The organism is Neobacillus niacini (assembly GCF_030817695.1).
Taxonomy (GTDB): Bacteria; Bacillota; Bacilli; order Bacillales; family Cytobacillaceae; genus Neobacillus; species Neobacillus niacini_F.
In genome coordinates this window covers 57672-115342 of the sequence record NZ_JAUSZQ010000007.1, presented here as the reverse complement: position 1 = coordinate 115342, position 57671 = coordinate 57672, and the positions used below count along the sequence as shown (strand labels likewise).

Annotated in this window: 54 protein-coding genes and 6 pseudogenes (2 of these 60 cut by a window edge); 32 read left to right on the top strand and 28 right to left on the bottom strand. The window is 35.5% G+C overall.

Annotated features, from left to right (window positions below):
- The 5 genes from QFZ28_RS28435 to QFZ28_RS28415 form a co-directional block, all read left to right on the top strand.
- Positions 1–271, top strand: partial view of a hypothetical protein gene (locus QFZ28_RS28435; RefSeq protein ID WP_307197954.1) — the final stretch only. The gene continues 692 nt to the left of window position 1, outside the view; the window shows 271 of its 963 coding nt (coding positions 693–963); its start codon lies off the left edge, out of view; its stop codon occupies positions 269–271.
- A 17-nt stretch (positions 272–288) separates the two neighbouring features.
- On the top strand, positions 289–1563 hold the full coding sequence (gene fahA / locus QFZ28_RS28430; RefSeq protein WP_307197953.1) for a fumarylacetoacetase: 1275 nt from the start codon (positions 289–291) through the stop codon (positions 1561–1563).
- A gap of 45 nt (positions 1564–1608) precedes the next feature.
- Positions 1609–2766, top strand: coding sequence for a homogentisate 1,2-dioxygenase (locus QFZ28_RS28425; protein WP_307197952.1), 1158 nt, complete (start codon positions 1609–1611; stop codon positions 2764–2766).
- A 210-nt stretch (positions 2767–2976) separates the two neighbouring features.
- A complete protein-coding gene (gene nhaC / locus QFZ28_RS28420) occupies positions 2977–4404 on the top strand; it encodes a Na+/H+ antiporter NhaC (RefSeq protein ID WP_307197951.1) in 1428 nt (475 codons plus the stop codon).
- Positions 4405–4435: 31 nt separating this feature from the next.
- Positions 4436–5593, top strand: a complete 1158-nt coding sequence (locus tag QFZ28_RS28415; RefSeq protein WP_307197950.1) for a Glu/Leu/Phe/Val dehydrogenase dimerization domain-containing protein — start codon at positions 4436–4438, stop codon at positions 5591–5593.
- Positions 5594–5863: 270 nt separating this feature from the next.
- Here QFZ28_RS28415 and QFZ28_RS28410 read toward each other — a convergent pair.
- Positions 5864–6464: pseudogene (locus QFZ28_RS28410) on the bottom strand (IS6 family transposase).
- A gap of 30 nt (positions 6465–6494) precedes the next feature.
- On the opposite strand from QFZ28_RS28410, the pseudogene QFZ28_RS28405 reads away from it, so the two are divergent.
- A pseudogene (locus QFZ28_RS28405) lies at positions 6495–6590 on the top strand (tyrosine-type recombinase/integrase); the annotation flags it as partial.
- 1490 nt (positions 6591–8080) lie between these two features.
- Positions 8081–8522: pseudogene (locus QFZ28_RS28400) on the top strand (JAB domain-containing protein).
- An 810-nt stretch (positions 8523–9332) separates the two neighbouring features.
- Here QFZ28_RS28400 and QFZ28_RS28395 read toward each other — a convergent pair.
- From QFZ28_RS28395 to QFZ28_RS28370, 6 genes are read right to left on the bottom strand one after another with little or no spacing between them, the layout of a single operon-like run.
- Positions 9333–10385 carry an ABC transporter ATP-binding protein gene (locus QFZ28_RS28395; RefSeq protein WP_307197949.1) on the bottom strand — a complete coding sequence of 351 codons (1053 nt, stop codon included), beginning with the start codon at positions 10383–10385 and terminating at the stop codon, positions 9333–9335.
- Positions 10372–11100, bottom strand: a complete 729-nt coding sequence (locus QFZ28_RS28390) for a tyrosine-protein phosphatase (protein WP_307197948.1) — start codon at positions 11098–11100, stop codon at positions 10372–10374. The genes QFZ28_RS28395 and QFZ28_RS28390 overlap by 14 nt, the downstream gene beginning before the upstream one ends.
- 29 nt (positions 11101–11129) lie before the next feature.
- Complete coding sequence (locus tag QFZ28_RS28385; protein WP_307197947.1) at positions 11130–11939, bottom strand: carbohydrate ABC transporter permease; 810 nt, start codon at positions 11937–11939, stop codon at positions 11130–11132.
- An 11-nt stretch (positions 11940–11950) separates the two neighbouring features.
- The gene (locus QFZ28_RS28380) at positions 11951–12907 is read right to left on the bottom strand and encodes a carbohydrate ABC transporter permease (protein WP_307197946.1); all 957 of its coding nucleotides are present in this window, start codon (positions 12905–12907) and stop codon (positions 11951–11953) included.
- 54 nt (positions 12908–12961) lie between these two features.
- Positions 12962–14308: an ABC transporter substrate-binding protein gene (locus QFZ28_RS28375; RefSeq protein WP_307197945.1), complete on the bottom strand. Its 1347-nt coding sequence runs from the start codon at positions 14306–14308 to the stop codon at positions 12962–12964.
- Positions 14309–14319: 11 nt separating this feature from the next.
- On the bottom strand, positions 14320–15144 hold the full coding sequence (locus tag QFZ28_RS28370) for a metallophosphoesterase family protein (protein ID WP_307197944.1): 825 nt from the start codon (positions 15142–15144) through the stop codon (positions 14320–14322).
- Positions 15145–15331: 187 nt separating this feature from the next.
- Between QFZ28_RS28370 and QFZ28_RS28365 the strand changes: the two genes are divergently transcribed.
- On the top strand, positions 15332–16198 hold the full coding sequence (locus QFZ28_RS28365) for a MurR/RpiR family transcriptional regulator (protein ID WP_307197943.1): 867 nt from the start codon (positions 15332–15334) through the stop codon (positions 16196–16198).
- A gap of 272 nt (positions 16199–16470) precedes the next feature.
- Here QFZ28_RS28365 and QFZ28_RS28360 read toward each other — a convergent pair whose 3' ends face one another.
- A complete protein-coding gene (locus QFZ28_RS28360) occupies positions 16471–16647 on the bottom strand; it encodes an SDR family oxidoreductase (RefSeq protein ID WP_373428176.1) in 177 nt (58 codons plus the stop codon).
- Positions 16648–17554: 907 nt separating this feature from the next.
- Between QFZ28_RS28360 and QFZ28_RS28355 the strand changes: the two genes are divergently transcribed.
- Positions 17555–17821, top strand: a complete 267-nt coding sequence (locus QFZ28_RS28355) for a hypothetical protein (RefSeq protein WP_307197942.1) — start codon at positions 17555–17557, stop codon at positions 17819–17821.
- A 66-nt stretch (positions 17822–17887) separates the two neighbouring features.
- On the opposite strand, the gene QFZ28_RS28350 is transcribed toward QFZ28_RS28355, so the two are convergent.
- Positions 17888–18067, bottom strand: a complete 180-nt coding sequence (locus QFZ28_RS28350; protein ID WP_307197941.1) for an aspartyl-phosphate phosphatase Spo0E family protein — start codon at positions 18065–18067, stop codon at positions 17888–17890.
- A gap of 591 nt (positions 18068–18658) precedes the next feature.
- Between QFZ28_RS28350 and QFZ28_RS28345 the strand changes: the two genes are divergently transcribed.
- The 15 genes from QFZ28_RS28345 to QFZ28_RS28280 all read left to right on the top strand — a co-directional run bounded on the left by QFZ28_RS28345 (position 18659) and on the right by QFZ28_RS28280 (position 32669).
- Positions 18659–19492 carry a diaminopimelate epimerase gene (locus QFZ28_RS28345; protein WP_307197940.1) on the top strand — a complete coding sequence of 278 codons (834 nt, stop codon included), beginning with the start codon at positions 18659–18661 and terminating at the stop codon, positions 19490–19492.
- Between the two features lie 27 nt (positions 19493–19519).
- Complete coding sequence (locus QFZ28_RS28340; RefSeq protein WP_307197939.1) at positions 19520–20320, top strand: nicotianamine synthase family protein; 801 nt, start codon at positions 19520–19522, stop codon at positions 20318–20320.
- Between the two features lie 30 nt (positions 20321–20350).
- The gene (locus QFZ28_RS28335) at positions 20351–21667 is read left to right on the top strand and encodes an opine metallophore biosynthesis dehydrogenase (protein WP_307197938.1); all 1317 of its coding nucleotides are present in this window, start codon (positions 20351–20353) and stop codon (positions 21665–21667) included.
- A gap of 152 nt (positions 21668–21819) precedes the next feature.
- Positions 21820–23445 carry a staphylopine-dependent metal ABC transporter substrate-binding lipoprotein gene (gene cntA, locus QFZ28_RS28330; protein WP_307197937.1) on the top strand — a complete coding sequence of 542 codons (1626 nt, stop codon included), beginning with the start codon at positions 21820–21822 and terminating at the stop codon, positions 23443–23445.
- Between the two features lie 86 nt (positions 23446–23531).
- Positions 23532–24464 carry a nickel/cobalt ABC transporter permease gene (opp1B, locus tag QFZ28_RS28325; RefSeq protein WP_307197936.1) on the top strand — a complete coding sequence of 311 codons (933 nt, stop codon included), beginning with the start codon at positions 23532–23534 and terminating at the stop codon, positions 24462–24464.
- The gene (gene cntC, locus QFZ28_RS28320; RefSeq protein WP_307197935.1) at positions 24465–25361 is read left to right on the top strand and encodes a staphylopine uptake ABC transporter permease subunit CntC; all 897 of its coding nucleotides are present in this window, start codon (positions 24465–24467) and stop codon (positions 25359–25361) included.
- A gap of 3 nt (positions 25362–25364) precedes the next feature.
- Positions 25365–26189, top strand: a complete 825-nt coding sequence (gene cntD, locus QFZ28_RS28315; RefSeq protein ID WP_307198165.1) for a staphylopine uptake ABC transporter ATP-binding protein CntD — start codon at positions 25365–25367, stop codon at positions 26187–26189.
- Positions 26176–26922: an ABC transporter ATP-binding protein gene (locus QFZ28_RS28310; RefSeq protein ID WP_307197934.1), complete on the top strand. Its 747-nt coding sequence runs from the start codon at positions 26176–26178 to the stop codon at positions 26920–26922. The genes cntD and QFZ28_RS28310 overlap by 14 nt, the downstream gene beginning before the upstream one ends.
- Positions 26923–26977: 55 nt before the next feature.
- Positions 26978–28156: a staphylopine family metallophore export MFS transporter CntE gene (cntE, locus tag QFZ28_RS28305; RefSeq protein WP_307197933.1), complete on the top strand. Its 1179-nt coding sequence runs from the start codon at positions 26978–26980 to the stop codon at positions 28154–28156.
- 139 nt (positions 28157–28295) lie between these two features.
- Positions 28296–28478, top strand: a complete 183-nt coding sequence (locus QFZ28_RS28300) for a Fur-regulated basic protein FbpA (RefSeq protein WP_307197932.1) — start codon at positions 28296–28298, stop codon at positions 28476–28478.
- An 8-nt stretch (positions 28479–28486) separates the two neighbouring features.
- Positions 28487–28582: an FbpB family small basic protein gene (locus QFZ28_RS29920; protein ID WP_373428175.1), complete on the top strand. Its 96-nt coding sequence runs from the start codon at positions 28487–28489 to the stop codon at positions 28580–28582.
- Positions 28583–29163: 581 nt separating this feature from the next.
- On the top strand, positions 29164–29394 hold the full coding sequence (locus QFZ28_RS28295; protein WP_307197931.1) for a DUF2187 family protein: 231 nt from the start codon (positions 29164–29166) through the stop codon (positions 29392–29394).
- A gap of 1334 nt (positions 29395–30728) precedes the next feature.
- The gene (locus QFZ28_RS28290) at positions 30729–31580 is read left to right on the top strand and encodes an ArdC family protein (RefSeq protein ID WP_307197930.1); all 852 of its coding nucleotides are present in this window, start codon (positions 30729–30731) and stop codon (positions 31578–31580) included.
- 123 nt (positions 31581–31703) lie between these two features.
- On the top strand, positions 31704–31853 hold the full coding sequence (locus QFZ28_RS28285) for a hypothetical protein (RefSeq protein ID WP_307197929.1): 150 nt from the start codon (positions 31704–31706) through the stop codon (positions 31851–31853).
- A 300-nt stretch (positions 31854–32153) separates the two neighbouring features.
- Positions 32154–32669 (top strand): hypothetical protein, encoded by a 516-nt coding sequence (locus tag QFZ28_RS28280; protein ID WP_307197928.1) that lies wholly within the window; start codon positions 32154–32156, stop codon positions 32667–32669.
- A 333-nt stretch (positions 32670–33002) separates the two neighbouring features.
- Here the strand turns inward: QFZ28_RS28280 and QFZ28_RS28275 are convergent, their stop codons facing one another.
- Together QFZ28_RS28275 and QFZ28_RS28270 are read right to left on the bottom strand one after the other, a co-directional pair.
- Entirely contained in the window at positions 33003–33911 is a 909-nt protein-coding gene (locus QFZ28_RS28275; RefSeq protein ID WP_307197927.1) for an Abi family protein, read from the bottom strand.
- 518 nt (positions 33912–34429) lie between these two features.
- Positions 34430–34534, bottom strand: a pseudogene (locus QFZ28_RS28270) (cytosine permease); the annotation flags it as partial.
- A 229-nt stretch (positions 34535–34763) separates the two neighbouring features.
- On the opposite strand from QFZ28_RS28270, the gene QFZ28_RS28265 reads away from it, so the two are divergent.
- Positions 34764–34886, top strand: coding sequence for a GapA-binding peptide SR1P (locus QFZ28_RS28265; protein WP_215003857.1), 123 nt, complete (start codon positions 34764–34766; stop codon positions 34884–34886).
- Positions 34887–35650: 764 nt separating this feature from the next.
- Here QFZ28_RS28265 and xerS read toward each other — a convergent pair.
- From xerS to QFZ28_RS28235, 6 genes and pseudogenes are all read right to left on the bottom strand, one after another.
- Positions 35651–36766, bottom strand: coding sequence for a tyrosine recombinase XerS (gene xerS / locus QFZ28_RS28260; protein WP_307197926.1), 1116 nt, complete (start codon positions 36764–36766; stop codon positions 35651–35653).
- Between the two features lie 96 nt (positions 36767–36862).
- Positions 36863–37267 (bottom strand): type VII toxin-antitoxin system HepT family RNase toxin, encoded by a 405-nt coding sequence (gene hepT, locus QFZ28_RS28255; RefSeq protein ID WP_307197925.1) that lies wholly within the window; start codon positions 37265–37267, stop codon positions 36863–36865.
- Entirely contained in the window at positions 37257–37652 is a 396-nt protein-coding gene (gene mntA / locus QFZ28_RS28250; protein ID WP_307198164.1) for a type VII toxin-antitoxin system MntA family adenylyltransferase antitoxin, read from the bottom strand. The genes hepT and mntA overlap by 11 nt, the downstream gene beginning before the upstream one ends.
- A 314-nt stretch (positions 37653–37966) precedes the next feature.
- Positions 37967–38286: pseudogene (locus tag QFZ28_RS28245) on the bottom strand (GNAT family N-acetyltransferase); the annotation flags it as partial.
- A 16-nt stretch (positions 38287–38302) separates the two neighbouring features.
- On the bottom strand, positions 38303–38725 hold the full coding sequence (gene fosM / locus QFZ28_RS28240; RefSeq protein ID WP_307197924.1) for a FosM family fosfomycin resistance protein: 423 nt from the start codon (positions 38723–38725) through the stop codon (positions 38303–38305).
- 444 nt (positions 38726–39169) lie between these two features.
- Complete coding sequence (locus QFZ28_RS28235; RefSeq protein WP_307197923.1) at positions 39170–39949, bottom strand: IclR family transcriptional regulator domain-containing protein; 780 nt, start codon at positions 39947–39949, stop codon at positions 39170–39172.
- Positions 39950–40257: 308 nt separating this feature from the next.
- Between QFZ28_RS28235 and QFZ28_RS28230 the strand changes: the two genes are divergently transcribed.
- The 4 genes from QFZ28_RS28230 (at position 40258) to QFZ28_RS28215 (ending at position 44080) form a co-directional block, all read left to right on the top strand.
- A complete protein-coding gene (locus tag QFZ28_RS28230) occupies positions 40258–40917 on the top strand; it encodes a CoA transferase subunit A (protein ID WP_307197922.1) in 660 nt (219 codons plus the stop codon).
- A complete protein-coding gene (locus QFZ28_RS28225; protein ID WP_307197921.1) occupies positions 40914–41573 on the top strand; it encodes a 3-oxoacid CoA-transferase subunit B in 660 nt (219 codons plus the stop codon). The genes QFZ28_RS28230 and QFZ28_RS28225 overlap by 4 nt, the downstream gene beginning before the upstream one ends.
- Positions 41574–41592: 19 nt before the next feature.
- Positions 41593–42774, top strand: coding sequence for a thiolase family protein (locus tag QFZ28_RS28220; protein ID WP_307197920.1), 1182 nt, complete (start codon positions 41593–41595; stop codon positions 42772–42774).
- Between the two features lie 100 nt (positions 42775–42874).
- Entirely contained in the window at positions 42875–44080 is a 1206-nt protein-coding gene (locus tag QFZ28_RS28215) for an Nramp family divalent metal transporter (RefSeq protein WP_307197919.1), read from the top strand.
- Between the two features lie 300 nt (positions 44081–44380).
- Here QFZ28_RS28215 and QFZ28_RS28210 read toward each other — a convergent pair.
- The 6 genes and pseudogenes from QFZ28_RS28210 to QFZ28_RS28185 form a co-directional block, all read right to left on the bottom strand.
- A pseudogene (locus QFZ28_RS28210) lies at positions 44381–44566 on the bottom strand (IS5/IS1182 family transposase); the annotation flags it as partial.
- Positions 44517–44642 (bottom strand): hypothetical protein, encoded by a 126-nt coding sequence (locus QFZ28_RS29980; RefSeq protein WP_444875324.1) that lies wholly within the window; start codon positions 44640–44642, stop codon positions 44517–44519. The gene QFZ28_RS29980 and the pseudogene QFZ28_RS28210, both read right to left, overlap by 50 nt.
- A 459-nt stretch (positions 44643–45101) precedes the next feature.
- Positions 45102–45329 (bottom strand): hypothetical protein, encoded by a 228-nt coding sequence (locus tag QFZ28_RS28200; protein WP_307197916.1) that lies wholly within the window; start codon positions 45327–45329, stop codon positions 45102–45104.
- A gap of 68 nt (positions 45330–45397) precedes the next feature.
- Complete coding sequence (locus tag QFZ28_RS28195; protein WP_307197915.1) at positions 45398–45982, bottom strand: ATP-dependent DNA ligase; 585 nt, start codon at positions 45980–45982, stop codon at positions 45398–45400.
- A 992-nt stretch (positions 45983–46974) separates the two neighbouring features.
- Positions 46975–47493, bottom strand: coding sequence for a hypothetical protein (locus QFZ28_RS28190; RefSeq protein WP_307197914.1), 519 nt, complete (start codon positions 47491–47493; stop codon positions 46975–46977).
- Positions 47481–48302, bottom strand: a complete 822-nt coding sequence (locus QFZ28_RS28185; protein ID WP_307197913.1) for a hypothetical protein — start codon at positions 48300–48302, stop codon at positions 47481–47483. Before QFZ28_RS28185 ends, QFZ28_RS28190 begins: the two co-directional genes overlap by 13 nt.
- On the opposite strand from QFZ28_RS28185, the gene istB reads away from it, so the two are divergent.
- The 3 genes from istB to QFZ28_RS28170 all read left to right on the top strand — a co-directional run bounded on the left by istB (position 48266) and on the right by QFZ28_RS28170 (position 51874).
- A complete protein-coding gene (istB, locus tag QFZ28_RS28180; RefSeq protein WP_307198163.1) occupies positions 48266–48994 on the top strand; it encodes an IS21-like element helper ATPase IstB in 729 nt (242 codons plus the stop codon). The two genes, QFZ28_RS28185 and istB, sit on opposite strands and share 37 nt — an antisense overlap.
- A 686-nt stretch (positions 48995–49680) precedes the next feature.
- Positions 49681–50769, top strand: coding sequence for a tyrosine-type recombinase/integrase (locus QFZ28_RS28175; RefSeq protein ID WP_307197912.1), 1089 nt, complete (start codon positions 49681–49683; stop codon positions 50767–50769).
- A gap of 232 nt (positions 50770–51001) precedes the next feature.
- On the top strand, positions 51002–51874 hold the full coding sequence (locus QFZ28_RS28170; RefSeq protein ID WP_307197911.1) for a tyrosine-type recombinase/integrase: 873 nt from the start codon (positions 51002–51004) through the stop codon (positions 51872–51874).
- A 363-nt stretch (positions 51875–52237) separates the two neighbouring features.
- Here the strand turns inward: QFZ28_RS28170 and QFZ28_RS28165 are convergent, their stop codons facing one another.
- From QFZ28_RS28165 to QFZ28_RS28145, 5 genes are all read right to left on the bottom strand, one after another.
- Positions 52238–53089, bottom strand: a complete 852-nt coding sequence (locus QFZ28_RS28165) for an FAD synthetase family protein (protein ID WP_307197910.1) — start codon at positions 53087–53089, stop codon at positions 52238–52240.
- 157 nt (positions 53090–53246) lie between these two features.
- Positions 53247–53726, bottom strand: a complete 480-nt coding sequence (locus QFZ28_RS28160; protein ID WP_307197909.1) for a flavin reductase family protein — start codon at positions 53724–53726, stop codon at positions 53247–53249.
- 124 nt (positions 53727–53850) lie between these two features.
- Entirely contained in the window at positions 53851–54642 is a 792-nt protein-coding gene (locus QFZ28_RS28155; RefSeq protein WP_307197908.1) for a 2-keto-4-pentenoate hydratase, read from the bottom strand.
- Between the two features lie 73 nt (positions 54643–54715).
- Complete coding sequence (locus QFZ28_RS28150; RefSeq protein WP_307197907.1) at positions 54716–56077, bottom strand: MFS transporter; 1362 nt, start codon at positions 56075–56077, stop codon at positions 54716–54718.
- A 169-nt stretch (positions 56078–56246) separates the two neighbouring features.
- Positions 56247–57671: the 3' portion of a 4-hydroxyphenylacetate 3-hydroxylase family protein gene (locus tag QFZ28_RS28145; RefSeq protein WP_307197906.1), read on the bottom strand. 45 nt of this gene lie beyond the right edge of the window; the window shows 1425 of its 1470 coding nt (coding positions 46–1470); its start codon lies off the right edge, out of view; its stop codon occupies positions 56247–56249.

The following is a 57671-nucleotide window of genomic DNA, read 5'->3' as shown; positions in this document are numbered from 1 at the left end:
AGAGATAGGCGCGAAAATGCATGGGTTCATCAATGTATTTGTAGCAGGAATGTTGACCCATCTTCATCATCTTGATTTATCAACGATAGAGAAGATACTCGCTGATGAAGAGGTAAGCAACTTTACTTTTCATCCGAATGAAATTTCTTGGTGTGGTTTAAAAATGACCAGTAGCGAAATTAAAAGTCTTCGTGACTCAGTATTACGTTCATATGGATGTTGTAGTTTCAATGAACCGCGCGAAGACATGAAATCATTGGATATTTTATAACATAAAGGAGGATATAAATGAATCATTCGTTTATTGAAGTTAAAGCAGATTCCCATTTCCCAATTCAAAACCTTCCTTATGGGGTATTCCAACCTAAAAATGGAGGCTCACCTCGTGTTGGTGTGGCGATAGGAGATTTCGTCTTAGATCTTTCTGTTATAGAAGATGCGGGACTTTTAAACATCCCAGAATTACAGGGAAAAGAAGTTTTTAAACAATCCATCCTTAATGCATTTATGAAGACGAACCGGAAAGTATGGAGCGCAGTTCGTACAAGCCTTCAAAACCTATTAAGTTCTGATGAACCAACTCTTCGGGACAATTCTACCCTTCGCGATCAAGCATTTTATCAACAAAAGGATGTTGAAATGCTTTTGCCTGTAGAAATTGGTGATTATACAGATTTTTATGCCTCAAAAGAACATGCGATAAATGTAGGGATAATGTTTCGGGGGAAAGAGAATGCATTAATGCCAAACTGGTTGAATTTACCGGTTGGATATCACGGACGTGCTAGCTCAATCGTATTAAGTGGTACAGATATACGCCGACCACTTGGTCAAATGAAAACGCCAGAAAGTGACACTCCTATATTTGGGCCTTCCCTTCGCTTTGATTTTGAATTAGAAATGGGATGGTTTATCGGCCCAGGCAACAATCTTGGAAAATCGATTCCAGTTGATGAAGCGGAGGATCATATCTTTGGTCTCGTTCTTGTAAATGATTGGAGCGCACGTGATATTCAATCTTGGGAGTATCAGCCACTAGGACCTTTCCTAGGCAAAAACTTTGCTACCTCGATCTCACCTTGGGTTGTACCACTAGAGGCGCTAGAGCCTTTCCGAGTAGATGGGCCTAAACCAGAGATGGAGCAACTCCCATATTTACAACAATCCGGAAAAGGATCCTTTGATATTCAATTAGAAGTACATCTCCGCGGAGAAAAGATGGATTCACCGGAGCGCATTTGTCAAAGTAACTTCCGCCACCTCTACTGGAGCATGGCTCAGCAAATCGCTCATCATACGGTAGGTGGTTGTAATTTACGTACAGGGGACTTGCTAGCTTCGGGAACCATTAGTGGGTCAACACCTGAATCACGGGGAAGCTTATTAGAATTAACATGGGGAGGATCTGAACCCATTCAAATGAATAATGGTGAACAGCGGAATTGGTTAGAAAATGGCGATGAATTGACCCTAACTGCATGGTGTCAAGGAGATGGCTATCGCATCGGATTTGGTGAAGTAACTGGGTGTGTTCTCCCCGCACTAGAATACTCTAAAGTCTAAAAATAAACCTTTTTTCTACTAATCTATCATCTAGGAGGAATCGTTATGCCATTTTACAAAAAACTAGGAAACATTCCTAGAAAGAGACATACTGCTTTTCGAAAAGAAGATGAGTCTCTTTATCGTGAGCAAGTCATGGGGACAAAAGGGTTCTCTGGTATACAATCCATTCTTTATCATCATGATGCTCCTACAGAAATTGTAAAATCTGAACTATTTGCAGACTGTCACCTTGAGTACGAGGAACAAAAAGATTTATGCCACCGTCATTTTCAAACGGATTTTGAATCCAATCTTGGCGATGCTGTTAGCGGGAGGCAGTTCATTCTTGGTAATGACGACTTGCTAATAGGAGTAGCGAAAACAACTAAAAGTATGGACTATTACTACCGGAACAGTGACGGGGACGAACTACTTTTTGTTCACTATGGTACCGGGAAAATAGAAAGCATGTTTGGAACGATTACATATGAACCTGGGGACTATATTGTTATTCCGGTTGGAACTATTTACAGAGTAGTACCTAATAATGAGGAAACCAAGCTTCTAGTGATTGAAACAATCAGCTGGATTACAACACCGAAACGTTATCGAAATGAGCATGGCCAACTTCTTGAACATAGCCCGTTCTGTGAAAGAGATATTTTTGGACCGGAAAAACTTGAAACTTTTTCGGAAAAGGGAAGTTTTGAAGTAAGAACAAAATCAAGAGGATTCCTTCATTCTCATTTTCTAAGTCACCATCCAATGAATGTTGAAGGATGGGATGGATATTTATATCCATGGAAAATTAATATTAGAGATTTCGAGCCAATAACAGGCAGAATTCATATGCCGCCACCAATTCATCAAATGTTTGAAGGACATAATTTTGTTATTTGTTCCTTTGTTCCTAGACTATATGACTATCATCCTGATGCGATCCCAGCACCTTACTATCATAGCAATGTGGATAGTGATGAAGTTCTCTATTATGTAGAGGGGAATTTTATGAGTCGAAAAGGAATAAATGAAGGTTCAATCACCCTACATCCTTCTGGTATTCCTCATGGCCCGCACCCTGGAACCATTGAAGCGAGTATAGGCAAAAAGGAAACATTAGAATTAGCGGTTATGATTGACACATTCAAGCCTTTAAAAGTGGTAAAGCAGACCAACATTTCGGAAGACTTCAATTATAAATATAGTTGGGCCCCAAAATAAGTTTCATTCTTTAACTCTGCTAGACATGAATACTTTCCTTTTTGCCACCCAATAAAAATGGATGGCAAAAAGAAAAGCAAGAAAAAAATAATCAATAAAGAATGGAAGTTGCAAATAAACTTGTTTTTATTGCAAACGCTTTTATTCGAAAGAAACCATTGTAATCTTTAAGGTGCCAGTCCTCATTACAGAAAATAAAGGAGAAGATATATGAAAAAACCTTCATTTCTAGCCTCGATAGTGGTTGTGCTGAGTGTTATTACTTTATTAGGTATAAGCATTCTTCATTATGGTGTTGCACCTCATATTCCGATTGTCGTCGCAACGATTCTCGTTGCCTGTTATGGCCTTACATTGGGTTACAAATGGAAAGAGTTGGAGAATGCCATGGCGAAAGGGATTTTTTACGGAATCCCATCCATCTTAATTCTCTGTTTAATTGGAATATTAATAGGCGTATGGGTTCTAAATGGAACAGTCCCAACAATTACTTATTATGGTTTACATATCTTATCTCCTGAATTTTTCTTAATGTCAACATTATTGATCTGTTCAATTGTCTCAGTTTTCTGTGGAAGTTCATGGAGTACTATTGGTACTATCGGGGTTTCTTTAATGGGAATTGCGTTCGCTTTAGACATTTCTCCAGCAATGACAGCTGGTGCGATTGTCTCCGGAGCTATTTTTGGAGATAAAATCTCTCCCCTTTCAGATACTACTAACCTTGCATCAGCAACAGCAAAAGTAAATATTTTTGAACATATTAAACATATGCTATGGACAACAATTCCGAGTTATATCATCACATTGGCTGCCTTTACCTCTATCGGATTATTTCTGGATAAGGGCGAAGTAGATAGTAAACAAATCGAAACAATTATTAATGTTCTAAATTACGAATTCATGATTACACCCATCACACTCCTTTCACCACTGTTAATCATTATTCTAGCTGTAAAACGTGTGAGTCCTATTCCATCACTTGTGATCGGTTTAATCGCAGCGATTTTAACCACTTTCTATACTGTTCCAAATGTCGCGATTGAGACCATTATAGGAACAGCACATAATGGTTATGTTGCAGAAACAGGTGTAGAAGCGATTGATAATTTACTTTCTCTCGGTGGGTTAAGCAGTATGTTATTTGGGGTTTCTCTCATTTTAATATCACTTGCCTTTGGAGGAATCATTCAACAAATTGGTATAGCCCACTCCATTATTGAGGGAATTCAAAAAATGTTGAAAACTAGGGGAAATGTTATCGCATCAACCGTTTTCTCTTGCCTTGGCATTAACCTAACTGTCGGTGAACAGTATCTATCCATCATTTTACCTGGGCAGTTATTTGAATCAGCTTATAAAAAGGTAAAACTCCATCCTAAAAATTTATCTAGAACGTTGGAAGATGCAGGGACAATCATCCATCCAATGATCCCATGGGGAGTAACAGGAGTCTTTATTATGTCCACTTTAAATATAGGCATGGAATATGTCCCTTATGTCTTTATTAGTATGATCAACCCGGTTGTTGCGATTATCTATGGTTATACCGGAATTGGTTTGGCACCTTTGCAAGAAGAAGAAATAGAAATAGCTGAAGACACAATTGAAGTAACAAGAAATGTAATGGAAGGTTAATAACTTACCAACTTACTAGGAGGAAATCAAAATGACTTTGACATTACCAACAGAAAATACAACTATACAATCAACAGGTTCATTCGACATGTTTACTAAAATTCAAGGCCATGAACAAGTATTATTCTGTAATGATCCGACGACAGGCTTGAAAGCCATCATTGCGATTCATGATACTACCCTTGGTCCAGCATTAGGCGGTACGAGAATGAGACCTTATCACACATTTGAGGAAGCCTTAGAAGATGCTTTACGGTTATCAAAAGGGATGACATACAAAAATGCTGCAGCTGATAATGACTTCGGTGGTGGTAAAGGAGTTATTATTGGAGACCCAACGAAAGATAAAACTCCAGAATTATTCCGTGCATATGGACAATTTATTGATTCCTTAAATGGTCGATTTTATACGGGAACGGACATGGGGACTGTCCTAGAAGATTTCGTTCATTCACATAAAGAAACAAACTGTATTGCCGGTTTACCAGAGGAGTACGGTGGGGGCGGTGAAACATCAATTCCTACAGCTCTTGGAATTTTATACAGTATTCAGGCAGTTGCCAATACATTATGGGGACACGAAAATTTAACTGGAAAAAGATTTGCTGTTCAAGGATTAGGTAAAGTTGGTTTTAAAGTAGCAGAACATCTACTAGAACATGGGGCTGATTTATATGTTACAGATGTTTCCGACGAAGCAGTACAAACATTAGTAGAAAAAGCAAAACAAATGGGCGGAAAAGCAATCGCTGTCGAGGGTAATGAAATTTATGGAATGGATGCGGATATATTTGTTCCATGTGCAATTGGGGGCATTATCAATGATCAAACCATTGATCAACTAAAAGTACAAGGAATTGCGGGTGCGGCAAATAACCAACTTCTTCATGAAAGTCATGCTAAAGTTTTAAAAGAAAGAGGAATCCTCTATGCACCTGATTATATTGTAAATAGCGGCGGCGTTATCCAAGTAGCGGATGAATTATATGGACCGAACAAAAGCCGAGTATTAAGTAAAACGAAAAACATTTATCGTTCCATTCTTGAGGTTCTAAAACAATCAGAAAACGAAAATATTACAACTGTAGAAGCGGCAAACTTGATATGTGAAAAAAGATTGAATGTAAGAAAGAAAAGAGATAGCTTTTTCTCTCCAAATAAACGTCCGAAGTGGCAAATCCGTCATTAAGCTGGAAATTTAAAAACCCTACAAGAAGTGGGGAAGAGAGCTATATAGTTATGAATACTTTATGAATCAACTATGTGTTTAGATAAAATTCGGTGAACCATATTACAAATCATTGTAATATATAACTAATGATTTTGTTATTAAGATAGTTGGTAGAATAACTGGTGACATTTTTAATAGCTAATTCTCGTATTTTCATTCTTCCACAATCGGGCGCTTTAATGGAGGAAGGATCACAGAAATGATCAAACTTTTTTATAAAAGAATGATTCAATTGAAAATATTAGTAGCTGTATAAAATGATTTCAATCCTAACATCGAACGAACTCGCTTCTTTATAAAACGATGATCCTGTTCCACCATATTATTGAGATATTTCACTGCCTTATTTGGATGCTTTCAGGCATATGTTTCTCTTCTTTTAACTCTTGAATCGCTACAGGATAGGCTGGATTTTTATCGACGGTTATGACGCGAGGTTACAAACATGAGAAGCAGCCAAGGCTTTCTTGAAAAAGCGCTTGGCTGCTTGTTTATCTCTTGATTCATTTAGATAAAAATCAATGGTATTCCCTTCTGAATTGACTGCACGATATAAATACATCCATTGACCTTTTACTTTGATATACGTTTCATCGACTCTCCAAGAGTCATTTGTTGGCTTAAGATGACGACGTACTCTTTTATCTAATTGAGGTCCATATTGATGAACCCAACGCATAATCGTTGTATGAGCCATGGATAAGCCACGCTCCTCCATCATTTTCACCAAATCACGAAAACTTAAGTTGTACCGTAGGTACCATCTCACCGTTAATAAAATAATATCAGGCTGATAATGCTTCCATTTGAATAAATTTTGATTCTCCACACTAACACCATCCCTTTTCTAGATTGATAGTTAGCTGGTCATAGCAATATAGCGACCACAAGTAGATATTTGAAGGATTCGTATAGTGATTTGGCGGATGCTGTGGAAGCTATGCCGAAATTTTAAATCTGAAAGATGATCTTTTGAAGCTGGAATTTTTGTTGGATACAACAGTTTAAGGATGGTTTAAAAAAGTTCTTTCTTGGATGGCAGAAGACAAATGCAACCTAATTTGGAAAAGGTATTATGAAGGTATTGGTGTAGTTTTAAAAAGAGGTATAGATTTTGGCAGACCAATCATATTGATAAACGTTTCTCCGACGCAACATTTATTAATTGATTTCTTATAAGACCAACATGAGTCTTTACGAAGGCGCGCTCCTTCTTTTTTAAAAACCCAAACTAATAATTATTACTTCTGTTCCTTTAACATTCATGTATTGAAAACACGTAAAAATACCCGACAATTCCTACCACAAGATGATCGTAAAGTTGGTGGCTATGAAGATTTATAAAATAGATTCATGGTAGAAGTAAAGGTGATCGAGAAAATCGGAAAAAAGAGTTCAATTGACCATTTAATTGTTACCCGTATTGTAAAGCATGTAAGCCTTAATGAGAATGGCTATCTATAAAAATAGCAAAGGGGGGATGTATCATGTTGAATATCGTACATCGGTTGAATGGGCGATATTCCAAAGAGTATCACCTGTTGCAAACGAGTACGTCGTTGTTGTTTGAACAGACTGTGGTTCACCGTGGTCGTTGGAGTCAGACTAACGGATGGGCTGCATCATAGTTTATCGACCTTCCTCTACCAGCCTTATGATCAGGGGCTTATTCCAGCTACTGATCTAATGGTGTCTGGAACAAGGTATTGGAGCAAATTAACAGCATTACAAAAATGTGAGAAATAACAAAGACGATTAAAATCCTAACATGAATGCTAGTTAAAACTTATAGGGTACAATGACAGTTCATTTTTTCTTGGTTTCATTGCAAGCGTTTAAAATGTAGGTTCTATTTGTAAAGATAGAAACCCCACTCCAGGCGGCTGCACTAACAGACTGTACAGAAAGGAAAAACGCCTTTCTAACATTCTATAAGTGTCGCTTTAGCATTAAATGGTCCGATAACCACGGTCTGTACGGCTTACACCTACATTCCGTAGGTTCCTGTTCCATTTACGGCAAGCCGCCATACTAAACGAGCCGAAGACCTATAAAAGATAAAAATCCTAAACCTAAAATCTTAAGAACAATGGAAAGCAGCCTTCAGGCTGCTATTTTTATTGGAATTTTTCCCTCTGCCTTCCGAATCGTACAATCACACAATCCGACTAACCTTCAAACAGGGGCAGATTCCTAGGCTTCGCCCTACCCCTGTTTGAAGCTAAGTCAGAGCGTCAGACGTTCAAGGGGCATAAAACTTTTTTATTAAGAACACTTTTTGCAACATAAAAAACTTTTACGCTAAGAGCACCCTTGACCGCCTGCCGATGCTCATTGTTCGTTCTACTTGCAAAAGGGGAAAAATCATCCCCCTTTGGGGAACTGATTCGCTTCGTAAGTCAAAAGGAAAAAGAAAAAATCAAAAACAAAAGGGAGTTTTGAAAAATGGAATTAACGTCAATCTTTGAAGTCGTACGAATCAAACAAGAAATTAAGGAATCAACTGTACCATTTGCACTTTATACAATCCGTTCACCAGAGGATGCTCAAACTTTAGCCATGGCACATATCGCAGATGAAGACCGAGAAGTTTTTCTTGTTATGATGCTTAATACGAAAAATCAGGAAGTGGGGTTACATAGAGCCCATGTAGGAAGCTTAAATGCTAGTATTGTCTGTAATGAAATGCGCTATTCTCAATAATGCAGCATCTATTATTGTGAGCCATCAGCACCCAAGTGGTGATCCGACACCGAGTAGGGAAGATATAGAAGTCACTAAAAGACTTGCAGAGGCCGGAAAAATTATAGGAATTGAAGTTCTTGACCATGTGATTGTTACCCATACTGGAAAACATGTCAGCTTAAAAGAAAAAGGTTATCTATAAAAATAGAATAACGAGTAAAGGGGCTTTGCCCCTTTGCTTAATGAACGAGAATGTAAGAATAAGGGAGTTAAAGGCGATAAAGTCCGCAGCCAGATACTTCATCTTCTTGGAAAAGTCCACCTACATAATAGCCTTTGCTTGATTTTTCTATCTTCAATCCTTTAAACTTGTTTCCATTCTTAAGTCAATACACAATTTGTTCGACTAACTGATAATCTCAGCAGTAAACAAGAAGCGATTGAATGGCTCGAAACCATGATGGAAGAAGTCGCAGAGAGGAAAGAGGGGTAGCTCCCTCTTTTTTAACTTTAAAAAGTGTACCGAAGACCATAGGAAATTCCCGGTCTAACGCCAGGAATCGTGTAGCTTGCTTCGCTTTGCTCCTAATGATTGAAAGAGCGTACTGCCTCCATGATTTCTTTTGGATCGGGTTCTATGGCAGAATATCCTGTTGTCGTTTTTTTGTTGAATTGAATCTTAAATACCCTATACAGGGTCCAATTGAAAAACACGAAAATAGCAATAACTGACTCACCGATGAGCGAATTTTCGTTTTGAAAGAATTAAAGGTTACTTTTATAATAAAGTTGTTTAAAAACATTAGTCATGTTATTCCACAATCGGGCCATATTGTGGAAGAAAGGTTGGAATAATTGTTGTTTATTGACAAGTATAATATTTAGCATGGTGAACGGTATCATAAGTAAGTGCGATTTTTATTATCTAAAAAACTAAAGCCGATAACCTAAATAAAGTGTAGCCTTTGTAAAGGACATTTTAAAAAGATTATCGGCTTCTTCAATTCAAACCTCAAACAGTAGCAAAGGCCAAACGGTCATTGAACAGGCTCAGCAGCTTGGCTTCTAATGTTGCATAGTCGTAAATGCGTTGTTCGTTTTGGTCGAAGTACATGATTTTGTCGAGTGGGATGGTTAAGTTTAGTGACTTATTGTTTTCCTTCCATGTGTTTTCGGTTTTGACGAGTAGTTCGCCTAGTGTTGTTTTGACATGGTAAATAGCTTCGCTACCGAGTAGTTCGACAGAGATGACCTGACCTGTTAAGTTGAGTGCTTGTTCTTGTTGTTGGTCAATTAAAATATGTTCGGGTCTAATGCCGACAAATACGTTGTTATGTTCCACGATATTTGTTGGAGGAGAGCCGATAAATTTGGCAACAAATAAGTTGGCTGGGTTCATATAAATTTCTTTTGGTGTGCCTTGTTGCATAATTTTTCCTTTGTTTAAGATGATAATGTTATCGCCCATCGACATAGCTTCGAGTTGATCGTGTGTGACATAAACAAATGTTTTGTTTAGCTGGGCATGTAGTGTTGAAATTGTTTGGCGCATTTGATTTCTTAGGCGAGCATCTAAGTTTGAGAGAGGCTCATCCATTAAATACGCAGCAGGTGATTTGACCATGGCACGTGCTAAAGCTACACGTTGTCTTTGGCCCCCTGACATTTGTGCAGGTAATTTGTTTGCTTGGTCTTCGAGTTCGACCATTTTGAGTGCATTGAGAACTACTCGTGTACGTTCTTCTTTTGGCATGCCTTGTACTTTTAGGCCGTATTCCACGTTTTTGTAGGCAGACATATGTGGATATAGGGCGTAATTTTGGAATACCATGGCGATTTTGCGGTCTTTTGGCTCGAGATACGTAACGTCGTGATCATCAATTGAAATTTCACCGGATTCGATGTCTTCTAACCCCGAAATAAGTCTTAGTAATGTAGATTTACCACATCCAGATGGTCCTAAAATAACTGTAAAAGATTGGTCTGGGATTGTTAATGTCATATGATCGACAACGACTTGCTTATCATATTTTTTATAAATATTTTTTAGCTCAATCTTGCCCATTAAAATTGCCCCCTAGCAATGCTTCTTTTAAGTGTTGTTGTTCATTTTTCTCGATACCGACTGCTACTAAATAGTTTTGTACATTTTCGTAGTTGTCTTCAATATATTGGAGTGTTATTCGTGCATCGTCTTTATTCGATTCGAAAATAAAAGCCGGCACTTCATAACCTGCATTAGCGATTTTTTGCTTTTGATGTATAAATACAGGCTCCATTAGTGTGGCGCTCCAGCTATAATCTTCAATAATTGTTTCTTTTTCAATATCGCAAAGTAAAAGAAGTAGCATCGCAATTACACCTGTGCGATCTTTTCCAGCAGCACAATGAAAGAGAACGCCATTATTTATGTTGTAGGAGATAATATTAAAAACTTTTTTAATCGATGGCTGGTTATTTTTTAAAATATCAATATACACATTTGCTAAAGAGTCCATTTTAATCATATCGCTAGCATTGTTAAGCATACGGTCTAAAAAAGGTACATGGACATACTGAATGTCAGGGTCGTGCATAAACGTATCAGGACGTTCTTCTACTTCTCTTGTGCTTCGTAGATCAATAATTGTACGCACACCATACTTAATTAAAAATGCTTCGTCTGCTTTCGATAATGAATGCAGGCCATCACTTCTTAATAATTTATGTTTCAAAATCGTTTGGCCATTTGGCGCTCTGTAGCCACCTAACTCTCGTAAATTGTAAGTTCCCTCAAGCATGATTAGTTTCTCCGTTAAGTAGGCTATCATTATTTAATTCCTTTCTTTAAGAACGTATCCATAATTGAACGCTGTAAAATGATGTAGGCAATAAAAATCGGTATACAAGAAATCGTCGTTGCGGCCATAAGTGAGCCCCATAAATTACTGTCGTTACTTACAAATGATTTTAACCCGATTTGGATGGGTGAGCTTTCGAGTGTGCGTGATACGAGCATTGGCCATAAATAATCATTCCATGAGCTAATAATTAAAATGATGCTGAGTGCTGCAATCGTCGGCTTCATATTCGGTAATACAATATCTACTAAAATGCGCCACTCGCTAATGCCATCAATTCTTGCTGCATCAAATAATGCTTTTGGGAATGCATTAAATGATTGGTATAAATAAATATTGGCAAACACAGAGCAAAGACCAGGTACGATAATGCCCCAAACGGTGCCGTTAATGCCAAGTTCGTTAATTTGAACATAGTTTGGTACCATAATCGCTTGTAGTGGAATTAACCATGTAACAGATAGTGCTAAATAAATAAGCCCTTTAAATTTAAAATCCCAACGTGTAAAGGCATAGGCGAATAAAATCGCAATAATTAATTGGCCGGCCGTTGTTAAAATACTAATCGTTACAGAGTTAAGTAGCATTTTAACAAGAGGCATCGTTTCAAAAGCATAGCTATAGTTAATAAATGTTAGGTCTGACGGAAATAACGAAAAACTAAATATTTCTGATTCGCTTTTTAGAGATGAAATAACCATCCAATATATCGGGAAAATGGATAATATCGAAAAAATGATCAGCACGAGATGGTTTTGTATATTAGCTTTTTTTATCATAAAATCCTCCACTAGTTATCATAAAATGTAACTTTTTTTGTTATGATTTGTAGGATGATGGCGATGATGCCAAATAAAATTAAAAACATAAGTGATGCGGCTGCACTTAGCCCGACGTTCATATCTTTAAAGGCAAAATCGTACATAATGTAATAAAGATTTGTAGAGGAGCCGTAAGGTCCACCAGAAGTTAATACGTCGATAAACGCAAATGTCCATTCATTCGCGAATAAAATGCTCATCGTTAGTATTAGCATTAACGTTGGCGAAATAAGCGGAACCGTAATCGTATAAAACATTCTACGTTTACTAGCACCATCTAAACGAGCCGCTTCGTAATAGCTTTGGTCAATGGAGCCAATGCTCGCGGAAAAAATTAATGTACTAAAGCCGATCATTTTCCATCCAGCAATTAACGCAATCATAAATTTTGCCCAAAATTCATTTGTGAAAAACTGAATGCCGTTTTCAATAAGTCCTAGTTGTAACAAAATATTGTTTACTAATCCATTCGTTGGGTGCAGTAGCCATTGAAAAATAATGCTGATTGCTACAGGTGCAACAATCATCGGGACAAATAGTAATGCGCGGTAAAAATTCCGATAGCCTTTTGATAGCTCCTGTGTCATATTCGCTAAATAAAGCGGGATGATAATCGAAAAGGGTAGCATAATAATAATGTAAAAAAGCGTGTTATAAATCGCTATGGAAAAATCTTTATGTGAAAACAGTGTTGTAAAGTTTTCAAAGCCTACAAATTGAGGAATTGTGCCAGGAAGCATATTCCAGTCATAAAATGTATAAGATAAGTTCTGTAATAAAGGTTTGTATAACCAAAACGTAATAAGTAACACGGTCGGTAAAATAAATAAGTATGGTAGCCAGTTTTTCTTTCGTTTTGTTGTCCTTTGGCTCCATTCAGATGACGTTGGCGATTCATGAATTGTAGTGTCACTTTTAATAACCATAAGAGCTCCTTTTAATTAAAAATTGTATGTGGCCAGAAATGGCCACCATGTAACTTATTCTAAAAGTAAGTTAATTTCTTCTTGTGTCTCTTTCACTACTTCGGCTACGTCTCGATCTGTCGTCAATGCTTTATCGAACATATCTAAATAAAGCTGCTGTACTTCGTTCGCGGTTTCACCAGGCCAAATTGTGGCAGGTTTAATATTTGATAGACGTTCAATATTTAATTTAATAATCGGGTTTTCGTCTACGAAGCTTTTTAAGTAGTTTTCATCTTCAGCTAAGTAAGGACGTAAAGGTAAATAGCCGATATCTTTTGTAATAGTTGTGTAACCTTCATTACCTGTAATATATTTAACAAATTCCCAAATCGCTTGTGCCTTTTGCTCTGAGTCTGGTCTTACAGCAATCGCACTACCTGAGTTTGTCGGAATTGATTCTTCGCCTTTAAAGCCTGGCATTGCATATCCATATAAATCCCAACCTGCAGATGCAGCAGTTGATTTAAAGCCGCTATAAAGTGAAGTCGATTGAAGGTGCATCGCTGCATTACCAGATAAAAATGCTTGAACAGCATCTGTATCTGTACCACCGATTGCTACATTTTCTGCGTAAAATTGTTTCCATGTTTCTAACGTTGAAATGGCATTTTTATTGTCAAAAACAACAGCAGTTTTATCTTCGTTTAAAATTTCTGATCCCCCGCTATATAAAATACTGTCTGATACCCAACCAGTAGAGTTTGATGGAGATAATGCTAGACCATAGATACCGGTTTTTTCCTTAATTTGTTTCGCCATTTTAAACATTTCTTCCCAAGATTTTGGGGCAACTGTTGGGTCTAAACCAGCCTGTTCAAAAATATCACCGTTAACATATAAAATTGGTGTACTAAATGTGAATGCCATACCGTACATTTTGTCTTGAATAACACCTAATTGTAATGCAGTGTCTGGAATCCCTTCAAGGTGAGCGTCTAGCTCTTCTTGTGGGAAAGCATCTTCAAATGCTACTACGCCTAAATCGTTACGCGCGCCGTCTAATCCAGGGAATGTTTGTTGAATAATGTCTACTTGTAAACCAGATTGAATATCTGTTCTTGATTTTGTGTAATCTGCATCAACGACACCTTCAACGACAATACCTTTTTCAGCACCGATCGTTTCGTTAAAGTTATTAATTAATTTTTCGACACCGTCTTTCATGGATGCATTACCAAGGCTATACGAGTAAAAAGTGACTTTTGTCGGTTCGTCAGGGTTTAATAAGTTCTCTTCCCATACAACTTCTTCTGATGGAGTTGTTGTTTTTTCTGTTGTACTGTCATCTTGTCCACAAGCAGCTAATAGTAATAATGTGAAGATAACCATAAAGGTGAGGATTAGTTTATTGTTTTTCATCGTCATTCTCCTTAAACTTTTGTGTTTTCTGTAGCGTGTTTTCTAAAGGCTTGTTCGTATTTTACTGTATAAAGTCGTTCTAAATCAGGTTTAATCTGTGAACGTTTCATTTCGATTAATTTATTTTTCACTGTGTAAACGTTATAGCCGCTTTGGTTTGTCAATGAAAGGCAGTTATCCTTTTCTTTTACTAATCCAAATGCCACTCCTTCTGCCGTAAATTGCGGGATATGCTCGATATAGTGTAAGCCGTTCATATGTGTATGCCCTGTGAAAACGCCAATGGTATCACTATTTGTAAGGATAGAAGTAAGTTTTTTTGCGTTCTCCATGCAAACTGCTTCTTCCTCCCAGACGATTGGGTGATGCATAAAGACTAATGTTCCATGCTGATAATTTTCTGCTAAAGTTTGTTCGAGCCACTGTAATTGTTCATCCTGAATTGCTCCGCTATGCTCACCAATAATTGCTGAATCTAATACAACAACGCGGTAATTTTCTAGGTTTTTCACATAGTAATAAGCATTTGTATGTTCTTTGCCTAAAAATACTTTGTTGAAATTCTCTTTCACATCGTGGTTACCTAAAGTTAAAAACACAGGCGTATTTGGTACGTATGTGTCTAGTAGTTTTTTTAGCTCTGCATATTCCTCAACAGATCCTTCGTGAATTAAGTCTCCTGTAATCGAAATGAATTCTACATCCTCAAGTACTAAATCGATTAATGCCTGTTTAAATTTCTCATTGTGGTTCGATAGTTTTTCGAAAATAGGCTTCAAGTTTGTTGATTCAAGGTCCTGTAGTAAGTGCGTATCAGTGAAATGTACGAATTTCATTTTTACTCTCCCTTTTTTGTTGTAATTTATCTGACGAATCAAATGTACAACATAACGGAGTAAAATTCCATTTGTTTATTGTAAAAAGAATGTAAATTCTGTGGATGTGCAACTTTACAATTTTCGAAGATGGAACATGGTAAGATAAATGCATCTATATGAATGAGTTTGGAGTTAGGAGTGAGCAATGAGGATGGAGAAAAACCCGTTATTAGTCATTGAAAGTATGTATGGAGGATTTCATCGCGGAGAAAAGAAAATTGCAGACTGTATTTTAAGCAATAGTAGCTTTATCATTAAAAATAATTTAAAAATGATTTCCTCACATGTGAATGTTTCAGAATCAAGTATTATTCGTTTTTGCCAGCTGCTCGGCTATCGTGGTTTTAGCGATTTTAAAGTCGCATTAGCGCATCATTCAAAAAAGTTAGATGATGAAATTTTTCAAATTGAAAGCTTGGACTCGGCAGAAGCGATTACGAAAGCAACGTTGTTAAATAATATGAATGCTCTAAAAAACACGCTCGATTTTATTAATTACGATGAGCTAGAAAAGGCCGCAAAATTAATTGCACAATCGAAAAAGGTCTTTATTGCAGGATCTGGAAATTCTGGCTTTATAGCGAAAATGTTTTATAGTCGAATTTTGACGACAGGATTAAATTTAGTGTATGCGACAGATTCATATGGCATGAAGCAAATGCAATTTATGTTGGATGATGAAATGGTTATCATTGGAATTTCGCAATCTGGTAAAACAGCGGAGCTCATTGAGTTATTTGAAACTGCATTACAAAAAAGTGTGCCAACAATTGCATTAACGGCGAGCACGAACAATAAGCTCACTTCATTAGCCAATATCCACCTCGTGACAGCAATATCAAATAGCAATTATATTCGCAACTACTACGCTACAGAGGTCGTATTTAAATCAATTCTCGACAGTTTAGCTACTTATATTAATATACTGTTAGGTATAGAAAGCATAGACCAATCAAATACAATTGCTCAAAATATTTTCTTAGAAGCAAAGGCGCTGATGAAGAACATATGAGTTCGGTACTGACCAAGTTCGATATGCAACCCCACCTCAATTATGTCATATGGTGGGTTTTTTCTCTTTATTGCTATTTAATAGCAATACGTCATATTTCATATTACATGAGGAAAATAAAACTTAATTTAGATATACAAAGGAGAACTTTACCATAAGTTAGTGTGGTTTTTAATCATGAAACCTACGCAATCACTTAGTTTTCAGGGAATTAACATTCCCATTTGAAAAAAACGATGACCTGGACATACAGACATGAGCCTACTTTTATCCTAATAATTGGTTACACCTCCATCAACAGTATAGATAGATTGTGATAAATATGAGGCTTCATCAGACAGCAAGAAAGAAACCACATATGCAACTTCTTCAGGTTCACCTATTCTTCCAATTGGAACTAAGGCAGCAATTGCTTTTCTTTGCACCACGCCAATAAAAGACTTCTTCAAGTAAAGGGTTGCTTATGTTCAATAAGTACGAACCTGTTTCAACGGCCTTTGATCTTCAACAATCGGGCGCTTTTCTTGAGTAACGAATTTAGTAATCAACTTTTTTCAAAAAATATGTGTTTGATTGTGGGTTTTAAGTCATAAGTAAACAACTATTTTCATTGTGAATATCATGAAAATAAGACTGAATTGAAGTTTGAAGGAAATAGAACCGTTGTGGCAAAAAATTACAAGATTTTGATTGTGCATGATGTGAAAGAAAACGTCAAATATACCAGATTTTAAATGGAATGATTCTTTTTTGGACAATAATTGTTTTACCAAATAACATAAATATAAAACTATAAGAAAACCTTTCATTCTATTAAAATTGAAAATGTAAGCGTTTTCTGTTATGATAAATAGTGGGTTGGATGGCATGTGTGGCCGTCATTGTATTTGGCGTAGGTGGGGCCGATACTGGGGACACATGTAGATTTGTCTTTGTGGTTATATACTTACCATGATTCGTTGCATCATGTGGAAGGTTTAGGCTGAAGGAGAAATACATGAAAAACCTCATATAAATATGACGTGCTGGATCGTTTTAATTGCTATCCAGTTTTTTATTTAATGAATTGGGAGAAGAATGAAAATCCATATTGATTTAGTTCAACTCCACAAAATTGGCAGTAGATAGAATCAATCAAGAGTTAAATCCAAGAACTGAAATAGCAGCTTAAATTTTTTAAAAATATCCACAGAAATACTAAAGGTATAATTTTCAGGTACCAACTATTATGAAATTGATTCAAATGTTTAATTAAATCGACAAACATTTTGCAATCTTATATTTTATAATGATGTTAAGGTGTTTCTTTTTTTGTCCGAAAAGGTTTTCCACATTTTTTTGGGGGGAGATGTCATAATGGATTTTTATGAAAAGTTACCGACTGATTTTTTAATTGCATTTTATAATGAAATGATGAAAAGCATCGAGAAAGGATTATTAACGAAAAATATGTATTATGAATTAGGTTTAATCATTTCCGTTGCTAGTCAAAGAGGGATTACATTAGGGCAACCATGCGACTTTGAACAGGTAGTGGATCAAAAGGAACTGGATGATTTTATTCAATTTACGTACAAACGTAACGAAATAAAGGATGTTTCGCCCCCATCTTACGGACTTTAACTCAGTAACCCTCAAAAGAAAATCAAAAAAAATCCCATATTTCATAGTGTGATCAATACAGGACTTTTAGTCAAATTTTTGTATTTTGTTGATTTTTCCTTTTTGATACAGCGTGATGAGCTTGTCTAATTTCCGACTGCAAAGAAGGGTGTCATTGCTATCCAATCCAGTTTCTTTCGCAATTAGGATCAAAATCTTTCTCATCTGATTGATCCTGTCTTCTAATTCCTCTATCCCCATACCCATCATACATTCCCCTAATTCACTTTAACTGTTTAATTCGATAAAATTGATTTTCCGCGCAATTATAATTATGCAAAGAATTTTAAACAATTGGAATACATATGACAAAATACCCTAAAAAATTACAAAAAATTTTTCAGAGTACTAAGGACTAAAAGTAGAGAGGGTACCATGTAGCTTAAAAGACAATATATTTTCTGCCATAGTGTTGATTAAGTCAACAATATTTTTATTATGGTGTTGATTAAGTCGACAAGAGGGGTTAGGATGAAACGTTAAATAGAAAACTAGAAAATTTTTACGTGTTCAGAAATTGGTGAGTTTTTTTACAATTTTCATTTGGGAGAAATACTTGGTACTTAATTACCTGACTTCGTCACATCTAGTAGGTTAATTTTTAGCTCTAAGGTAGTGAATAGATAACTAAATATCGGATATCTTATACGACATTAGATTTCACCAGTATAAAAAACAAAAAATATTGACAGTATCCAACATTAACATGCTATAATTCATTTAATAACAAATAAATCGTAATCATTACGTTTTATTTGTATGAAGAAAAATAAAAAATAAAGGTAAAGGATAGTTGTGATGAAACAGGAAATAGATTTTATTAAATTTAATCCAACACAAAATATGACAATTCTTGTTAAAGCTAATTATCCAGTTGAGGAGTATAAGCACGTTGCTTCAAAAATTATGTCATATGACAGCGTGCATGCTGAACAAGTAGGCTTTATAGAAAAACCTATAAATAATAAAGCTGCTGCACATCTACAGATGGCTGGAGGTGAGTTTTGTGGAAATGCTTGTATGGCATTGGCAGCTTTTATTGCGTTTGAAAAAGGACTAAAGCAAAATGAAATGACGGAAGTTTTATTAGAAGTATCAGGTACAGATCAATTAATAATGGGTCAAGTGAAAAGAAATATAGATGAATATTACTGCCAAGTAACTATGCCTATCCCTAAAAAGATAGAACAGAAAATAATAAAGTATGATGGCAGTGATTTAAATATAATCATAGTGAGATACAAGGGGTTCATACATATTGTGATAGAAGTGGAGGAATTTGATAAGTCAATAAGAGAAAAAGCAGAATCATTAGCAAAGTTGCTAGGAGTCACTTTAGGTACTAACTTGATCGGCATTTTATTGTATAAAACGAAATCTGATGAATTGGCTCCCCTCATTTATGTCCCACATCTAGATAGTTTGATATGGGAAAGGGGGTGTGGTTCAGGTACAGCCTCCTTAGGAGCGTATCTTGCATGGAAGAATAAAGGAGAGATTGTTGCGAAAATAAGGCAGCCTGGTGGGATTATCAATGTAATTGCTAGCTGTTATGACGAAGAGTTGGAAAGTCTTAAGATTGAAGGGTCTGTTGGAATAGTGGCACAAGGTAAAGCTTTTATAGATGTTTAACTATTACATATTATTGGAGTGGAATAAATGAATGTATTAAAGACCAATACTTTTCAAGAAAATTTAAATCAATTTTTAGTAAGATTTATAGATTTAGCAGCAAAATATGACCATACTATCAATCACAGTTCGGAGTTTGAGGTATTAATAGATGATTATTCAAAATTCATAATAAACGAGAGGAATAAAGAAGCTTGGAAACAACTAGAACAACAAGAATCTAGTGACTTTAATCAACTAGTCGAGGATTTAAGAAAAAAATCAGCACTTTGTGTGGCTATTATGGAGAAATATCGTGCATTGAAGCTGCTAAACGGAACTACTGAGAGGACCGATTATTTTAAGAATATAGAATCATGTATTGAAAAGGAATTTGGCCAGTTTCAAATTACTTCAGAGTCAAAGGTATTATTAGTGGGGTCAGGCTCATTTCCTATGACACCTTTATTAATTGCTAAGCGAACGGGAGCAGAGGTTGTTGGCATAGATATTGATGATGAGGCTATTAAACTTGGACGAAACGTTGTAGAGAAATTGGGTGGAGACTTAAATATTCGATTAAAAAAAATAGCAGTGGAAAATCTTGAGTATGCGGACGAATTAACCCATATCATTTTCAGTTCAACTGTAGAAGATAAATATGACATACTGGATCAATTATATACATTGACAAATGAAAATGTAGTTGTAGCTATGAGATATGGTAATCAGCTGAAATCCTTATTTAATTATCCTATAAGAGAGGTGGATGGGGAAAAGTGGAGGATGGTTGAAAATATATTACGCCCAGATCATGTGTTTGATATTGCGTTGTATAAAAAGGCATAGCTTACTTGTTAGTGAGAAAGGAAGTATTTTATGAGCGATTTTAAACGAGTCTTAATTTTAGGTACAGGTCCTACATCAATCCAGCTTGCTGTAAGTATTAAAAAGCATTTAAATTGCTACGTGGGGATTGCTGGCAGAGAGTCTGTTCGTTCGGAAACGTTTTTTGAGGCGCTTAAGCAAAGTGATCATCTAATACGTGTAAGCGTTCAAAATGAAAAGCATCGAAGTATGGAAGGTGAATACTTCGTTGATCAAGTTTTTAATGGGTATGAAACAATTAAGGGTGAATGGGATACCATCATATTTTCTGTAACAACGGATGCCTATATTGAAGTAATAAAACAGATCAGTGATAAGCTTTTAAAACAAGTAAAGTGTATTGTTTTAATTTCTCCGACTTTTGGTTCAAACAGCTTAATAAGTAATTTTATGAACAAACTTAATTTAAATGCGGAAATTATTAGTTTTTCTACATATTATGGTGATACACGATGGATGCACGATAGCCCATCTAATCATGTATTAACAACAGCAGTCAAGAAAAAAATTTATATAGGATCGACGCACTTTCCATCTAAAAATATTGACAAACTATGTAAGGTATATGAGCAACTAGGAATCACTCTAGAAATTATGAAATCTCCAATTGAGGCGGAGACTAGAAATATTTCTTTATATGTACACCCACCGTTGTTTATGAATGATATTTCATTAAGTGCAATATTTGGGGATATAGAAACGAAGAAATATGTATATAAAATTTATCCTGAGGGGCCCATTACGCAATATTTAATTCGTGATTTGTTGTCCCAATGGAAAGAAATTATGAATATTTTAGAAAAAATAAATATAAAAAGTATAAATTTACTACAATTTATGACAGATGATAATTATCCAGTGAGATTAGAAAGTTTATCGCGTCAGGATATAGAAAATTTCAATCATTTAGAGACTATTCATCAAGAATATTTACTGTATATACGTTATACATCTTTGTTGATCGATCCTTTTTCAGAACCAGATAAGGATGGAAGATATTTTGATTTTTCTGCTGTTCCGATTAGAAAAATGTTTATCAACAAAGAAGGGTATTTGGATATCCCAAGAATGCCTAAGGAAGACTATTATCGTATCAAAATCATACAGGGTATTGCAAAATATTTAGAGTTGAATTGTCCAACAATAGATAAATTTATTAAAACATATGAGAGTAAAATTGAGAAAGTTGCTCAATCTCGTAGAGGCGAATTCTTGTCTCGTGCATTTGTCGTTCAATATTTTGAAGAAGATTTGAATATGATATGCGGTGAAATAGGAAAAAACATAGCAGAAAAGACGTTGGAATAGTACTTGTAATAAAACAATAGAGTAATATACTATTCAAATAGGAATGATTTCGATTTGTGGGAGGGGTGTTTAATATATGTTGGAGTGTAGATCAGTTCCAACAAAAACGAGTTGTATTCATATTAAGGAGAACTTAAAGGGAGAGGATTACCATGTTTAGTAAAAGATTTAAGTTAGTGGCACTAGTTTTTTTGGTTTTATCTATTCTAGTTGCTTGCTCTTCAAATTCGGCAAACTCTGATAATCAGAAAAAGAAAGATAATGATAGCAAGCAGAAAGCAGAAATAGTTTATGCATCAGCAAAGGACATTAATGATATGAATCCCCATCTTTACACAGGTTCAATGCCTGCTCAAGGGATGGTATATGAATCATTAGTTGAAAATACGAAAGACGGAATTAAGCCTTTACTTGCTGAATCCTGGGAAGTTTCAGGGGATGGAAAAGTGTACACGTTTCACTTAAGAAAAAATGTGAAATTCCATGATGGAGAGCCGTTTAACGCAGAGGCAGTGAAGAAAAATATTGAAGCTGTGCAGAATAATGCAGAAAAGCATGCTTGGATTAAGTTATCTACAAAAATAGAAAGTGTAAATGTAGTAGATGAGTTTACAGTTGAATTAGTTCTTTCAGAAACCTATTATCCAACTTTGGTTGAATTATCTTTGACAAGGCCATACGTATTCATATCTCCTAAAGATTTCATTAATGGCGGAACAAAAGATGGTGTAAATGGTTTTAACGGTACGGGACCATATATTCTAACTGAACATAAAACGGATAAGTATGCAACGTTTGAAGCAAATAAAGATTACTGGGGTGGCACACCTAAAATAGAGAAAATTACATCTAAAGTTCTTCCAACAGGAGAAACGACGTTTTTAGCATTAAAAAAAGGAGAAGTAAACTTTGCTTTTACGGATGATCGGGGCGCCGATAGCCTTGATGTTGAAGCAATGAATCTATTAGTTGAGTCAAGTGATTATCAACTTGTTAGAAGTGAGCCAATGAATACGAAAATGATTGTAGCAAATAGTAGTAAGACTAATAGTCCTGTTACTGAAACAGCTGTTCGTGAAGCTATTTGGTACTCGATTGATAGAGAAACAATTACAAAGGATATTTTAAATGGTACTGAAACAATAGCCCACACACTATTTTCTCCGAACGTGAATTACGCAGATGTTGATTTAAAGAAGCGAGGTTTTGATATAGAAAAAGCGAGGGGGATTCTAGAAGAAGCTGGTTGGGTATTAGCAAATGGTGATAATGTTAGAACAAAAGATGGCAAGAAGTTAGCCATGAAACTTTATTATGATAGCAATTCTTCTTCCCAAAAAACTCAGGCTGAATTTATTCAAGCTTCACTAAAAGAAATTGGTATTGAATTAGAAATTATTGGTGAAGAATCAACTTCAATTGCTAATAGAAGATCCACAGGTGACTATGATTTATTATTCAATCAAACCTGGGGTCTAGCTTATGATCCACAAAGTACAATCGCTGCTTTTACATCTGAAGCTTCATATAAGCATACGACAAGCGGCATTGATAAAGCAGATGAACTTTATAAGAAAATTGAACAAGTTATGGTGTCAACAGATGAGCAAACCAGAAAATCATTGTACGCTGATATTTTGACGATTGTTCATGATGAAGCAGTGTTTATTCCTATTTCAAATGGAAGTGTTACTGTAGTAGCGCCCAAATATTTAAACGGAATATCTTTTAAACAAACTCAATTTGAGCTGCCATTTGAGTTGATGAACTTTAAATAAAAATAAAAAGGGGAATTTTCCCCTTTTTATTTATGAGAAAATATAAACGCTTAAATATTGATATTTTAATAGAAAGGAGATCTTTTATGGGAAGTTACATCATTAGAAGGATACTAATATCCGTCCCTTTACTTCTAACCATTTCGTTTTTGACCTTTGTTTTAATCAACCTTTCTCCTTTAGATCCAGCCGAAGTGGTATTACAAGCTCAAGGTGTTCCACAGATAACAGAAGAATTATTAGAACAAACAAAAGAAGAGTTTGGGATGGATAAGCCATTTATCTTACGTTATTTTGATTGGCTTATTGCCTCCTTACAGTTGGATTTTGGAGATTCATATATTAATGGGAAACCAGTTTGGTCATTAATAGGTCCCGCATTTTTGAATACATTCAAGTTAACGTTAGTTTCATCTGTTGCTGTTATCTTTATGTCTATACTATTAGGTGTAATTTGTGCGTTGAAGGAAGGAAAAATGATTGATAAATCGGTAAGAGGAGTTTCGTTTTTCCTAACAGCAATGCCGTCATACTGGCTGGCGTCTATTATGATCTGGTATGTCTCGGTTAAATTAGATTTATTACCAACAAGCGGGATGGAATCGTATAAAAGTTATATCTTACCGGTTATTGTCATCACGATCAATTATGCCGGTATTTATTTTAGAAATGTTAGAACTTCCATGTTAAACAATTTAAATGAGGATTATGTTTTATATGGAAGGGCATCTGGGTTATCAGAAATCAAAATCACTATGCATGTACTAAGAAATTCATTACAGGTTGCTATTTCGATATTTGGTATGTCTATACCTATCATAATGGGAAGTACAGTAGTTATAGAAAACGTTTTTGCTTGGCCAGGTTTAGGGAATCTGAGTGTTAAAGCAATTCTAAGCAGAGACTTTCCTATTATACAGGCATACGTTCTTATATTAGCAGCAGCCTTTGTTTTGTTTAATACAATCTCCGACATTATAAATGTTGCGATGAATCCTAAGTTAAGGAATGATCTTTAAATGAGAATATTGAAAAACTTAAGTAAAGATAAGTTAGCTATGCTATCTTTAATGATCATTGTTGTCACAATTATTGTTGGTATTTTCGCACCATTATTTGCTCCACATGACCCTAATGAAGTCAATATGAGTCTTCGCTATGCTTCACCTTCATGGGCATATCTATTAGGTAATGATCATCTAGGGAGATGTATTTTATCCAGAATCATATATGGAATTCGACCAAGTGTATTATGGGTTTTAGTTGTTCTGTGTATATCTGTTTTAATCGGTGCAATCTTAGGTTTTCTAGCTGGATATTTCAGAGGAAAAGTCGATGCGATAATTATGAGAATATGTGACACGATGCTTTCTTTTCCAGGATACGTTATGGCACTGGCGGTTATTGGAATATTGGGCGTAGGTCTTGAAAACATCCTAATTGCATTTGCTTTGATTAAATGGGCATGGTTTGCTCGAGTCATCAGAACTTCTGTAATGCAATATGCTGAATTAGACTATGTGAAGTTTTCCAAAGCATCAGGTATTAGTGATATAAAAATAATTTGTAAGCATATTGTTCCAGTTACCTTTTCTGATATCACAGTGATTTCAAGTGGTGCTATTGGAGCGATGATTTTGCAAATTTCAGGGTTTTCATTTTTGGGTTTAGGAATTCAAGCCCCAAATGCTGAATGGGGGATGATGTTAAACGAAGCGAGGGAAGTTATGTTTACGAGACCGGAATTAATGCTAGCTCCCGGTTTAGCCATCGTTATAGTGGTATCGGCGTTTAATTTTTTATCTGATTCACTTCAAGTTGCTCTAGACCCCAAATTAGTAAACTCTAAAAACAAGCATATAGAAAATTTACCACTTTCTAAAATAAAGGTTCAGGAAAAAGAGGTGGCTAATTAGATGATGAATATATTAGAAGTTAAAAACTTAAAAGTATGGGATGTTAATTCTGGAAAAGAAATTATTCAAGATAGTTCATTCCACTTAAAGTCCGGAAGTTGCCTTGCAATTGTAGGAGAAAGTGGAAGCGGTAAGTCTATCACTTGTAGGGCGATAATGAGATTAAATAGATCCCCTCTTCACCAAACAGGGGACATCCTATTAAAAGAAGAGAACATAAACCTTCTATCTGAAAAAGAGATGAGAAAGAAAAGGGGTAGAAACCTTTACATGATTTTACAAAATGGGATGAGTGCTTTCGATCCCTCTTGTGTAGTCGGTGTACATTTAAGGGAAACACTTGCTGAACACTTCAATTGGAGTAAAAACGAAATGGAAGTAAAAATGACAGGTGCGATGGAAAGTGTCATGCTGAAAAATCCCCTAGATATTATGAATAAGTATCCACACCAGCTATCGGGTGGAATGTTGCAGCGAATTATGATTGCATTGGCGTTAGTATTAGAGCCCGACATTGTTATCGCTGATGAACCGACAACAGCGCTTGATACCATTTCGCAGTTTGAGGTCATTGAACAATTTATTAAGTTACGAGAAAGAATGGGTTGTTCGATGATCTTTATTTCACATGACTTAGGTGTTGTAAGAAAAATTGCTGATGAAGTTTTGGTAATGAAGGATGGAGAAATTGTTGAAAGAGGAAATACTCAAGCCATTTTTTCAAAAGCGCAGCATGAATATACGAAGTATCTAGTCTCTACTAGACAAACCTTGAGCGATCATTTCAAGAAAGTAATGGGGGGAGGGGCTATCGTTGTTAATAGTTGATCGTGTGGAAAAATCCTATAAAAAAGGCGGCTTGTTTTCAGCAGAAAGACAGACCGTTTTAAAGAGTGTTAGTTTTGAATGCAAGGATGGAGAATGTATCGGCATCATAGGAGAAAGTGGAAGCGGAAAATCAACTTTAGGGCGTTTGATATTAGGAATTGAAAAGCCTGATCGTGGAATGGTTTTATTTGAGGGAAAGAATGTAGAGGATAGAAGAGTGAGATCAGGCAACATCAGCGCTGTTTTCCAAGACTATAAATCTTCTATTAATCCATTTTTTACTGTTGAACAAGCAATCATGGAGCCATTGAAAATTCAGAACAAGAGTAGGAAAGAGAATAGAGAAAAGATTGTTAATCTATTAAATCAAGTTGGATTACCTTCGTCTTATCGAAACAAATATCCTCATGAGTTATCTGGAGGAGAGGTTCAGAGAGTATGTATTGCAAGAGCTATCTCAGCAGAACCAAAATGTATTTTATTAGATGAGGCAATTAGTTCTTTAGATGTATCTGTTCAAACACAAGTTCTTGAATTGCTCAAGGATTTAAAAAGAATCTTCAACATGAGTTATGTTTTTATCACACATGATTTACAGGCTGCTGCCTATATTTGCGACAGAGTCATTATTTTTAGGGATGGTCAGATTGAAGAAATAGTGGAAATTGAATACTTAAAGGACGTTAAGTCAGCTTATACAAGAAAATTATTACAGTCATTAATAACGTTTTAACTAGGTTAACTGCATAAAGTAACAGAATTTGTTTCAGGGTTGGAGGAGAAAAACTGTGAGTGGAGCTATGTCTTGGCCTTTTTTACGATTGTATCTGTTGGTGCTTCTTTATTTTAGTGCCAATTCTATACTAAATGTTATTATCCCTTTACAAGGGGGGGCCTTAGGAGCCACCAATACAACAATAGGTTTGATTATGGGGGCATATTTGTTTACAACCATGTTTTTTAGACCATGGGCAGGTCATATTATTCAAAAGCATGGGCCAATAAAAGTGTTGCGAATTATACTTATTATCAATGGTTTTGCTTTAATCTTATATACGGTAACTGGGCTAGGTGGCTATCTGGTTGCTCGTATGTTACAAGGGGTATCAACGGCTTTCTTTTCAATGGCACTACAGATAGGAATCATTGATGCACTGCCAGAGAAAGATCGTTCTCAGGGAATTTCACTTTATTCTTTATTTTCTTATATACCAGGTATTGTTGGTCCTTTATTGGCATTAGGTATTTGGCAAGGAGGAATGGAATACTTTGCAATCATGATGATAACAATTGCCATTTTTACTGGGGTGTTTGGCTATAGTGCCAAAATGGATAAAGCCGAAACCCAGCCTTTTACAAAAAATGCTGAGCAGGGTGTAAATATGTTTAATTTATTTGGACAGTTAGTGAAAAATCCGCATTTATTTAAATGCAGTGTTCTTATGTTAGTTGGTTCTATTGTATTTGGAGCAATTACTGTCTTCATACCTCTTTATGCCGAACAGGTGAAAAACGGAAACGCTGGAATTTTTCTAATGATTATGGCAGTAACCGTTGTCTTTTCTCGTTTTTCCTTAAGGAAAAAAATCCCTTCCGATGGAAAATGGCATTCATCGTTTATTATGGGGACTATGCTCCTTTTAGCTATGGGAGCGCAATGTGTAAGCTTTGCTATAAATGGCGGGGTTATCTTTTTCTATCTTGGTGCTACTTTTATGGGAATAGCTCAGGCGCTCCTCTATCCAACACTAACAACGTATTTAAGCTTTGTCTTGCCTCAGATGAATCGCAATGTGTTATTAGGTTTGTTTATTGCGATGGCAGATTTAGGAGTTTCTTTAGGTGGTGTTCTTATGGGACCAGTCGCTGATTTTTACTCATATTCAACTACATATATGATTTGTGCTATTTTAGGTGTGGCAATGCTCTTCTTTGCCTATGACCGGCGAAAGATATTTGTCGGATAAACCTAATGAGAGAGTCGTTCAAAAGTATCATTTGCCTTTTAAATAGTAATTGTTACGATTTATATATTGAAATCTTCCTTGAAAGGCTGTATTCTTTAATTGATAATAATTATCAATTAAAGAGGAGGGAATTCCTTTTATGAGCACAATGTTACGTGAAGCAATACAAATCAGAAAAGAGTTTTTAATCAATCAGCTTTTAAGCATAGGTGTATATAAAAAAGAGAATGTTCAGCTATATCAGCTTTGTCTTAGTGATCTAGAAAGAGAATATAGGTTATTTAACGAGATGGGGAAAACGAGTGAAAAAAGAAAACATTGAAACAATCAATGAATGAAAATAAAAACAATATTTTAAAGGATAAAACCCTCATAGAGAAGATCTACAAAAAAATTGAAGATAGAAAATTAAAATCAAATAAGTAAGAAAAACCTTGGTATAGAGAAAGAAGCAAGTTTAGAATTTAGTCCGGCTTCTTTTTCAATGAAAGAAAGCCGATATTTCCTACGTTAAGGAAACATCGGCTTTCTTTATGTCGAAATTTGCTTAGCGTATGTTTTCCGCGTTTTGTTGGTAGGACCCCAGGAAACGCTACATTCTATCTATCTCAATATCCATAATTTTGGTAAAATACTTATAAAAGCTGGTTTGAAAGAATCGTAATTAAAATCATCATTATGGGTTCTTCATTTTTGATATTTTGCCAACAGGATGTATTAGCCATAAAAGGGATTAATACATGTGGATTTGGATTATTGTTTTTGTTCAGTTTATCGTCCTATCGATCGTGCTTGAGGAGGCAGGCTATTATATTTTAAATTAATATTTATACGGGTCTAAATATAGAAAGCAACTAAACTGAAAGAAAAGATTGCTGACACTTTTAACTTTAATTAAGAAAAAATTACAAATCAACACACATCAAACAAAGAATGAAAAGTTTCATAAGGAAATCATGTAAGAAAGAAAATTAATAGGCTTACTGTACTTTTTTTGGAGGGGAAAAATGATATTCAAGGCAAAAGAAATTGCAGAAATTGGAGATTATATTCTTTTTAAGAATGGAATCAAAGGGATCGTTGAGAAGGTCAATGAAAATTCAGCCATTGTGAATATAACCGAAAATAAGACGGAATTGGAGTTTGAAGGAAATAGAACCGTTGTGGCACATAAAAATTACAAGGTTTTGATTGTGCATGATGTGATAGCAAACGTCATATATACCAGTTTTAAATGAATTGATTCCCTTTTATAGTAAAAAAAGTGTTTGACCGGAGAGGATAACGGTTGGACTTTGCCCACTTATTCATAAAGTAACAGCAAATATAAAACTATAAGAAAACCTTTTTGAAATTCTATTAAAGTTGAAAATGTAAGATGAGTAAGTCGTTTCTAAATATCGAAGTATTGAACCTATTAACAAAAAAAACTGGATATCCTTTTTAAAGTAAAGCATTTATTTGACCACTACATTGGTTAATGAAAAGAAATCAAGATAAATGGTAGATTTAAGTTCCTCATGGATTTGAATTCTTTTTCAGATAAACAATGTTTGTGACAAATCCAAACGTGAAGTAAAAAGGCCATTTGTCCATGTGGTAATTTCTAAAAGCATATCGGTAGCTATGATTTCAAATAATACCGTTTCATCTCTTCTGTTAGCGTTTTTATCCAGATATGGTCTAGGATTTTATGATCATCATGCCAAAGGTCCTTCAACATTTTTATGTTTCCAGCAAGAAAAAGCCATTCTTCTTCATTCCACGATCTTTATGATCTTTATTCATTATAAATCCCCCCTCTTCTATATATTATAGGAATGGTTGTTCTTGTTATTCAAGGAGTAAGTTATAAAAATTTTAGATATGTCTACATCCCCTACAGGTTTTTGCTAGTCACGCAGCCTTAAGGCTGCAATTTTTCTTAAGAAATAAGGACTTAAAATCAAAGTTAAAAGCATACAAAACGACTTTGGGCGGCAGCACTACGGATTGATCAGAAAGGAAAAAGCACCTTTCTGTCATTCCGTACGTGTCGCTTCGGCATTAAACGGACCGATAACCACGGACTATACGGCTAGCACCTACATTCCGTAGGTTCCTGTTCCATTTACGGCTTACGCCGCCATACCGAACGAGCCGAAAACAAGAAATTCAAAAGATTGAAAGATCAAAAGAATAAGAGATAAAAGGAGAGCAGCCCGCAACGGCTGCTTTTATTGTTGATTTTTCCCTTTTGCCTTCCGAATCGTAAAACAGCGCAAGCTTTCTAACCTTCTAGCCGGCAGGACACCCGAACCTTTCCGGCTAGAAGCTAAGAAAGCGAGTCAATCGGTCAAGGGGCACAAAAACTTTTTTGCTTAAGGGCGCTACCGCAACAGCAAAAAACTTTTTGTGCTAAGAGCGCCCTTGACCCATTGCCTATGCGTGTTTTTCGTTCTACTTGCAAAAGGGGAAAAATCATCCCCCTTTAGGGAACTCATTCGCTTCGAAAGTCAAAAGTGAAAAGAAATTCATAAGAACAAACATCCAAAATCAAAATCATTAGAAAATCAAAGGAGGAAAAGCAAAAATGACAAAAAGCGTTTATGAAATCATTACAGAAAAAATCATTGGAAAATTAGAAAAGGGCGTTGTACCGTGGCGCCAACCATGGACCAATTCAAATGCGGTCAACTGGAAAACACAAAAACCATACCGTGGAATTAATATTTTCCTAGTGGAGCCGGGCGAATATGCTTCCAAAAAACAGATTTTAGAAGCGGATGGACGAATTAAAAGAGAGGAAATGAAAAATTCCCAAATCATTGTGTATTGGCTTTGGAAGGAGAAGGAGGACGAGGAAACGAAAGAAAAAAAGACTTTTGCAAAACCGTTCTATTATCGAGTTTGGGAGATAAATAAGCAATGTACCGGCTTAGAGAGTAAAAGAAATGTTGAAATATTCGACCATGACCCAATCGAGAAAGCAGAGGAAATTTTTAAAGGATATATCAATTGCCCTGATTATACATTCAATTCAGGAAAAGCCGTTTATTATCCGACATGGGATCGAATTAATTGCCCACCGCTCAAAGATTTTAAAGTTCCGGAGGAATTTTATTGCACCCTTTTTCATGAACAAATTCACAGCACCGGGCATCAAAGTCGTTTAGCTCGCCCAGGCATCACAACACAAGATGTAGCGTTTGGAGATAAAGTGTATTCCCAAGAGGAATTAGTCGCGGAAATGGGTGCAGCGATGTTGTGCGGAGTGGCCGGAATTGATAACAGCACTTTAGAAAATAGCGCTAGTTATATCGATTCATGGCTAAGAGCTTTAAAAAAAGAAAGCCGTTTAGTCTTACAGGCAGCTGCTCAAGCACAGAAAGCAGCAGATTATATTTTAGGAGAAACAAAGGAACAGTCTATAGACGAAAACTAAAAGGAAATAATCACTCATTAAATCATAAGCACAAATTTCACCGGTTGACGGATCAGCCGGTGAAAGGATAAATCGAACAGGTTGAACTAAATCCATAGTATGCTAATAAAAGGAGTGAAGAATATGAAAGTGTTTCGAGTTGTTTATTTTGCTAAAGGATTTCAAAGGGTATCGATTGTAGCTGCTAAAAATGAAGAACAAGCAGAAAAAATGGTTTCTAAAGACCTTGATATGAAAGATCATTACGAATTAAAATCGTATCAAAGAATGTGAACTTAAATCCGAAAATATTATCCATACGGAAGTGATAGAAATTGTTTGATACAAATTACTAAGATCAGATACCCGAATACTTATAATTTTAATAATAAAGAGAACAACACCGACTATGTTCTAGCCGGTGAAGCTTTGCGGATGATGGAAAAAACATTTGTTTTTTCTTAATGAAAGCAGGCTGGACTTAAAACCTTAAGATTAAGAGACTAATATATCCACCCATGTACAACGATTGGACCAATAAAATTTCTCTTAGGGTGGAAAGTTCAAATAATAGGATCAAAGGAGAGGGTCTGAATGAAAACTTGTCCATATTGTGGCAGTCATATCGAAAGAATAGATCATCAGCATTACTATTGTGATTTTTGCCGCATGAAGATTGATATCAGGATTGTTAAAAAGAATCAAGAACGACTAGACGTTCGATTTCGTGATTTTGCTTTTGCTTCATATATTGATAGGTCCACACCAGAAATCATGACATTATCCACCTTTGAACTCCTGTATTTGCTCAAAATGATCCGGAAAGAACGCAATGACATGTATCATCATATGCATGTGTTTCACCGTGCTGGTGAAGAAAGCAATGATTTTAAAGAAGCTGAAAAGGAATCAGGCCGGGATTATTTGTATTTTACAAAAAAGGCGTTTGTCGTGGAAAATCTCATTCGGACCCGTTTAGGGTATGTACCGGAACGGATCACGGAAAGTTATCTGGTAAAGTATCTGCAAAACATCAAAAATGACAAAAAAACGGGTCCTATGATTATTCGGAAACAGCGGAAGGAAAATAAGGTCAATGAAAAGGGGTAATGTCGCTTTAAAGATAGAGGAAAATCGGATATTTCTATTTTATCTAATACTCTTGTACTTGAGTATTGTATGTAACTGCATTGCTCTGGCTGATCCCCGTTTCCGTTTATAAAGATATATAAAAATAAAGCTGATTTACCTTATAGTACGAGAAATCAGCTTTTCTTTTTCATTTTGTAATAGTTAGTGTGGGTTGTACGAGAAACACAATGAAACGCGTTCTATACTTTGAGGGTGACAAGACAAATAAGACCTGGTGTAGAAAAGTTATGTAAAAACTGACACAAAAGTTTACCTATCATATCTAAGAGAAAAAAATTTGTATTTTGTAGACTATATCTTATTTTTGCTATTTATTTTAGATAAAAGTTCCATCCAATTTGAAGGAAAACCAATTTGTGTAAACTCGATTTCATCCTCATATTCAAGAACAAGTGCTTCTAAGTCAGTAATGAATCTGTTACCCTCAGTTTTTGTTAATAATCTTTGAATAATATAAATTGCAGCAAATATAAGTTGATTATCAAATTGCTTACTTTCTTCTCTAAACAATCGGGGTTTAAATGTTAATTTTTTATTATATACACGTCCATAATGAGCACAAACATTTCGAACATTCGATAATGACTGTAACCAACTTTCTAGGTAATAATAAGGGATGTTGTAATAAACTTTGGCTATATGTTTTTTTACATCCTCGTTTAAATTTCGATAAATTTTAGAAAGGAATCCGAATGAAGTGACTTCAATCACTGCCCAAATAGGAATTATTCCTTCATATTTTTTATAATGATGCTCAATAAATAATTCGCCTTTACGGCTTTTTTTAATCAATATCTCCAGTTCATCCAGAGACTCTTTATGAAACTTTTCATTAATAAAATTCTCTTTATCTTTATATCCAAGTGGCCCAAATTTATGAGCAATTTCATAAGATATGTGTGTTCGGAAGGCTATTTCAATAGTTTCTAATACTCCTAAAAGTAATAACCTTAGTCTTCTGTCAAATTCATATAATGAGAGCATTTTATTAAATGACGAACTGCTGATATATTGATTTTTATTAATTGGATCTTTTAGGGTTAGTCCATAAGCTGATAATCGGTAATAATTTATTCTTTGTAGTATTTTTTCGGCATATTCAGAATTTTCTATGTATAAATTTCTATTTTTATATAATTCTACTTGTTCTTTATAAGTTTTAGGTGGCTTTACATTAGAGTAGTCTTTTTCAGGATCCATTTTGGCCAATTCCCCTTGAAAAAAAATGACCCACCTTGGTCCGCATTGTTAAGAGGCGTGGTGGGTTCTGTTATTATTATAATATATCCTTTTGCTGTTTTTGTCAAAGAATACTAAGCCGTAAGTAGGTAAGTAAAGGTCGATATTATGGACAAAACGCTGAAACATAAGTAGATGTTTTATGAAAATTGGGGTAAGCTGTGGGTTCAATAAAATAAGAACAACGCATTTGAGCGGCTTTAGAAAAAAAGAAATTATCATAATTAGATAGGCCGAATTTTTCCAGTTTTGTACAATCTTTTTTTCCTTGGACTAATTAGAAGGAAAGAGTATTTTCTTTCCTTTTTAATGTGCGCCCGGCATGGGTGCAGCCTCTAGGGTGAAAGTCCCGAACCATGGAGGCAGTAGTAATGGTTAGCTTAACGCAAGGGTGTCCGTGGGTGACCCGTAATCTGAAGGAAGCGAGCGGCAAACCTCCGGTCTGAGGAACACAAACTTCATATAAGGCTAGGTATCATAAGACCTAACGCAATTGGTAATGCTCCTGTCACAAGAGTTGTGATGTGCATATTTGCACCAAACCAAATAGGAAATAAATCGCGAGCTTTCCCGAACCTCTCTTCTGCGGAATGTACTAGTAAAAAGCAGGGTTAACTCTCCTACTCACTACTCAATTTATCTGTATTATCTTTCCCTAACAAACGACATTATCCCTTATAATGTGTTATACAATTTATGATTGACAAACTAAATGTGACATACTATTATAATATTAACGAATAAAAAACGCTTACATTTAAAGAAATTAGAATTGTCTATCTTATAAAATTCAAACAAAAGGGAGTTTTTCTAATGGGAACTATCATTTGCCAAATTTGCAATAACACAATTGATCATTTTGAGAATGAGAAAGTATCAACTTTATACGGACAATGCACTTGCTGTGATAAAAAACAAAAGAAGACTTCTAAATAATTCAAACATAAATCAATACTATAAAAGCCGTTCTCAAATGTTGAGAACGGCTTTTAGAGTTAATAAATCATCAATATATGGTATTTTTTCTTAGGATAATAACCAAATATGTAACTTCTGAGTCTATTTTGTTATGCTCTTTTTTTGGCTTTTTGAATTTTCATGGGAGCGAAAATAATTTTGTTTTTTATTACATAATTGATTTCACCTTAATACTTCTAATCGGTAAATAAGCCTTGATATAACTTGGAAGGGGAGATCCACTGTTCAAGTTGACTTTGATTTAACTTTTTGAGAGAAAACTTCCGTCCAAATAACGCAAAAAAATCCTTGCCTGGACTTCATGATGCTTTCAAAAGTTACAAGTTAACTTTAATGGGTGGGGAGGGAAACAGCGGAAGGAAAATAAGGTCAATGAAAAGGGGTAATGTCGCTTTAAAGATAGAGGAAAATCGGATATTTCTATTTTATCTAATACTCTTGTACTTGAGTATTGTATGTAACTGCATTGCTCTGGCTGATCCCCGTTTCCGTTTATAAAGATATATAAAAATAAAGCTGATTTACCTTAGAAAAGAAGAAATTACTATAATTAGATATGCCAAATTTTTTTCAGTTTTGTACAATCTTTTTTGTTCTTGAACACGTTAGAGGGAGAAGAGTATTTTCTCTCTTTTTTACTTAATTAACTTTGCGTTAAATCCTTCTTTAATGAATAGTTTAAACTAAACTAAAAAAGAGAGAGATTTTTTATCCCTTTTCCCCTAAGATTTATTTTCCCGACGCTTATCCAAGAGTTCCGCAGCACGTCTTGCTTTTTCCCTACTAGTGTTAATGTAAAGTAAGGAAATATCTGAAGATGTATGACCAAGTTGGGACATGATTAATGGGATATCCCCATTGGTTTGCTCTGCTAAGTTGGTAGCATATGTATGTCTCAACTTATGTGGAGACATTCTTTTATCAAACGATTTGGTGAATTTGTAAACAATATTTTCAATCGCGCGGTTGGTAAGAGGCTGCACCTTATTTTTAAAAAGTTTTACATATACATACTCATTTTCACCGTCACCAGCTCTGTATTTTTCCTGCCTAACTGATAAATACTTTCGCAGATCTTCTAGGCTGGAGGGCGTAACTGACACAGTATCTTTTTTATTTCCTTTTCGGATAACACTAATTTCTTTTGAAGTAAAATCAATATCTTTAATTCGAAGATTGGATAATTCATTCACGCGAATACCGGTTCCGAGAAATAGGGAAAGGATACTTATATTACGTTCCTTATCCCGATGGAAGTAATTTTTCTCAGTAAGGGAGAGGGAGTCTATATATTCACCTTTAATATAATCCAAGAAATCCAAGTCTTTGTTATCGATAAAAATCTTATCAGTAAGATTTTTAGCCCGCTCATTAAAAGTCTCTGACACTTTCGTTACTTCGATCTTTTGCATTACGTTACGATGGAAGTAGGGCTCTTTATTTTCTAATTCTGCCTCAATGGTTAGGTACTTAAATAAGGAGCGGAGGGAGGACTTATGACGATTAACTGTTTTGGGATCAATCTTCTTTGTCTCATCGTCTTTTTTTGATACCTTGTACTTTTTTCTACCAATAAATTTAAAATAGTTCCTTGCTTCATCCAAAGATAAATTCGCAAGTAAATCTGGTGAAATATCATTGATTCGTTCACATTTTGCGATACCTTCAGCCACTAACCAATTAAAAAATTCTCGGTAATCGCGAACATAATTAAAAAGGGTTATGGGGGAGCGGATATCTTGTTTCGCGTCCACATATTCTGCAACATAATCAGGCATTTCATTAAGTAAAGCTTCTAATTTTTTCTCATAGTATTCATGTTGTTTAGAAATGGCCATTAATTACACCTCATGTAGATAAAAATAAAAACGAATGTTCGTATAATACATTTTTTACGAATAGTAGTTTACATAATTTTTTTATGGTAACTTAAATTAGTATAATAGAATGGTTCTTGTAAATTGCATAAAGTCCACTAAATGGTTTTCTAGAATCTTTTGTAAAATTACTAAGTTGATTTCTTGATAATCATGAACAGCAATGTTCCTGAAGCCCACCATCGCTTTCATTTTTTTAGCGAGAGAAGGGGGGATAATACCTTCTTCTTCTAAAAAGGAAAATCCATCCCGGCTATTTTGTGGAAGCCCTAGTTTTTTCTCTGCAACAATATGCATTGCAAGATCAATACTCGCTTCACATGCTCGTTGCAAGTTTAAGACAATAGAGTCTTGTTTTGTAAAGTTGTTTAAGTGTTCTGGATTATTTGCATATTCATCATGAATACGTTTAATGCAACGTTCAATTATACTCACTTTATTTAAAATAACATCATTTTTCATATATAGACCCACTTTCATCTACATTTTTCAATATAGGAGTACGCTCTTCATTCAATTTTGCATACATTTTAAAGGTTTTTAGTTCATATAGAGCTTTTTTCTGCTCATCTGTACAATGAATTACTTTTCCAGTATGGACAACTTGAGCTTGGAATACTGTACTTGCTTGGTTTAGGTCAATAAGGTCAACATCCCGATTAAGCTCTGATGCTATCTCTTGGGCGATCATAAATAATTCATATTTGTCTAATTCTTTATCATCACTTAGAAAGGCAATATCAATGTCACTATCTTTATGTATGTTTCCTTTAGCAGTAGATCCAAATAATATTATTAAAAATGGAGACACTTTTTCACTTAAAATATCGACAATGATTCGTTCCATATTTTTACTCAATGTCTAAAAACCTCCATATTTTTCTTTTATTATAACAAATGTTTTTATGTTTGTCATATTATTCGTAAAATTAGTATTATACGAATAGTTTAAGTGAAAAAAATAAACCTTAGAAAGAATTGGTCTTCCCTTTTACAAGGACAAAAATTTCTAAACTGATAAGACAAAAAAGTCTAAACTCCTTCTACTATCATTGTTTTGGTACAAAAAAGTCTAAACTAAATTTTATTCTACTCATTCTTATACTAGGCTAATTAGTAAGATTAATTGAGAAGAGCATGATTTGATTAAATCTTTTTTCAAAACATGCTCTTCATTAAAATAATTATTTTATAAAATAACCTTTACCTTGGTATTTAGGAAGAATAAACATTGGGCTTATCCAATGTACTCTCTCTTTCCAGACTACACAAATAGCACCTACAAGGATATTATCAACTAATATTTTGTAAAACCCACCATTAGGGTTATTTATTCTTGTAAAAACTCTATCAATGGTTTCATTTGCTGGATTTGTATCATAATCCTTATATTTTTCTAACAGTGGCATAAAAGCCTTAACTTGCATATCAAAAATAGATTGTGCATCATCATTTGTAGCTTTCTCTAAAATAACGTCCATAATGTACACCACCACATCATTTGTAAAATTTCATATGGTTTTTATCGTGTCTATAATAATCTAATCTATCTTGTAATGTACCTGTATGAAATTCGAACTTATGACCATCAGGATCAGTGAAGTAAATAGAATTTTTATCTTTTTTATCTCTTGGGCGACCTGAAAGAATGTTCACATTTAACTCCTTCAGTTTTTCGTACATTTTTAAAAAGTCTGCTTCTTCTATTGAAAAAGCTATATGTGTGTATGAATGGCTTAACTCATTACGAGGAATGTCTTTTTCTTCATTTAGAGCAAGCCACATACAATTTAGGTCAAAATAGGCTGTGCATTTCCCTTTAACTAATAGCTTTGCATTAAAAACACTTTGATAAAACTCAATTGAATTTTCTAAATTAGAAACTGAAAATAAAAAATGATTCAGACCTTTAACAGTCACTACATCACCTCATTCCTGCAGAAAGGCGCCCTTTTCTTGAATTAAACAATAAGCTCCTATTAGCTGGTATAACAGAATAAGTCTATTGTCACTGAATAGTTCCTTAATCCACATTTTAATTCAGATGTTCATTTCCTTTCAATTTAAAAACACTCCTATAGTTAACCATATCCAAAGGGGTGAACAGTACAATTTTTCCAAACAGTTTAACTTTGTTATAATAACGGTTCATTTTTTTTTCAAAGCTACACAAGGTATCTTTTCACCTGATTATATAAAAATGCTAAGAGATATGAACAGTACCCGCTTAGCTATTGTTCCATATTCTTATAAAATTTAGAGAAAAATTGAACAAATGGACATAATCATTAAAAAACACAAAAATTTCCGAATCGAATTAGGTCCGGGACGGATAATTCGGTAATGAATCAACTAACTAACTGTTTATGACTGATATCTGATCAGCTTGTTCAGCTCATATGCACCTTCTAAGAGAGCTGGTAAGTACTCCTGCATTATTTTTTCTTCTGTTGATCTTATAGTATTCGTGGAAATATTCATAGCCGCAATTGGCTCATCTTTCCATGAGAAAATAGGTACAGCAATCGATCTTAACCCAATTTCCAGTTCGCCATTTCCTTCAGCGTATCCTTGTTCACGACAAATTTTTAGATGTGCTTCAAACTGGTCAAAGTCTGTTATCGTTTTGTCTGTAAAAGCTTCAATCTTGGCAGAATCCCATATTCTCCTTCTTTCTTCTTCAGAAAGCCAGGCGACAAGCGCTTTTCCTAAGGAAGTTGCAAAATAAGGTAGCCTTGAACCCACTCGTAAATTCGCCCCAATGATTTGCTTCGCCGCATTCACCCTTGAAACATAGACAATCTCTGCTTCATCCAATACGGCAAGATTCGTTGATTCCGTGACTTTAGATGCGATTGACTCAAGGATTGGATAAGCCAGATTTGGAAGAGTTAAGGATTCTAGATAATGTGCTCCAAAATCCAATACCTTTGGACTTAGGCAGAATTTATTATCCTGCAGCTTTAAATATCCAAGATCTACCAACGTTAGAGCGAATCTCCTAGCTGTCGCCTTGTTGATTCCGGTTTTTTTCTCCAAATCGCTTAATGATAAAAAAGTAGAACTAGAATCGAATGCTTTTAACACTTCAAACCCCTTTGCAACAGAATTTACAAAATAATTAGAGGACCTTTTTTCACTCATTGTTTATATTCTCCTTTAGATTTATTTATTTTACGAAAATAATAATTTTCAAAAAAATCTTTAAATTGTGTTGATAGTTGTTTAGATTACGATTATAATAAACGTACAAATTACACTATTCGTAATATTGTACGCATAGTGTAATACAAATAAGAAATAATAGCAATCTGTATTGCTTGGGGATATCTAGCTCCTAGAATTTAAAACGTAGAACTCCATTAGATATTAAATGTAAGGTTAGATGTTCTTATTTACCCATTAAATGTAAGGGATTTCTTTCCCTTCAGTATAAAAAAGGAGGATATACCTTGAATAAAATTGTATCTGCTAAGGAAGCGATTTCTCAAATCAAGAACGGGGATACAATCGCTGTTGGTGGGTTCGGATTGGTCGGCTGTCCGCTTATGCTAGTAAATGCTCTTGCCGATCATCCCGTTTCCGGATTAACTGTCATTAGTAACAACTTAGGCGAACCTGGTGGGAAAGGGCTTGGCAAAATCCTGCTACAAAATAAAATCGTCAAAGCAATTGGTTCCTACTTTACTAGTAATATCGACGCTGTTCGTTATGTAAATAAAGGAAAGCTCAAAGTCGATCTCGTACCACAGGGAACGCTTTCTGAACGACTTCGTGCTGGTGGAGCTGGAATTGGTGGATTTTACACAAAAACTTCAGCCGGAACCTTACTGGCTGAGAATAAGGAATCACGCTTGATAAATGGAGAAGAGTATGTGCTGGAATACCCACTCCTTCCTGACGTTTCGCTGATTAAGGCAAAGAAAGCCGATAAATTAGGAAATCTCATTTTCTCAAAAACAGCTCGTAATTTTAATCCTGATATGGCTAAAGCAGGGAAAATCACAATTGTGGAAACTGAAGAAATCGTGGAAACTGGCGAGCTGGATCCAGAACAGATTGTTATTCCTCATTTATTTGTCGATTTTATCGTAAAGGGTGGAAAATTGTGAAGAACATAAAACAAAAAATCGCAATGCGGGCAGCAAAGGAAATTAGTGATGGAGCCATTGTCAATCTTGGTATTGGGATTCCAACCCTTGTTGCTGATTACTTGCAAAATGACAAAGAAGTTTTCTTGCATACAGAAAACGGTCTGCTTGGGGTTGGTCCCACCCCTCGTGAAAACGAAGTTGACCCGGAAATTATCAATGCAGGCAAGTTGCCTGTTACAGCTAAAACGGGTGCCTCTTATTTCTCTTCGTCAGAATCCTTTGGGATGATTCGTGGGAGTCATGTCGATATCGCCATTCTTGGAGCTTTACAAGTAGCAGGAAACGGAGACATCGCAAACTGGGCGATTCCAGGAAAAGATATTCTTGGGGTTGGCGGAGCGATGGACTTAGTTGCAGGCGCGAAGAAAGTGATTGTAACCACCCAACATTGCACGAAGAACGGAGAAGCGAAAATTCTTAAAAGCTGCGAATATCCAATTACGGCAAAAGGCGTAGTGAGCATGCTGATTACTGAATATGCGGTTTTCTCTTTTATTGATGGAAAAATGGTACTTGAAGAATTAGCGGAAGAGATATCACCAGAAAAACTAAAAGAAATCACTCCTGCTGAATATACCATTTCCCCTTCTCTAAAAACCTATCAGATTAGCTAATTGAAAGGAGAAATATTTTATGGTTCAAGAGTATGTAATAGTCAGCGCCAAACGAACAGCTATAGGAAAGTTTGGCGGTTCATTAAAAACAGTAAATTCTGGAGATTTGGGAGCAGCCGTTCTAAAAGACGCTCTTCAAACAACTGGCATTCCATCCGATCATATCAATGAAATCATTTTAGGTGAAGTTCGGCAAGCGACAGAATCTTCAAATGTAGCACGCGTTGCTGGACTAAGGGCAGGCATCGCTGATGCTGCTACTGCTTATACAGTAAATCGCCTTTGTGCTTCAGGCATGCAGGCTGTTGTTTCAGGAGTCCAGCATCTCGCCTTCCATCCAAATGAAATTGTGATTGCAGGTGGTACGGAAAATATGAGCCGAGCGCCAATTTACGTACGTAATTCCCGCTTTGGTGAAGGCAATCCCTATCTGGTTGATTCCAATCTTGAAAACGGGCAGCAACCGATGGAATTGTATGGAAAGGACTTAGGGATGGGCATGACAGCAGAAAACGTTGCTGAAAAATACGGAATATCACGAGAGGACCAAGACGCCTTTGCACTCGAAAGCCAAAAACGTGCGAAATTAGCTTGGGAAAACGGAAAATTCAATTTACAAATTGTCCCAGTTGAAGTGGAAATGAAAAAAGAAACTACTTTGTTTGCAAAAGACGAGCATATGCGTGAAACAACATTAGAAAAATTGGCAGGCTTAAAGCCGGTTTTCAAAAATGATGGGACGGTTACTGCTGGGAATGCATGTGGTCGAAATGACGGGGCAAGCGCCATCGTTTTAATGACAAAAGAGAAAGCGTTAACATTAGGTCTCAAACCACTTGCAAAAGTTAAAGACTGGTCGACAGCAGGAGTAGATCCTCGCTACATGGGTATCGGTCCGGTTCCAGCTGTTACTAAACTATTAGAAAAAACCGGACTGCAAATGAACGATATTGACCTTGTTGAATTAAATGAAGCCTTCGCTTCCCAGTCAATTGCTGTCATCCGCGAATTAAATATGGATATGGACAAGGTGAATGTTAATGGTGGTGCGATTGCGCTTGGTCATCCACTCGGGGCGACGGGAGCAGTTATTTTGACAAAACTTATTCATGAAATGAACAGCAGGCAGGAACAATTTGGGATCGCGACATTATGTGTCGGCGGTGGACAAGGGATGGCTATTTTGCTGGAATCTGTTTAATCGATTTTTCTATAACATTTAAGGGGGGTTTTTCACATGGAAACTCAAACAAATAAACAAATTACTCCTCCCTTCTACATTGAAGGAAAAGGTGAAGCATATGGGACCAGGACTAATTGTTGCTGCAACAGGGGTTGGAACGGCAGACTTAGTTACTTCCCTGGTCATTGGAACCCAGTTTGGTATGACATTTGTATGGGCGATCGTTATTGGAGCTATTTTGAAATATTTCATGAATGAAGGTGTTGGCCGCTGGTACCTAGCTACTGGTCACACCATCCTCGATGGTTGGCATAAGTTAGGCAAATGGGCAACTGGCTATTTCGGGGTTTATTCGATCATTTGGGGCTTTGTCTATGGCGCAGCTGCTGCATCTACCTCTGGTATGGCGATGCATGCATTGTTCCCAATCATGCCTCTATGGGCTTGGGCAATCATCCATGCAATTGGTGGCTTCTTACTTGTTTGGTCTGGTCGTTATCTATTGTTTGAACGTGTTATGACCGCATTAATCGGGATTATGTTCCTCACAATCATTGGTACTGCTATCCTATTCCTGCCAAGTTTTGGTGAATTTGCTGGTGGTTTTGCTCCACGTGTCCCTGAGGGGTCCTTCATGCTTATGTTAGGTTTAATTGGCGGAGTCGGGGGTACGATTACTATGGCATCCTACGGCTATTGGCTTAGTGAAAAAGGTTGGATAGGAAGTAAATGGATTTCTACTATGCGATTAGATTCAAAAGTCGCATATACCCTTACTGCGATTTTTACTATGGCAGGTTTAATCATTGGTGCGCAGTTTCTTGCCGGTAGCGGTGTCAGTATCCGAGATGACCAAGGTTTAATTACGCTTGCGAATATGCTCGGTGAAGAATTCGGTACACCAATGCGCTGGATGTTCCTAGTCGCCTTTTGGTCTGCAGCTTATACTTCCCTTCTTGGGGTTTGGAATGGTGTACCGTACCTATTTGCCGATTTTATTAAAACCATTCGCAAAAAGAAAGAGGAAGGTATCCAGTATATCTCTGAAAAAGAACCAGCTTACCGTTTTTATCTAGCATGGCTTACCTTCCCGCCAATGATCTTAATGTTCTTTGGTAAACCGGTAGAATTAATTATTCTATATGGTGCTCTTGGTGCATTGTTTATGCCATTCTTAGCCATCTCCCTGCTGATTTTGCTGAACTCAAAATCAGTCATCGAAGAATATCGTAATAAACTGATTGCAAATCTGGTACTGGTTGGATGTCTTGTTCTCTTTGCCTTCCTTTGCATCAATCAACTAGTTAATGTTTTTGGAGGATAACACTCCTTAATAGATGTTTTATAGGCTGCAGACAAAGTCGATTACCGACAAGTTGTCTGCAGTCTTTTTTATACAAAAGTGATATTTTTCAAAAAATTGCTCTACAACGAAATGAAAAACTATAAAGCCTTATAAATACTCATTCGATAAAAAATTAAGAAGATCCTAGTGAGACTGCTGAAAATATAAGCATTTTAAAATTACCGCAATGAAATAAAAAAGATTAGGGGATGATTTTGAACATTCCCTAATCTTTTTTTTCGTGTTTTGGGTCTTGAAGGGTTAAATAATGTGTTATTACTAACCCATTAACGTGATGATTCGTTTCATATCCACTACGAAGATCGTTGTTGCACTTTGTATGTGCATACCTAAAAGACCATGGGAATGACTTTTTTTAAAACCATGGCGATTCTTTAGCACAGCGTTTTTAGCCTCAATCATATACCTGTTTTTCGCTAACTCCTTGAACTCCTCTGTTTCCTGAATAATTTTTTACCCAACGACGAATATAAGTGTGGTCAGGTAAACCAAGCATCTTATTTATGGCTTTATAACCCATTTCATCTTTTAAATACTCATTTACTGCCGAAAGTTTGAACTCAAAAGAATAATTTAAGAATTTTTGTCCTTTTTTTGCCAAAATAAATCCCTCCTGTATGCAGTATGGTTTATTTTCATACTGTCTACACAGAAGGGATAATATCAATGGATGTTAAGAAACATTTTGCGGAAATAAAAATATTCCACCAACAACTATAAACACAATAAATCCTCTCCTCAACCACCTAAGGTCAAGAGTAACCTCCAATTCCACTCTATTACCTTTTTGGTCTTTAGTTAGAAACTTGTTAAAAGGGATTGTTTGTATATTCAGGTTGTCTCAACTCCTCATGGAAAAAGTACCATATTAAATAGGTATTATGAAGGACTTTTCTTATAGACCATTTATTAATATTTACTTCTCACAAATCTTTTAAATCGAAATAAAAAAGCACCCCTGAAGGATGCTTGCATTTACCTATAAATCCCTATTTCTAACAAGGTTTAATACGCCTAAAATGGCTTCTTCTACTGCTTGCTCTTTTGTGTCTCCAAATCCATTATGACAATACCACTCTGCATTTTCTGCAATAGCCACTGCATGCCAGTGACTTCCATTACGGAAGGTATCAATTAGGATACCACATGTAGGATCATCATAATGAAATCGTTCTGTTTCCCTTATCAAATTAATATCGATTTTCATTATATTCTCTCCTTGACCGTAAACTTTCGATAATAGGAGATATTTTTCACCAAATTTATGATATATATTCAACAAAAGACGGGATCCTTAATAAACCAGCCTGTGTAATTTCTGAACTTAACACGACATTTTATTTTGGAATCCAAGAATATAAATTTTTTGTTTTCATCAACAATTAATTCTGAAGATTGTAGATAAAACTGTTTCTTGGCAGCTAGCCTCATAAACTCCATAATCCCACCTGGTTTTAGCACCCCATCTTCCTCAACAGATAGAAGCAATCCAAAATCACCTTTCCTCATTCCAGTTACGTAAGCATCGGTGTATTGGTAGTTAATAACTTTTAAACAATCATAAGATCTCTTATTCATTTGGTAAGTGGAATAGGCACGTTTTAAGACAACTCCCTCAAGCTCGTTCTGCTTTACTAAATTAAAGTAAGCCTTTCTGCCATACATCATCCATTGAACCTTGGTAACAGCCTCTGTTGGCTCTATAATAGAATCAATAAGCGCTTTCTTTTCAACCAAAGGGTACTGAGTTACCTTTTTGCCTCTAAAATAAATAATATCAAATATACAGTATTGAATTTTATGATCTGTTTTACTAGACATAAACCTTTCCATAATGGCTTCAAAGTCTATTATTTCCATTTAATGGTATTTATTACAACAAAAAGCACCCATTTTCATGACCGCTTTCTCTGCGGCCGATATTCTTCAATCATCTTTTCTTCCTCGATGAATTCCTTCATTTTTGCATTTACCTAGGGAGATAACTTTATTCCCTTTTTGGCTGCATATTTATATAACTCATCAAGCACATCCGGTTCTAAGGTGATATTTTGTCGTGTCATAGCCGCCAATCTTACCGCGTCCCTTTGGTAATAATTGTCGGCTATTTGGACAAGTAAATGCAATACGCATTAATATCTACTTATACACACATAAGAGATTCGTTACTGTGATAGTCAGTGTAATTTTACACTGATTTTTCAAAACCAATTATGGTCATTCTTTGTTCCGACTGCCTTACATTGACACAAGTATTGATATATAAGCATTTGTTAGCACTTGTAGAGAGTCGTAAATACAAATGTGACATTAATTGGAAGAGAATCCATGCTCCCTTGCACACACGTTGGCGGGACTGCGTGGGAATCGAACCCACCAGACCTGGCACGCAGGTCTCAAGCAGTTTTGAAGACTGGACGTCCTTTTTTATGATTATCTTCTTATCATCTAAAGCAGTTTAACCCCCGCCAAATCAACTTCAAATGAGTTTTATAAGATATAATCACTAGTATTTTTCTATTTAAATCACTAGTATATATGTCAAATCCACTAGTTTTATTTTATCATACCTTTTACCTTTAAATGGAGAATATCACCTTGGGAAAACATCAAAAATTATCACTAAAAAAACCGTCTATTTTCAGACGGCGCTTCTTACAAAAAAATTTAAATTTATTGATAGGCAAAAATAATTGTATTATAAATGCATTCACTTGTTTCAACACTTCTCCGGTCTTACCTTTATTAATCAAGTCAAAGTTATGATTTCCCTCGATCTCTACATTAATATAGACGGTTTTCCGGTCTGTCATTTGAGGCAACTTGCTGGGTATTCTTCAAGGCTTGTTCCCCTATCTCCCCAACAAAAAAATCAACATACCTACTACAATAATGACAAATGTCAAATTGACTCTGAAAAATATTTTATTCGTTTTCGTTAGCATTTTTATTTGTGCTTCATTCTCATCCTTAACAGTTTTAAGCTCTGAAATCACAGAACTTTGCGTTTCGTTCATTAGCTTGTTAATTTCTATAAAAGAAGAGATCATTCCCTTTTCACTTTTTTCCAGAAATTGCTTTAATTCCGCTAATCCAGCAATGATATTACTTTGTGATTGCTCAATGGATTGCTGTTTTGAATCAATATTATTGGCGGTCGCTTGGAATAATGCTAACTTACTTTCCACAATGCCTTGAATAAGCTGTAGCTTTGCTTCTGATTGTGTTAATGTTGTTGAAGTCCTTCTCACTTCATCCTGAAACTGCTCAATTAATTTTAGATAATCCGATGCCTTTTTTACATTCTTTATTTCATCGCCAAGGTCTTTAATGTATGTTTCCAGCTGCTCAATATGGTCTATGCTTCCCATGGGTATCCTCCGTATGCCTGCTCTCTAATAGTAGAATGTAGCGATTTAATCATGCTGCCATAACTAAATGAATCCTCAAGACCTAAATGGATTTGTTTCAAATCCTCCATTAAATCAAACCCGTTTGTAACCAACACTTCACTTAACTGATTTCTTTGTTCAATGGTTAAAAAGTCATCTGCTGTTGATAAAATAGACGCCAGCATTTCCTCCCGCTGCTCCGGCTCCAGTCTGGCAATGTCTCGAATTGCCGGCGCCATCCGTTCTCGCCCGTCAATTGAATCGAATTCATCATTTGCCAAACAAATAAACCCATTTATTAAATTTAAGCTTATGTCGTTATTGTAACTTTCCAAAAAACGGCTGACAGTTATTTTTAAACTTTTAAAAGTGGTTAATTGTCGAGGCTTGTCGTCCTGCCCCTCCTCTTGGACATAAAAAATTTTAAACCAATCCTTTAATCGTTCCTTCCGGGCCACAGTCTTTTCCAGCAAATAGACATCATCATTTCGTTTAAAATAGGTTTCAATTTTTTGATGTAAGGACTGACTGTCTTTAAAATCATCCGCTAATTCCTTCATTAATAGCATTGATCGCTTCCGTGAATATATGACATTATCGTTATACCACTTTAGCAAAACAAAGAGAATTTTTTTTAAGAACGGATTATTGCTCGTGGAGAAATGCTCAATAAGCTCATGATGCTGTTCAGACTGTTGGTCTGCATGGTCTAGTGTAAACGTATAATCATATTTTTTAATATGATTCGTTAATTTTTCAACAACCGAAACTTCTGTCCACTCAGCCATCTAGGGAAGCAGAAGCAAAAGGATGGACATATCATGAGTTCATCCATGAGTTCCTTAGTCATGAAATGCGTTGTAGGGAAAGGAAAAACAGTGAAAGGCTAATGAAATGGGCGGAGTTTCCAGAGGCTTTGACATTTGAGAACTTTCGCATTGAAGAACAGACCGCGATTGGAGAAAAACAACTGAATATATTAAAACAATTATCATGGGTTGACGAATGTTTCACCTTAATTATGATGGGACCAACGGGTGTGGGGAAGACTTTTCTTTCAACTGCCCTGGGTATTCACGCTATCGAGCGTGGATACCAGGTTTCTTTTATATCAATGGATCGTTTGATTTATGTATTGAAATCAAGAGAGTATATCAGTAAATCCAAGACGAGGTACAACCGTATCACCAAATCTGATTTGATTATCATCGATGATGTCATGTATATGGCATATGAACCGCAGGATGCCCATTTGTTCTTTCAGTTCATTTATGAGATGTATGATAAAGCTGCATTTATCCTTACATCCAACAAAGGTCCTGGAGAATGGGGAAAATTCCTTGGAGATACGACACTTACGACGGCAATATTGGATCGTCTTTTACATCGGAGTGAAATTTTGACTTTCAGCGAAGAACAGGACAGTATCAGAATGAAATACAGAAAAGCATTATTTAATAATCAAAGTGTTGAATCTTAATTGATGGAAACTGTTTAATCTTAATTATTAAAAACTGTTGATTTCTACTTGACGGTTACAGCAAGTTTTCAAGTCTTCTTCTATAATAGTAATGTTTCTATAAAAGATTATGGTCCAATTAACAAATACCTATCTTTAGATAAATACAAATAACCGTGAAAGATGGGCCTTCTTGTTTCATCCCTTATTAAATTAACCTATTGCAGAGTACTTTTCACTTTATCCCACTCTATCCTGTTTAAGCCAGCTTGTAGCTGCTTGAATACTATGACACTCTTTAACAAATTTGTCTTCTTAGCCGCAGTTTTTAATTATTTTCTAATGTATGGTTTAAAATTGGATTCATTAACAAATATTTCGTTTTTCGTTCATATATAAAATTTGATTGTTGTTCCAGAGTAACTCTGTAATTAAATGAATGGGTAATTATATAGAAACTGCAATTTAATTTCGTCTGAGAGCGAATCTCAGACAGCCAACACTTCATTTTTTTGCTACTAGTGTTCAAGATGTTTTTTGTCCCTTTTTTAATAATAAATCCTGAGGAAGAACATAGATAGAACACATATTCTATGATAAAATATAAGTAAAGATAAGTAGGAGTTATCTTTACTATACATAATTAAATTATTTTAAACTAATTCTTAGGAGGTCAAAAAATGAATGACTTGACGCTTCTTAATAACTTGATAGATAAACAGTATTTAGCTAATTTACAAGAGCATCTAAAAGATCGGCATCTACTTGACGAAAATAGAAACCTTTCTCTCGCGAATAGTTCCGAACAGGATTTTCTGGAATTGTTTTTTCTAGAGAAAGTATTTCCACAAGATAAGCAGCTTTCCCCTCATACGGTCAAAGCATACCGTTCGGATGCAAAAACTCTGCTCACTTTTTTAACCAACCATTCCCTTTCTTTTCGGGATATTGGCTTTCCAGAAGTAAAAGCCTATAACAAATTTATCAAAGAAAATTATGCAGCTAAATCAGCCATACGAAAACTGGAGTTTTTCAGAAGATTATTGGACTTTGGTTATGAAACACAATTTTACAAAGCGCACCTTTCTACTTGGATCTCTAAACCGGTATCAAAAAAAGGACACTATATAATAGAAGAAACTCGTCACGAAGAAGCACAAACCCGTGTTCAAGTGAGGGAATTGAATCAGCAGGATGCAGAATTTCTTATCTCGTTCTTTCCTAAAATTGTGAAATCTACACGAAATCAAGAACAATTGGAAAAACGAAATCTACTGATTGGCTACCTCCTCTATACAACGGGGCTACGTGCAAGTGAGCTTTTAAGCTTGAATTGGGGAAGTTTTCGTTATAATCCAAAAGGGTATTTATTTGCAGATGTCATTGGTAAAGGGAATAAACCACGATCTATCCCTATAAGAAAAGAAACCAAAGATATTTTATTTAACTATCGAAAAAGTATGGGAGAATCAGTTGAAATTAATATGCAAGATATCAGCCCGCTTTTTTTCGCTTTATACAATAAAAACGAACCTCTAGTTAATAAAAAACGAATAACTTACCCTACCCTATATAAAATTGTGAAGGAAGCTGTACAACTTGCTGGACAAAATTTAAAAGTTACGCCTCACTGGTTCCGTCACACATTTGTTACTCTTCTGTTAGAGAACGACGTACCTCTTGCGGTAGTTAAGGATTGGGCTGGTCATTCAGATATTTCCACAACAAATATATATTTAGAACGTATCAACCAAGATAATTCATATCTTCATTTAAACAAAGTTGACTTGTTTTAAATACTTTTTGTTTTCTTAACAAAATCGTAAACAATGTTTCATAGCAAGGAAAATAAAAAAAGGCAAATTATCGGCTATTTTTTAATTTTTTTATTTATTTATATCTTGTATTTATTTAAGGTGGTGTGTTATTCCTTAGCTGCCTATTTTCATTAATTTTCAAAATATTAGGGTACGTTTGTACCCTAATATAGCTAGGGACATCCTCCTTTTGTTAACTTCATATTAATAAGTGACTGGGGATGAAAGAATGCCTTATGGATTTATTAGACATATTGAAAATAAAGGATACAGTTTAGAGACAGTAAAAAGTTATGAGAAAGTTATTAACCATTTTTTTAAGTATATAAAAAAATCTTACCCTTTAAATAAAGAGCCTTTTCAAATCTCGCCAACTGATATTAGAAATTACATGGAAGAACAACTAGAACAAGATAAGAGCATTTCTACGGTTAACAAAGAATTAGCGATTATAAAGACATTTTTCCATTACCTTTGGGAAATTAACAAAGTACCCTTTGATCCTGCTGTAAAAATTAAACGTTTGAAACTTGAAAAGGAGCTAACAATTATAATTACTTATGAGGAGATACTCTCAATTCTAGAAAAGGTGTTGTCTAACCATGAATATTCTAAATTGAGAAAAGCCGTTTTCCTTTTAGCGGTTAAGGGATTAAAGACAGCAGATTTTCGCTTTAAGAAGGAAGATGTTTTAGATGAATTCGAAGATAATTATCTTATCATACAACTTAAGAATAGATCAATTACCTTAAGAGATATTGAAGCCACCTGCTTTCGCGAGTATTATGATGAAGCAATGTTCAGTGAAAATGATTATGTCTTTACCACTACACCACACGGAGAACATTCTGGGGGACCTATTCAGGTTATGTCAATTCTTAACCATTTAAGAGCGATATCTTCAGAATATCTAGGGGAAAACCATCAACCTTTGACACTGATATTAATACGTAGATCCATAGCCTTATATATGTATTTAAAACAATATCCTCTACAAATAATTGCAAAAGAACTTGGAATTGAGGAAAATTCAGCTTCAAATTATTTAAAATATATTACACAAAGTACGTTGATCCAAAAATGACGTTCTAATAAAAAAGATAAAAGGGCTTTTCATAGATTTTTTATGACTCTCTTTTCAATGTAGTTTAAGTTTATATAATTACCAAATTGTAACAACATTATTTGTGCTTAATTTAAGATGTTGGAAATTTCTTTCTAAATCATTGCATGTTTAATATGCTGCTACGTGATCCCCCTTAATATTATTAAACCTATTTCTATCCCAAAAAAAATAAAAAAGAGAGAGTTATAATATTCTGAATTTAACGCTATCTCAAAAAGACGGAGATATAAAAGATACTAGAGTTCTAATACATTAGTTTTTGTAGAAAAAAATTAGCAGCATAATATTCAAAATATTATGCTGCCTATAAAAAATTTATAATTATATGATTTCGAGTTCTAGCTTGTTTGATTTCCCAATAGATACGTCAATCCATTTCAATTTTATCATCTGATGATGTCTAGGCAAAACAGACTGCTTCTCAAATAACATATACAGAACATAAGGATCCTCTGGAATGCGATATACAATAGTCCTAAAGGTAAAACCATCAATTTCAGCCTCTACTTCGTATTCTCCATAATTCGGAAGCAAACAACGTTCATGAACATTAATTTCACAAATATTCATTCCTTTTTTCACATTTCTAATAACTCCGTTTGTACGATAGAAATCTCCTAATAAATTTGGCAAATCAGAGAGATTCCCATGTTGAATTGCCATTCTAATACGTGTTGAGCTAATTTTTTCATTTTTAAAATGAATTTTCTCAATGACTGTTGCACCATAACACCCTAAACCATCTGCTACGATCGTCTCCATATTGCCTTGACCACGAAAACCATATGTGAAGTCAAATCCCGCAACAACATGCTGTATTTGAAAATCAACAAGATAATTTTGAGCGAATTGCCAAGGCTTTAGTACAGCAAATTCTCTATTAAACTCAATTAAATATAGAACGTCTACTCCTAATTTTTGAAAAATTTCTTTTTTTGTTTCGATTGAGGTCAAATAATCCACTTTTTGATTTCCTAATACTTCTTTTGGATGTGGAGAAAAAGTCATCACAATGGACTGAATGTTACGTTTTTTCGCCATTTTAACTGCTGTTTTAATAACCTGCTGATGTCCCAAATGAACACCATCAAAAAATCCGAGAGCTGCTACGCCGGGCTTTATCACCTCTAAGAAGGAACCCCGATTCTGACTGTTTATATAAAGGGTTTGCACTCACCATCTCTCCCTCTCATTTATATTTCTTCGATTTAGTTCAAGTATTCCTTCTCCACAAAAAGCAATGAATAATCTGTGTATATTACTGCCTTTTTAAAAAGGAACGGGATATCTCCCATTTACATAAACCTATTTAATCTTGAATGAGCCTCTTTTATACAATTTTCTCCTCTATCGTTTGGAGATTCCGATATTTACCACCAAAATAAAGCAATGGATCGCCTTCGTTGGTTTTCATTTCCGTGACTTCACCGATAAACAAAACGTGATCCCCAGCTTTATGAATATCGACCACGTTACATGATAAATTTAGCAGGGAACCTTTTAAAACAGGTATATCCCCAACTCGTTCAAAGTCCGCTTCAATTCTTTCTTTTATTTGTCCAGCAAAATTCATTGATTGCTGTTGTTGGTCTGAACTTAAAATGCTAATGCCGTACTTTTTTGTTTTCTGAATTTTTTCAAGCATTTTCGCTTTGTTGTCGATAGAAATTAACACAAGTTTTGGGTCAAGTGAAACTGACATAAAAGCATTGGCAGTCATACCGCTAACTTCTCCATCTACTTCTGTTGTGATTACTGTGATTCCTGTAGCAAAAGTACCCATTGCATTGCGAAATGTTCTACTATCCATAAAATTCCCTCCAAATTTAATTTTAAAAAAACTACTCCTTTACTTCCAAACAACTACTTAACTAAAGACTTTTCCCCTACTTTAGATAGCTCTGTAGCCATAACAACAATCATATCTTCTCAATTTAAGAAAAGGTAACTTCGACTATTCCTAAATGAGTAAAACCGGCTGTTATTCGATCTCCTTTTTGTACATTCACTGCCGCCGAAAGGGCTCCTGATAGAATGACTTCTCCGGCTTTGAGGGTGACATTGTATTCATATAATTTATTTGCGAGCCAAGCTACACATGTTGCCGGATTACCCAATACGTCTAAACCATATCCTACATTCACTAGCTCTCCATTTCGAAACAAATTCATTTCTATTTTTGTCAAATCCATATCAGCCGTAGAGATCCTTTTATCCCCTATCACAAAGAGGCCGCTAGAAGCATTATCAGCAATGGTATCTTGTAACTTTATTCTCCAGTCAACGATTCGACTATCCACAATTTCTAAGGCAGGGACAATATATTCTGTTGCGTCTAATACATCATCTATGGTGATAGATGGACCTTTAAGATCTTTGTGAAGAACAAAAGCAATCTCCGCTTCCACCTTGGGTTGGAAAAGACGATCCATTGAAATAACGTCTTTATTACTAACTTCCATACTATTCAACAGATGTCCATAATCTGGTTGGTCAACCCCTAACAACTTCTGCATGGCAAGAGAAGTTAAACCAATTTTTTTGCCGACAATTCTTTGGCCGTCCCGAACTTTCTGGTTAATAGCTCTCATTTGTACTTGATACGACTCATCAACTGTCATATCTGGATACAAATCCGTAAGTGGTAGAACAGTTTCCTTCTCCACTTCCGCCTGAAGAAGAAGCTCATATGCATGATGTACTCGATATGTTACTTGGTTACTCAAAGCAAAAACCTCTTTCTATAAAAAGTAAAAGAAAGCATGAGAAATATTCTAAACATTCCTTATGTTTATTAACCTATAAAGCTATATCTTCTATTTTATTCTCATTATTTGTTCTATTAATTACACTCAAATTTCCATATTTATCTTGAACTAATACTATTGCCAATGCAGCAAGAATGCATGGAATCGCAAATACCAAGAAATTCACTTGAAGAGATAGATTAAAAGATAACAAGATCCCTCCTAATGTTGGTCCAAGAACAGCCCCTAACCGTCCTATCCCCAAAGACCAACCGACACCTGTTGACCGAATGTGCATCGGATAATATTGAGATACATAGACATTGGCTACAATCTGAGAGCCGATTGTTGTCGCTCCGGCAAAAGCAAGTAAAATATATAGCAAGAACATACTTGGCTTAAAGCCTAATAAAATAAGAGCAAGGCATGATATCATGTAGTACGTTACAAGCACTTTTTTAGGATGCCAACGATCTGACAGCCACCCTCCGAAAACAGATCCAATTATGGCACCGAAATTTAAGGTAAGTAAGAACGTTAAACTGGATCCTAGAGGATAACCAGCATTAACCATTAACTTTGGCAGCCAAGTATTTAGTCCGTATAAAACGAGAAGGGTCATAAGTGCATTAGTCCATAACATGAGAGTACTCAATGCACGTTTTTTGTGAAAAAGTTCTAGAATTGGAATTTTATTTTCTTTACTCACTTCGAGTTGATATACATGCGATGATTCGTAGGTAAAATCAGGATTAACTTTTTCGAGAATTTTTCCAACCTCTTCATTTTGATTTTTACGTAGATAGAAACTAGGTGAGTCAGGTAAATATTTATACAAAAAAGGAAGAATCAGAAGTGGAATTGCTCCGATAAAAAAGACGGATTGCCAACCGAAATTTGAAATTAAGCCTATGGAAAGAGCAGCTGACAACACTCCCCCTATTGCATATCCGCTGCACATAGTGGTCACGAGCATACCTCTCATATTTTTCGGAGAATATTCAGTCATTAACGCAATCACATTAGGCATAACACCACCTAAACCAAGGCCTGCCAGAAAACGGAACAAACCAAAAATTCCTGGGTTTCCTGCAAAACCAATTAAAGCAGTAAATAAACTGAAAAGTACTACACAAATTAAAATTACTTTTTTTCTTCCTATTTTATCTGCAAGCGGTCCAAATATAGTTGCCCCAAGCATCATTCCAAATAATGCATAGCTTCCAAGCGCGCCTGCCTCAATTGCAGTTAAAGACCATTCCTTCATTAAGACTGGGACTACAGCACCATACACAACAAGATCAAATCCATCGAACAAAAGGATTATCAATCCCCATAATAAAATACTGATATGAAAGCGATTTAATTTGCTTTCATTAATAACTAGATTCACATTAATATATTTCACAATCATCCACGTCCACTCTTTAAATTCATTTTGATTTTACTTTTGACATGAATCATTTTAAAAAAAGCACTATTAAAAGATTCAGCATTAATATTATCCACATGTGAATCAATTCAATAGTGCAACAGACTATTTAAATACTAGAATATTAGATTAGGCATGAAAGCTATGTTAATCATAATGTTTTCGCTAACACATTAGTGTCTTCAAAATTAATTTGATTAAGTAACCCCTCTACAAGAGACAAACATTCAGTTTTGTCGTAATTTTTATATTGAGAGTTAATTCTTAAAAACAACGGGTCACCTGCATAGTACCGTTCATATAGCTCATGACGGGATCCAAACCCAGAGACAGCAAGTTCAGAAGCAATTTTATAAATTTGAATCTTCTCTTTTGCTGAAATATCTGCGCCTCTAAAGTATTTTTCAATATCTTCTTTAATCGGACTATTAAAAACACTGAATGAAGAAGGCTGGTACATCAATCCTCCGGCTAAAATTAATTGAAGAATTTCCCGTGAACGCGGGTACCAACGGTTTCCAGAGTTCCTAATTGCACTTAAAGGTCTAAAATCCGGAATATAAATCCCGAGTTCATTTGGTTGTGCATTTTCTTCAGCAGCCGTAATCGCAGCTCTACATAATTCAATATACGTTGTTAATTCACCTATCAAATCTTGAACTTGAGGAAATACATTCGTATTAATAACATCTGTCGCCTTCATTGCAAGCCCAGCAACAAATTGTAGCTTTGTCATCAAGCGGATCGTTGATTGGTGTCCTGTATAAAGGCTTGTATACTTAAGAACTTGATTGACTTTTGCCGGATCTTGATAAATAAATACCCGGTCCCATGGAACCAACACATCATCAAAAACTAAGATACCGTCGAGCTCATCAAATTGACTCGCTAAAGGATAGTCCTGTTTAGATTCTTTCACGTAGGATTCTCGGGCAATTACTCTTAGTCCCGGTGTAGACATTGGCACCGCAAATGAGATAGCATATTTATAATCTTCAGGGCTTACTTGTTGATTAGCGAATGGGAAGACGAGCACTTCATCTGCATATGGTCCCGCAGTTGCCATCATTTTAGCACCCCGAACGATTACTCCCTCTTCCGTTTCTCGTACAACACCAAGGTAAGTAAATTCATCCGGCTGTTTGGATGGCGGCTGACTCCGATCCACCTGTGGATTAATTAGTACATGCGTCAAATATAAATCTTTTTCCCGAATATAATCAAAATACTTTCTTACATTTTCGGCATACTCGCCAAAGAACTCCGCATTGGCGTACCAGCCTAAAAGCATGGCGCTCATAAAATCAGTTGAGCGGCCCATAAATCCATAAGATGCTTCCGCCCACTCTTGATGCATTAACCTTCTTTTTTTCAAATCTTCTTTCGACCTTGGTACCAAAAATTGAGTACCCGTAAGTTCACCGGTAGTGGAATCTGTATAAAGCATATGATTTTTTTTATCCAGATCCCACTGCAAATCATATAGTTTGGCAATAGAATTGGCTGGTGGGGCAACGAGTGGGTGCGAGGTCGGATCTACTATCCTTTCGTCCCCCATCCAGGTTTCTGGAGGATT

Excerpts from the sequence above, each read along its gene's own strand:
- fahA (WP_307197953.1), top strand. The coding sequence starts at position 289 with ATGAATCATTCGTTTATTGAAGTTAAAGCAGATTCCCATTTCCCAATT.
- QFZ28_RS28425 (WP_307197952.1), top strand. The coding sequence starts at position 1,609 with ATGCCATTTTACAAAAAACTAGGAAACATTCCTAGAAAGAGACATACT.
- nhaC (WP_307197951.1), top strand. The coding sequence starts at position 2,977 with ATGAAAAAACCTTCATTTCTAGCCTCGATAGTGGTTGTGCTGAGTGTT.
- QFZ28_RS28415 (WP_307197950.1), top strand. The coding sequence starts at position 4,436 with ATGACTTTGACATTACCAACAGAAAATACAACTATACAATCAACAGGT.
- QFZ28_RS28395 (WP_307197949.1), bottom strand. The coding sequence starts at position 10,385 with ATGGGCAAGATTGAGCTAAAAAATATTTATAAAAAATATGATAAGCAA.
- QFZ28_RS28390 (WP_307197948.1), bottom strand. The coding sequence starts at position 11,100 with ATGCTTGAGGGAACTTACAATTTACGAGAGTTAGGTGGCTACAGAGCG.
- QFZ28_RS28385 (WP_307197947.1), bottom strand. The coding sequence starts at position 11,939 with ATGATAAAAAAAGCTAATATACAAAACCATCTCGTGCTGATCATTTTT.
- QFZ28_RS28380 (WP_307197946.1), bottom strand. The coding sequence starts at position 12,907 with ATGGTTATTAAAAGTGACACTACAATTCATGAATCGCCAACGTCATCT.
- QFZ28_RS28375 (WP_307197945.1), bottom strand. The coding sequence starts at position 14,308 with ATGAAAAACAATAAACTAATCCTCACCTTTATGGTTATCTTCACATTA.
- QFZ28_RS28370 (WP_307197944.1), bottom strand. The coding sequence starts at position 15,144 with ATGAAATTCGTACATTTCACTGATACGCACTTACTACAGGACCTTGAA.
- QFZ28_RS28365 (WP_307197943.1), top strand. The coding sequence starts at position 15,332 with ATGAGGATGGAGAAAAACCCGTTATTAGTCATTGAAAGTATGTATGGA.
- QFZ28_RS28355 (WP_307197942.1), top strand. The coding sequence starts at position 17,555 with ATGGATTTTTATGAAAAGTTACCGACTGATTTTTTAATTGCATTTTAT.
- QFZ28_RS28350 (WP_307197941.1), bottom strand. The coding sequence starts at position 18,067 with ATGGGTATGGGGATAGAGGAATTAGAAGACAGGATCAATCAGATGAGA.
- QFZ28_RS28345 (WP_307197940.1), top strand. The coding sequence starts at position 18,659 with ATGAAACAGGAAATAGATTTTATTAAATTTAATCCAACACAAAATATG.
- QFZ28_RS28340 (WP_307197939.1), top strand. The coding sequence starts at position 19,520 with ATGAATGTATTAAAGACCAATACTTTTCAAGAAAATTTAAATCAATTT.
- QFZ28_RS28335 (WP_307197938.1), top strand. The coding sequence starts at position 20,351 with ATGAGCGATTTTAAACGAGTCTTAATTTTAGGTACAGGTCCTACATCA.
- cntA (WP_307197937.1), top strand. The coding sequence starts at position 21,820 with ATGTTTAGTAAAAGATTTAAGTTAGTGGCACTAGTTTTTTTGGTTTTA.
- opp1B (WP_307197936.1), top strand. The coding sequence starts at position 23,532 with ATGGGAAGTTACATCATTAGAAGGATACTAATATCCGTCCCTTTACTT.
- cntC (WP_307197935.1), top strand. The coding sequence starts at position 24,465 with ATGAGAATATTGAAAAACTTAAGTAAAGATAAGTTAGCTATGCTATCT.
- cntD (WP_307198165.1), top strand. The coding sequence starts at position 25,365 with ATGAATATATTAGAAGTTAAAAACTTAAAAGTATGGGATGTTAATTCT.
- QFZ28_RS28300 (WP_307197932.1), top strand. The coding sequence starts at position 28,296 with ATGAGCACAATGTTACGTGAAGCAATACAAATCAGAAAAGAGTTTTTA.
- QFZ28_RS29920 (WP_373428175.1), top strand. The coding sequence starts at position 28,487 with ATGAATGAAAATAAAAACAATATTTTAAAGGATAAAACCCTCATAGAG.
- QFZ28_RS28295 (WP_307197931.1), top strand. The coding sequence starts at position 29,164 with ATGATATTCAAGGCAAAAGAAATTGCAGAAATTGGAGATTATATTCTT.
- QFZ28_RS28290 (WP_307197930.1), top strand. The coding sequence starts at position 30,729 with ATGACAAAAAGCGTTTATGAAATCATTACAGAAAAAATCATTGGAAAA.
- QFZ28_RS28285 (WP_307197929.1), top strand. The coding sequence starts at position 31,704 with ATGAAAGTGTTTCGAGTTGTTTATTTTGCTAAAGGATTTCAAAGGGTA.
- QFZ28_RS28280 (WP_307197928.1), top strand. The coding sequence starts at position 32,154 with ATGAAAACTTGTCCATATTGTGGCAGTCATATCGAAAGAATAGATCAT.
- QFZ28_RS28275 (WP_307197927.1), bottom strand. The coding sequence starts at position 33,911 with ATGGATCCTGAAAAAGACTACTCTAATGTAAAGCCACCTAAAACTTAT.
- QFZ28_RS28265 (WP_215003857.1), top strand. The coding sequence starts at position 34,764 with ATGGGAACTATCATTTGCCAAATTTGCAATAACACAATTGATCATTTT.
- xerS (WP_307197926.1), bottom strand. The coding sequence starts at position 36,766 with ATGGCCATTTCTAAACAACATGAATACTATGAGAAAAAATTAGAAGCT.
- hepT (WP_307197925.1), bottom strand. The coding sequence starts at position 37,267 with ATGAAAAATGATGTTATTTTAAATAAAGTGAGTATAATTGAACGTTGC.
- mntA (WP_307198164.1), bottom strand. The coding sequence starts at position 37,652 with ATGGAACGAATCATTGTCGATATTTTAAGTGAAAAAGTGTCTCCATTT.
- QFZ28_RS28235 (WP_307197923.1), bottom strand. The coding sequence starts at position 39,949 with ATGAGTGAAAAAAGGTCCTCTAATTATTTTGTAAATTCTGTTGCAAAG.
- QFZ28_RS28220 (WP_307197920.1), top strand. The coding sequence starts at position 41,593 with ATGGTTCAAGAGTATGTAATAGTCAGCGCCAAACGAACAGCTATAGGA.
- QFZ28_RS28215 (WP_307197919.1), top strand. The coding sequence starts at position 42,875 with ATGGGACCAGGACTAATTGTTGCTGCAACAGGGGTTGGAACGGCAGAC.
- QFZ28_RS29980 (WP_444875324.1), bottom strand. The coding sequence starts at position 44,642 with ATGGGTTATAAAGCCATAAATAAGATGCTTGGTTTACCTGACCACACT.
- QFZ28_RS28200 (WP_307197916.1), bottom strand. The coding sequence starts at position 45,329 with ATGAAAATCGATATTAATTTGATAAGGGAAACAGAACGATTTCATTAT.
- QFZ28_RS28195 (WP_307197915.1), bottom strand. The coding sequence starts at position 45,982 with ATGGAAATAATAGACTTTGAAGCCATTATGGAAAGGTTTATGTCTAGT.
- QFZ28_RS28190 (WP_307197914.1), bottom strand. The coding sequence starts at position 47,493 with ATGGGAAGCATAGACCATATTGAGCAGCTGGAAACATACATTAAAGAC.
- QFZ28_RS28185 (WP_307197913.1), bottom strand. The coding sequence starts at position 48,302 with ATGGCTGAGTGGACAGAAGTTTCGGTTGTTGAAAAATTAACGAATCAT.
- QFZ28_RS28160 (WP_307197909.1), bottom strand. The coding sequence starts at position 53,726 with ATGGATAGTAGAACATTTCGCAATGCAATGGGTACTTTTGCTACAGGA.
- QFZ28_RS28150 (WP_307197907.1), bottom strand. The coding sequence starts at position 56,077 with ATGATTGTGAAATATATTAATGTGAATCTAGTTATTAATGAAAGCAAA.